The sequence below is a fragment of the Gardnerella sp. c23Ub_4 genome, assembly GCF_055804115.1.
This window is the reverse complement of sequence record NZ_JANUYO010000002.1, coordinates 57,058-114,728: the sequence shown is the minus strand read 5'-3', so window position 1 is coordinate 114,728 and position 57,671 is coordinate 57,058. Positions and strand designations below refer to the sequence as shown.

The window sequence follows — 57,671 nt, the reverse complement described above, 5'->3', positions numbered from 1 at the left end:
GACGCGCAAAACGCACGATTTGCGTTTAGCTGCCGTCCGTTAAAATTGGTTAGAGTTTAATTTTTGCGATTTGGAACACGGGAGCGAGGGGCTTTTGAGCAAGTACGGTTACGATTTTGATTTGTTTGGCAATCCAGAAGATGCCAGTGAGCAGAGCGATGCAACTATTAATGATGTTACCGACGAGCAGAGCTATGCTCCTATTAGTGATGCTCCTATTAGCGATGCTTCTATTGATGAAGATATGACGAGCGAAGTTTCTGCTTCTACGGCGGCTGGCGATTTTTCCGCTGCCTCCGCCCAATACACTCAATACAACCAGTCCAACCAATACACTCAATACAGCCAATCCGCACAGTACGCCCAATCTTTCCAATACAACCAGTCTGCCCAATCATTCCAGCGCACACCAATCGCACAGCCATCCACATCATCCAACCTCAGCCTCCCCGAAATCAACCCTCAAACACTGTTAGAAGGCTTAAATCCCCAGCAATCCAAGGCAGTCCAATACACTGGCCCCGCGCTTTTAATCGGAGCTGGCGCAGGCAGTGGCAAAACCCGTGTTCTTACGCGCAGAATCGCGTGGATTTTGGCTAATCGCAAAGCGTGGCCGAGCCAAATTCTTGCAATCACGTTTACAAACAAGGCAGCCGCGGAGATGCGCGAGCGCCTGGCAAGCTTAATCGGACCTGCCGCAAATAGCATGTGGGTCTCTACTTTCCACTCTGCTTGCGTTAAGATTCTTCGCACTCATGGCGATTCAATCGGCTTAAAATCGGGCTTTTCTATCTACGATTCTTCCGATTGCGAGCGTCTTGTTAAAATAATCGCATCCGAATTGAACATCGATATTAAAAAGTTTACGCCGAAACTTTTATTATCTAAGATATCTGATTTCAAAAATAATTTGGTTACATGGCAAGAAAATCTTAAAAATTACGCACCAGATTATAAGCCAGGCGCGTCTATATCTGGTGCATCTAGCTTTAATGCTGCTGGCAATGCCGATGCGCTTTACGCCGCTGTTTACGCGGAGTACCAAAATAGGCTTAGCGTTTCGAATGCTGTTGATTTTGACGATCTGATTATGCTAACGGTTAAGCTTTTGCGCCAAAATCCGCAAGTTAGCGCGTATTACAAGCGAAAGTTCCGCTACATTTTGGTTGACGAGTATCAAGATACAAATCACGCGCAATACGTTTTGATTCGCCAGCTTGCAGGTGTGGGTGATGCAGGTGTGGGTGATAATTCCGCACGCTTCGCAACCACTGACGCTTACGAAGCCTCCGCAGCTTCACCAGATTCCACTCAACTTCCGCAGTCTTCAATCACGGTTGTTGGCGATTCCGACCAGTCGATTTACGCTTTCCGCGGTGCAGATATTCGCAATATTCAAGACTTTGAGCAGGATTTTCCAAACGCTACAACAATTATGTTGGAGCAGAATTATCGCTCTACGCAAACCATTTTGGACGCTGCAAATGCTGTGATTTCTAACAACACTAATCGCAAGCCTAAAAAGTTGTGGACTTCTTTAGGCAAAGGCTCGCCAATCGTAGGCTATGTAGCAGATAACGCGCAAGGCGAGGCAATGTGGGTTGCTCAAGAAATCGCGCGTTTGGCAAGTGAAGATGGCGAAGATGGCGTAAACTACTCAGATATTGCGATTATGTATCGCGCAAATTCGCAATCGCGTAGCTTGGAAGATGCGCTTATTAAGTCGGGCTTGCCTTATCAACTTGTTGGCGGAACTAAGTTCTACGAGCGCCGCGAAGTCAAAGATGCGCTTGCTTACTTGCAATCGATTGCAAACCCTGATGATGATGTTAATATGCGCCGAATTTTGAACGTTCCAAAGCGTGGTCTTGGTGCGCGTGCTGAGTCGCAGATTACGTCTTATGCAAAAGAAAATTCTATAAGTTTTTGGTCTGCTCTTAGTCAAATAGATAAGATTGCGGAGCAAATTGGTATTTCATCTAGAACTTTTAACGCGCTTAAGAGTTTTAGGGATCTTATTACTTCGCTTATTGACTTTATGAAAGCTAACGATTCCAAGCCTTCTAAGGTTGTAGAGAACGTGCTTAACGAAAGCGGATTGTTGCAAGATTTGCGCGAGTCGAAGGACCCTCAAGACGAATTTAGAGTAGATAACTTGTCTCAATTGCAATCGGTTGCAGCCGAGTATGAGCAGAATACGCCTGATGCTAATGTTGCTGGTTTTTTGGAGACTACGGCTTTGGTTGCGGATTCGGATCAGCTTCCAGACCAGGGCGAAGATACTGGAAAAGTTACGCTTATGACACTTCACACAGCTAAGGGCTTGGAGTATCCTGTTGTGTTTTTGACTGGAATGGAGCAGGGCACTTTTCCTCATTCGCGCTGTGTTGACAATCAAAAGGAGCTTTGCGAGGAGCGTCGTCTTGCATACGTTGGCATAACTCGCGCTAAGAAGATTTTGTACGTTACTTGGGCAGCTGAGCGCTCTCAATGGGGAAAGTCTGCGGAGATGATTCAAAGTCAGTTTTTGGACGAGATTCCTGCGGATTTGATTTGCTGGAAACGTACAGAAGCGGCTGTTATGCGAGCTGGACTAAGGGGAGCAGGCAGAGATTTTGACCGCGATTTTGCTGGCGATTTATCCGACGATTTTGGAAGCGACGGCGGTTGGAGCGACGATTCGTACACAACTTACGGAGGCTCGAGTTATAGCGGATCTCGCTACAGCAAATCGCATTATGGCAGCTCATATGGTTCTTCAAAGTCTTATGGCAAGTCGTATGGTTCAAAGTCGTATGGCTCTAGTTCGTATGGCAACTCATACAGCAAGTCGTATGGCTCAAAATCTGGCAAAGTCACCACGCGAATCGCAAGAAAATCAAGCGCATCGTACCAAAGTCAATCGTCCACCTCAAATTTGCAATCGTCCACATCGTCATTATCTTACAAAAAGCAAAGTTTGCAAGAAAAAGACAATCACCTAAATATCAACGATTTTCATGAAGGCGATAAAATTTCGCACGACACATACGGCCTTGGAACTGTTCTTAAAACACAAGACAAGGGCAGAAACTCAATTATTACAGTTGACTTTGGTTCGGATGGCGTAAAGCGACTTATGCTAAGAGTTGCTCCGATTGAGAAATTGTAAAATTGTAAAATTGTAAAATTTTTTGTTTTATAGATGTTGTATGCAAAATAATACAACCTTATTTAAGATTACTTTAAATTGTTAATTGTAATATTGTTATAACTAGTGCGTGATTATATACACTAAAACAAAATATTCAAGACTTGTTTTCTATTAAGCTATAAGAAAAAATATAAGAGTAAGAAAAGTGTAAACGCAAGAAGAATAAAATTAAAAAAGAGTAAAAGTAAAAACTGCAAATGTTCAAGATTTTAGACTCAAGGGGAAGTCGATTAAGTTCTGAATCTTTGCGATTGTAGTTATAAACGAGATTTAAAAGGCGTGGCGCTTGCAAACGTGAGTGCCGTAAAGCGTGTTGCATTAAAGAAAAGCAACACTAAAAAATAATAACTAGTTTTAATGAGGTATTTATTATGAAGAACAAATTATTCGCATCGCTTCATGCAATTGTATTTGGAATTCTTATTGCTATAGCGCCATTGACATTTGCAAAACCATGCTCAACTGGTGGAATGCACAAAATGTCTAAAATGGCTAAAATGCCTATGATGATGCAACCTATGGCATGCTACTATACAAGCCGCGTGGCTATTGGAATTGGCGTAGTTATTGCGATTTTAGGCATTATTGCGCTATTTGTTAAAGAACACGTTCGCGCTGGCTTAAATATTGCTGTAATCGCTAACTCTCTGTTTATGATTGCTACTACAACATTCCTTATTGGTGTTTGCAAAAGCCCAATGATGCATTGCGTATCTGTTATGCGCCCAACGTTGATTGTATTATCTGTACTCGCGTTGGTGTTTGCATCCGTTAGCGTGTATCTTGACACTAAATCTGCTTGCTAGTGCGCATCTAAGTAATTTACTATGCACACTATTATATTAAAGCGATTGCCGCTAGAAAACCTAAAGCAAAAGCCGCTAAGAACCGCCGCATTAATCGTGGTTTCCGCGTGCTTAGCTGCAGTGTTTTTTGGCGGCTCGCTAATCTCCCTAAATCTTTCAAACGGCCTAAACAGCATGCGCGCTCGCCTTGGCGCGGATATTATGGTGATTCCGCAAAATACTTACAATCGTGCGGAAGCGTTGCTTACTAATGGCGGATCGAGCACGTTTTACTTTACGAACAATATTGAGGATTTTGTACGAAAATCAAAAGGCGTTGAAAAAGCAAGCGTGCAAACTTACATATCTTCTTTATCTGCTGGATGCTGCGCGGAAAAGTTGCAAATCATAGGTTTTGACCCTACGAGTGACTTTGTAATCGCGCCATGGATTTATTCGCAACACAAAAGCGAACTTAAAAAAGGGCAGATGATTGCAGGCGCAAACGTGCTTGTGTCTTACCAAAATACGGTTCGCTTGTATGGGCACGAATGGCCGATTGTTGCGCAACTTGCTAAAACGGGCACTAGCTTAGATAACTCAGTGTTTGTAAACAGAGACACGATTCCAGCGGTTGTTAAGTATTCGTCGAAAGTTGGGCACACTGCGATTCCTGCAAAATACGCACGCAAGGCCGTTAGTGCTGTTCTCGTAAAAGTGCGCAAGGGTTTTAGCGCTAAGAGCGTTGCGGAAAATATTCGTAAAACTAGCGGAATTAAAAGCCTTGGAATGGTTTTTCCAGGCGGAATTACAGAGCAGACTAAAAAGAGTTTAGAGGTGCTAAACAAGGCGATTTTTCTTGGCGTTTTTGCGTTTTGGGCTGTGGGCGTGTTAATTCTTGTGTGCGTTTTTGCGACTTCTACATCGGAGCGCAAGAGGGAATTTGCTTCATTGAGGATTTTGGGCGCAAATAGGCGCATGCTTTTTGGCATGATTTCGCGTGAATCGGCTGTGATTGGCGTTGTAGGCGGCGTGATTGGCGTTGCGTTTGCTTCGCTTATTTTGTTCCCATACAATATTGCGATTTCTAGCCAGTTACAATTGCCGTACTTGGAGTCGAATATTTGGCTTGTGTGCGCGCTTGCTGCGATTTCTGTAGCGTTTTCGCTTGCTAGTGTTTTGGTAACTTCTGCGATTATTGTGGGGCGAATCGCAAGTAAGGAAGCGTATTTGACTTTAAGAGATGGCGAGTAAAGTGGCGAGCGAGATGGCAAATGAAGTGTTGAATGAAGTGGTTAGCAACGATTTAGGCGATTCAGTCGATTCAGTTAATTTAGTTGATTCAGTCGTAAATCTTAAAAATGTTACTCGCGAATTTAAGCGCAAAAATCGCAAGTTTATTGCTGTAGATAATGTTGATTTTTCGCTTAAAGCTGGCGATTTTGCGGCGATTGTTGGCAAGTCTGGAAATGGAAAGTCAACTCTATTAAACATGATTGCAGGGCTTCTAAAGCCTACTCGTGGAAGTGTTACGATTTTTGGATGCAATATTTCGATGCCTTCTATAAGCGACGAGCAAACTTCTGCGATTCGCGCAAAAAACATTGGTTTTGTTACGCAATCGCAAACGCTTCTTGCTAATTTGAATGTGCTAGATAATGTTATTTTGCCTGTTATGATTGCGCGCACATCTTCTAAGCGAGTAGACGATTCAGCGCAAAAACTTGAGCTGAATGATTACGCTAGTTTGACTTTACGCGCTATGGATTTGCTTAAGCGACTTAACGTGGACGATCTTGCGCATTGCTATCCGCGCGAGCTTTCTGGCGGAGAAATGCGTCGCGTTATGATTGCGCGCGCTTTGATTAACAAGCCGCGTTTGTTGATTTTGGACGAGCCTACTGGCGATTTGGATTCGCAAAACACTCAAACTGTTGTGTCTTTGCTGCGCGATTGTGCGGCTTCTGGCGCGGCTGTTTTAGTTGTGACTCACGATGAATCTGTTGCTGCAAGCGCTGACTGTGTTTACACAATGGACTCTGGCGTGCTTCGCGCGCGCTTTGACTGAGCGCTTAAAGCATAACGCGCGAGCGATTTTCCGCACTTTGTAGCTTAAAGCGTTCGCGCGGATTAGCCGCGCTCACGTCTTCGCCGCGCAGAAGCAATGCTTCTGCTTTAAGCGGCTCAGCGCTCCGAATTGCCTTTGTGCGCTACACTCAAGCACAAAGGCAGGTCGTCGCGCATATTCTACGGCGCGGAGTAGTATAGGGAACGATGCCTATTTTTCGTAGGCATTATCTGGAGCCTTAGCCCATCAGTGGGTCGGCGCGCAAGAATTATGGCGTTATTTAAGCGTTTTAATGCTTTCGCGTTCGTGTGTTTGCACGAAGAAGCACTGGAGAGGCCGGCTCAGCGTGAATAATCGTAAAAGTTTGGTTCACGTTCCGTTCAGATAACGACAGAATAAAGGATTAGTAATGACTAATATTCAGCGTTCTCGCCGTCAGGTGCGTCTTTCTCGCGCCCTCGGCATCGCTTTGACCCCAAAGGCTCAGCGTATTTTCGAGAAGCGTCCATATGCTCCAGGTGAGCACGGTCGCACTCGTCGTCGTACCGAGTCCGATTACGCAGTACGTCTTCGCGAGAAGCAGCGTCTTCGCGCTCAGTACGGTCTTTCCGAGAAGCAGCTTCGTGCAGCTTACGAAAAGGGTACGCACACTGCAGGTCAGACTGGTGACGCAATGCTCACCGATTTGGAAACCCGTCTTGACGCTTTGGTTTTGCGCGCAGGTTTTGCTCGTACAACCGCTCAGGCTCGCCAGTTTGTTGTGCATCGTCACATCTTGGTAGATGGCAATCTTGTTGATCGCCCATCCTACCGTGTTAAGCCAGGCCAGACCATTCAGGTTCGCGCTAAGAGCCAGACAATGGTGCCATTCCAGATGGCTGCGGAAGGCGTTCATCGTGACGTTTTGCCAGCAGTTCCTGGTTACCTCGATGTGAATCTTGCCTCTTTGAAGGCTACTTTGACTCGTAAGCCGGAAGTCGATCAGATTCCAGTTGAAGTCAACATCCAGTACGTCGTCGAGTACTACGCTCGCTAAATTCTGGATTTCATTCTTAAGGACATACCGCTTGACCCCTGCTGTGCATTGCATAGTGGGGGTCAATGCGTTTGCGCTCCGACCTGCCTTTTCGCTTAGAGCGTAGCGCGCGAGCTTCCTTACTTGGTATTGCGCGAGGTTTGAGTATTTCTCTCCTCGCAAATCCCGTCGCTACGCTCCTCTTTTATTGCTCGTATAGAAATACATCAAACCTTCTGAATGTCTAGAACTTTTGCGTATCTTTCATCACCGAGATTCTCGATTTTTCTTGCTGCTTCAGCGAATCACCATCAAAGATGCTGAGGTTCGCTTCATCCGCTGCGAAAAATCTCGAATCTCTACCGCACTTGCGCGCCAACCTGCCGTAGCGCTTAAAGCGTAGCGCGCGAAGGCAATTTGGCGCGCTGAGCTTGCTTAAGGTTGAAAGCACGGTGTGCTTTCAACGCAAGCGAAGACGTTCGCACGGCTAATCCGTGTGAACGACACGACCTGCCTTGTAGTGCGATTGTATAAAAAGCAATCTGAGTTATGCTAAAAGCTGGTTACGTGTTGGTGAGCATTAACTTTTGTTAGGGAAAGGTCGCAAGCAACCGAACATTATGCAACAAAACACTTTAATAATAAAACAAAATCACATATAATCATTACAACAATGCCCGTTATATTACAAAATATAACATTGTGCGAGTGTTGAATCAGAAAATATATAATAGGTAACTAAGCGTCTAAAGCGTGTTATTAAGATATAAAAGAATATACAAAAGAATAAAAGAAGATACAAAATACAAGTAAAACAGAATACGCAATAAAAAGAAGACTAGAGAGTAGAAGAGACGATGGAGTCAAAGATGTCTCAACAAAATACCAAAGCGAATGCGCTAAAAGCACAACAACTTGCCGCATGCGCAATCAACAAACACGCAAAAGACGCGCTAAACAATAACACTTTTGAAGGGGTGGTCTTGTGGTAGAGCCTAAAAAGATTGACGGGTTGCATAATATTCCAACTACGGCTGGATTTGCAGGCCCAGGCGGCGGCTTTGAAGGTGGTGCTGCTGCAGGATTCGAGATTGATGATGCTTCTGTGCATAAGAAGGCAGATGAACGAGAAGTCGAAAAAAGTCTAGAAGACACAGATGCTTTTGATGCAATAGACGTTAACGCGATTCGTGCTAGAAACAAAGCTAGCGGCGCAAACGAAACGGTTATGAGCAAGATTACAAGCACGGGTGTTGGGGATTCTTCGCTTAGTAGCCTTGTAGCTCAAGCCGAAGGAGAAGCTGCTGCCGATGTGCGCGATTCGTTGTATGTAACTCAGCAAATGCCTGCAGTACCTGCGGTTTTAAGTGGTATTACGCCGCAAGAGCCGCCGCACGCAACGCAATCTCCGATTCGCGATTTTGGCGGCGAGTATCCGTATAAGTTGTATCGCCCTGGAACTTACGCGCGCGAGCATATGCGCATTACAGCAACAAAACTTTCCGACGGGCGCGACTTTTTCTACATAGATGACAATCCAGAATACGTTAGCGGCCACAAAACAAGGGAACTGATTGACCCTAGAAAGTTGGCGTATCGTTTTACTTCGCATGTTGATAGCGAAGGCAACGAAGTTCCTAGCGAAGTTCCGCAAATGAGGCAAGATCCGCTTACAGGAGACTGGATTCCTATGTCTAGGTTGTGGGCAAAGCGGCCAGCTGCGATTCTTGGTGAGGATTCAAATAATCATGATTCTGCGGATTCTGCAGAAGGTTCTGCGCCATCAAGAATCGACCCATTTGCTGGCAGAAAAGCGCAATGCGAGTATCAAGATGGCGAAATTCCAGACGAAGACTATGACGTTGTTGTTTTTGAAAACCGCTATCCAGCTATGGCTCAGGTTGCAGGCGTGCCAAATACAACAACATACGTTGACGGAAATCCATTGTGGAAGCAGGCTCCTGCAGCTGGTCGATGCGAAGTGATTTGCTTTAGTTCAAACGAGAATATGCTTCCAGCTAATCTTTCTGTTTTGCGCATGCGCACGATTGTTGAAGCGTGGGCGTTTAGAACCGCAGAAATTAGCCAAATCGAAGGAATTGAGCAAATTTATCCGTTTGAAAATCACGGCAGTCAAATCGGCGTAACTTTGCATCATCCTCATGGTCAGATTTACGCGTATCCGTTTATTGCTCCTAGGTTAGAGCAGGAGTTGCGCCACACTGAGGCTTATTTTGAGCGCACTGGCAGCAATCTTCTTAAGGATTTGATGAATTCAGAGATTGAAGCTAAAAAGCGTGTGATTATGCATAATCACAGTTGGGTTGCGTATGTTCCAGCTGCTGCTCGATGGCCGCTAGAGGTGCATGTTGCTCCTGTTAGAGACGTTCTTACTTTGGATCAGCTTGACGACCAAGAGCGTTGGGATTTGGCGCAAATCTACATAACACTTCTTAAGCGTGCTAATAAGTTCTTTGGATTATCGTCTTCAAACGCGGGCGATTCGAGCGCTAAATCGTTTGCAAGTTCGGCTGCTTTCGACTTATCTTCTGGCGCGAGTGATGCAAATTCCAGCGATTTCGTTGATTTGCCTTACGTTGCAGCGTGGCATCAAGCCCCTGTGCATGATTCTCGCCGCTCGCATTATCGCCTTAATTTGCAATTCTTCTCGTTTATGCGAGATGCTAATAAAATCAAGTATTTGGCTGGGTCGGAAGCAGGGATGGCATCTTGGATTTCCGATACTACTCCAGAGTTGATTGCAAGCAGATTCCAAGAATTAGGAGATGTTGACTTGGATTAGTCTGACTTGATTAGTTGTGATTAGTCTTGTCTTAATTTGTTTAGTCAGTCTTGATTGCTCTGATTTTTACACGTTTTACTCAAAAAGTGAGATGATTAAGTTATGTTGTTGCATCTTTATTTAGTTCGTCATGGCCAAACCATGTTTAATTGCTACAATCGCTTGCAAGGATGGAGCAATTCTCCACTAACTCAAAAAGGGCTCAAAGACGCCGATTTAGCAGCTCAAAAGCTTAAGAACGTTGTTTTTGCTGCCGCATATTGCTCCGATACAACTCGTGCGCAAATCACAGCTGAGCGTATTTTAAGCGAAAACGAAAAGCATACGCATATTCGTCCGCATCTTGTAAGCGATATGCATTTTCGTGAGCAATGCTACGGCTATTTTGAAGGCCAAGATATGAATATGGCTTGGTGGGCTGCAGGCGCGCCTCACGGAGCAAAAACGTATAACGAAATCGTTGAAAAATTTGGTCTTGCTGCAACTCGAGACATGCTTAAAGAGGCCGACCCATTCCACGATGCGGAGTCAGATATTGAGTATTGGAAGCGCGTTGAAGGCGGTTTCAAAATAATCGCTAGCAATCCAGCGTTAAAAGACGGAGACAACGTTTTGCAAATCTCCCACGGAAACACGCTTTTAAGCCTTATGCATCGTTTTGCGCCTGCTGGTTACGATTTAAGCGAGCGCCCGCAAAATGGAAGTGTAACTCGCCTTGATTTCAACACAGCAGAGCCGATTGATCAAGCTATAACAATTAAGGGATATAACGAGTAAATGTGATTAGTTTGCGCAAAAAATGTTCGCTAAATTTACAAAAAGAGTCTTGACTCTTCGTTAATCTTTTAATACATTGCGTGGGTAGTCGTGTGTAAAACAGCAGGAAAGAGGTTACGATGAGCGTTGGAGACATTGCTGCTCTTATTGCGGCGATTTCGTTTGCGGTGCTTTCGGGATTTATGATTTATCCGCTTATTCGGCTGGGTAAAATGTTCAATCAGATTTCTCAAACTGTTAAGGAATCGGGTGAACACGCTTTACCTGCTATCGACGAATCTGTTACCACAGTAAAACAAGTGAACAAAACCCTTGAAGACGTTAATGCCGTTACAGATGCTGCTCGCACTACAGCTACAAATGTTGGCGCTCTTACGGATTTGTATGGCGCTTTTCTTGGAAAGCCAGTTGTTAAAATTGCATCTGCTTGCTATGCGCTTAAAGACACTTTTAATGCGTTCTTTAATAAGGCTACTGTTCCAACGGATGCTGCAGAATCTTCCGCTAGGCATGCGGCAAATTCTGGCGAGTCGTTTACGCCTAAGGGGGAGTGATGTTTAAGCGTTTATTTTGGATTTGCATCGGTTTTGTAATGGGAGTTATGTCTGTTACAAAAGCTCGCGCGTACGTTAAGGAAAAGTTACCACAAAACGCTAGGAATTTCTTCTTCGATAAAGATCCAAAAAATCTTACTTTAAGCACGATTTTGTCTTTGTACAATGATTTTAATTCCAGCAGAAAAGCCCACGAGTCGCAGATTAACTCTAAGTATGCTAGTAAGTATGCTGATAAGCGTGACGATTCGTTTACAAATAAGTCTTATACTAAGTAGTTACTAAGTAGTCTTATACTAAGTCTGATAAATAAAAAAGGAGTTCGTACCCATGCGCACAGCAGAAATTGCAAAGCGTTATCTTGACTATTTTGGTAATCATGGACATATGGTCGTGCCTTCTGCATCGCTGATTTCTCCAAATCCAACGACGCTTTTCACGATTGCAGGCATGGTTCCATTCATACCTTATCTTTTAGGAGAGCAAACGCCTCCTTCTCGCAGAATGACGTCTAACCAAAAGTGCGTGCGTACGCTCGATATTGACGAAGTTGGTAAAACAACTCGTCACGGCACCTTCTTCCAAATGGTTGGAAACTTTAGCTTTGGTGATTATTTTAAGGAAGAAGCAATCCACTACGCTTGGGAGCTTTTAACAACTCCGCAAGATAAGGGCGGCTATGGTTTTGACCCAGAAAAACTTTGGGTAACTACTTATACAGATGACGACGAAGCTCGCGCAATTTGGAAGAATGAGGGCTTCGACCCAGAGCACATGCAAGTTTTTGGCATGGAAGATAACTTCTGGACTACTGGTGGCCCTGGCCCTGGCGGCCCATGCTCCGAAATCTACGTGGATCGTGGCCCAGAATACGGCAAGGATGGCGGTCCTGCTGCAGACGAATCTCGTTTTATTGAGATTTGGGATTTGGTTTTTGAGAACTTCCAGGTAGACAACGTAAAGTCTAAGACCGATTTGCACATTGTTGGTGAGCTTGATCAAAAGAATATTGATACAGGCGCTGGTTTGGAGCGTTTGGCTTACCTTATGCAAGGCAAGGAAAACATTTACGAGACTGACGAAGTTTATCCAGTTATTGAAGCTGCAGAAAAGCTTAGCGGCGTAAAGTACGGCAGCAATGCCGATGCGGATGTTCGTTTCCGCGTTGTGGCAGATCACGTGCGTTCCGCGTTGATGATTATGAGCGATGGCGTGCGTCCAAGCAATGTTGGCCGCGGATACGTGCTTCGCCGTCTTCTTCGCAGAACTGTTCGCGCAATGCGCATGCTTGGCGTGCAAGACCCAGTTTTGCCAACCTTGTTCCCAGTTTCTAAGGGCGCTATGGAGCCAAGCTACCCAGAGCTTAACAACACTTTCCACGAGGTTAGCGAAGCTGCATACGGTGAGGAAGATGCATTCCGCCGCACTCTAGAAAAGGGCACGACTATTCTTGACTTGGCTGTTGAAAAAGCCAAGAAGGAACACAAGGATGACCCTATTGTTGGTGGCTCCGACGCATTTACTTTGCACGATACTTACGGCTTCCCAATTGAGTTGACTCTAGAGATGGCTGCTGAGCAGGGTGTTAAGGTTGATGAAGCTAAGTTCCGCGAGCTTATGAGCGAGCAGAAAGGTCGCGCTCGCGCGGATGCTTTGAAGAAGCGTCACAATGTGGACGTTAGCGTTTACGACGACATTAAGAAGGCACTCGAAAAGCCAATCGACTTCCTCGGTTACACAGACTTCTCCAGCCGTTCAAACGTTTTGGCAATTGTTGAAGCAGGTAAAGGCTCCGTTAAAAGCGTTAGCGCTCCTGCAAACGTTGAGGTTATTCTTGATCGCACGCCGTTCTACGCTGAGCGCGGTGGTCAGATTGCTGATCAGGGCGAGATTATTTCCGATGACGGCGCGATTTTGGAAGTTGACGATGTTCAGCGACCAATCAAGGATTTGATTGTTCACAGCTGCCGACTTACTGAAGGCACGCTTAGTGTTGGCGCTCCTGTAAACACCAATATTGACCAGGTTCGCCGTGCGGCTTTGGCTAGAAGCCACACGGCAACTCACACGCTTCACAAGGCTTTGCGTGAGGAGCTTGGCCCACAGGCAACTCAGCGCGGTTCTGTGGTAGATCCAGACCGTCTGCGCTTTGACTTCCAATGGCCAAAGGCTGTTGATAAAGACGCATTGTTGCGCGTAGAAGCTCGCGTAAACGAGCGTATTCGCGAAGACTTGCAAGTTGTTCCAAAGGAAATGCCAATTGACGACGCTTTTAAGCTTGGCGCAATGCACTTGTTCGGCGAAAAGTATGGCGATATTGTTCGCGTTGTAGAGATTGGCGATGGCTGGAGCCGCGAGCTTTGCGGCGGTACTCACGCTAAGAGCACTGGCAAGATTGGCATGGTTACAATCCTTTCTGAGTCTTCTATTGGCTCTGGTGTGCGCAGAATCGACGCGCTTTGCGGCGAAGAAGCGTACCAATATGGCGCTCGCGAGCATGCTTTGGTTGCGCAACTTGCAGACATGGTTAATGCGCGTCCAGACGAATTGGCTGAGCGCTTAGAGTCTTTGCTTAACAAGATGAAGGATTCCGATCGCAAGCTTGCTTCTGTTTACGAATCCCAGCTTAATGAGGCTGTTCCAGAATTAGTTGATGCAGCTAAGCAAAGCAGCTCAAAGATTAAGCTTGCTGTAAAGAATGTTGGAAACTTCGGTTCCTTCGACGCTTTGCGCAAGACTGTTCTTGACGTTCGTTCTCGCTTGGGCGAAGATGCGCCAGTAGTTGTAGCTTTGTGCGGTGTAAACGAGAGCGATAAGCCAATGGTTGCTGTTGCTACTAACGATGCAGCTCGCTCGGCTGGCGCTAAGGCTGGCGACTTGGTGCGTACAGCTTCCAAGGTGCTTGGCGGCGGTGGCGGCGGCAAGCCAGACTTTGCTCAAGGTGGCGGTGCGGATGCTTCTAAGATTGATGAAGCACTCGAGGCCGTGAAAGCCGAAGTTTTGAAGCTATAGTCAAAAGGTTGAATGTTTAAGATGTTTAACACTCGAGCCGAATTAATAAGTTAGAGTTTTCGTATGATTTGGCTTGGCGTTGATTTAGGAGATGCCAGGGTTGGACTTTCTAAGTCCGACCCTGAGCTGAGTTTTGCGCACCCAATCGGTAATATTCAAGCTTATGGCGACTCATTTAATGCGATTGAAGACGTTATTAACGTTATAGAAGACAATAGTGTGAGCCGAGTCGTAGTTGGTTTGCCCTTACAGTTAGATGGATCCGAAGGAAAGTCTGCTAAAAAAGCGCGCAGATGGGGTGCTAATTTAGCCAAGCGCATTAAATCGCTTTTTGATTATGGCGATTGGTCGCTTGATTTTATTCCAGAAATCGTTTTTAACGACGAACGACTAACAACAGTTACTGCCCATAGGCAATTGTTAGATGCTGATTTTTCCACTAAAAAGCATCGTCCAATGGTTGATCAGCAATCGGCAGTGTTGATTTTGCAATCTGCGATTGACGATTACAGAAATGCTTGCAAAAATGTAAAAGGCGACTCGCAAAGTGACTCGCAAAGTAACTCCATCAGAAAGGAAGCGTTTAATGAGTGAGAATATAGACGATTTTTTCAATCAAAACGCTAAATGGAGTCACAATTCATCCAATCCTCCTGTTCCGCCAAAATCGCGAAAAGCAAGAACTGCGCGTAAAAATCGCAGAAACAAGCGGAATCGCATAATCGCATTTATTCTTACGCTAGTTTTTGCGTTGCTATTTGTTGTTGGATACGGCTTATATCGCGTTGCGGTTTATGTAAGAAACAATAGTCAGTCGTCAATAATGGAAGACTGGCCAGGTCCTGGAAGTGGATTCGTTGAATTTACGATTGAACCAGGCCAAGGAGCTGTAGAAGTGGGAAATAACCTTGTTAAGGCGCAGGTTGTAAAGTCGCAATCCACTTTTTCTAACATTGTTGCAGCAAATAACAAGATTTTGTACCCAGGAATTTACGCGCTTAAAAAACACATGAATTCAATGGACGTAGTGGAAATTCTTTCCAATCAAAGCAAGGCGGGCGGATTCCTAGACGTTAAAGCAGGGGAGCGCGCAACGGAGGTTATTCGCAAGGCTGCACAAATCTCGGGAATTGACATTGCTCAATTTAACGCTATTCAAAAAGCGGACGGCGAGGGGATTTTGCCGCCAGAAGCTGGCGGAAGCTTTGAAGGATGGTTGGAGCCTGGAGTTTACAACGTAAAAGCCATTAAATCAGCTAGCAAGATACTGGCAAAAATGGTAGATGAGCGCATTAAAAAGCTTGATTCTCTAGGCGTTCCTAGGGGTGATTTGCGTCAAAAAGTTCTTAAAATTGCTTCCATTGCAGAAGCAGAAGTCAATAATCGTGAATACTACGGCAAAGTTTCGCGCGTAATCTTAAATCGTTTAGCTAAAGACATGCCTTTGGGAATGGATACTACGGTTGCGTACGGAATTGGGATTAAGGCGATTAACCTTACGCAATCGCAGCTAGACGATGCAAGCAACCCGTACAACACTAGGATTCACAAGGGGTTGACGCCTACTCCTATAAGCATTCCTGGAGATAACGCGATTTTGGCGGCTCTTAATCCAGCGAATGGTCCATGGATTTATTTTGTTACTACTAACTTAAAGACTGGCGAAACTAAGTTTGCGGATAACTACGACGATTTCTTAAAGATTCGCGACGAGTATAAGCGTTCCAACGAAAACGCCAACTAGCGCTACGACCTGCCTTTTCGCTTAGAGCGTAGCGCGAAAAGGCAATTCGTAGCGCTGAGCTTGCTTAAGGTTGAAAGCACAGTGTGCTTTCAACGCAAGCGAAGATGTTAGCGCGCTTAGACCGCGCTAACGACAGGACCTGCCTTTTCGCTTAAAGCGTAGTGCGCTTTCCTATTTAGCGTTGTGCGAGGTTTGAGTATTTCTCTCCTCGCAAATCCCGTCGCTACGCTCCTCTTTTATTGCTCGTAGAGAAATACATCAAACCTTCTGAATATTTAGGACTTTTGCGTATCTTTCATCACCGAGATTCTCTACTTCACTTTGCGTATTTGCGTAATTACAAAAAGCCTTTAACCACATTGAGCATAATTTGTTGCGTTCGCAGTTTTTGCGCATTTAGCATAATCAAATGAGTCAGTTTATTATCTCGTGTTTATTTACAACGCCAACGCTTATATGCATGATTGCATTGTGCGCAACGGATTTAACAAGCCGCATTGTGCCTAGACTTTGGGTTGTACTAGCTGCTTTTACACAATCTGCAGCAAACCTTATTTTTTCGCTGATTACTTTTCATAATGTTAATTTTCTTTTGCGCGGATGGCTTTGTGCAGTATCAGTTTTTGCAATCTATGTTTTGGTGCAAAAACTTTGCGTGCGCGGAGCACTTGGATTTGGCGATGTTACATGCGCTTCTATGATCGCTCAAGCTTTGGCGCTATTTGGATTTGATTGCATAATCTACTGGTTTGCATCAGTCGGAATATTTGGATTAATTTGGATTTTAGTGTGGAAAATCTGCTCTAGAGTCTGCTGGCGATTTTTCCGCGTTAAGTCTAAAAATGTGCAAAATAAAATCCCGTTCGTGCCTGTTCTAGCTGTATCTGCGCTCATCGCTGTTATGCTTTGAACTTTTGCTGCAATTCTATAGTGATAAGTAAGGTGGAGATTCGAGATTTTTCGCCATGAATGAGATGTTTCGTTCGCGCGGTCTAAGCGCGCTCACGTCTTCGCAGCGCAGAAGCAGTGCTTCTGCCTTGAGCTGCTCAGCGCGCCAAATTGCCTTCGCGCGCTACGCTTTAAGCGCTCCGGCAGGTTGGCGCGCCTGCGAGGAGAGAAATACTCAAACCTCGCGCAATACTAAATAGGAAGTCGCGCAACAGCAAACAAGGAATCACACAATACCAAATAAAGATAGTGGTTTCTAGAAAAGTTTGCCAGATTTTGCGATTGATTACGTGGATTGTTAGCAATACTTAGTGGTTAGTAGAATACAGATTTAGAATCGAGTATTGATTTAAAATAAAGAACAGTATTAAGTGCAAGAAGTATAACAATAAATATAACGCACAACGCGATTGGAGAAGGCATGCTTAGATGGCAAACGGCAGGGGAGTCGCATGGTGAAGCGCTGGTGGCAATGATTGAAGGCATGCCAGCAGGAGTTAAGATTACTAGCGCAGACATTGTTTCTGCTCTTGCGCGTAGACGACTTGGATATGGTCGCGGAGCGCGAATGAAGTTTGAGCAAGACAAAGTGCGTTTGCTTACAGGTGTTCGCCACGGTGTTACTCTTGGGTCTCCAATTGCAATCGAAATCGCAAATAGCGAGTGGCCAAAGTGGGTGGAAGTGATGAGTGCAGATCCGCTAGACCATGATTTGCCAAAAGAAGGCCGTAACGCGCCTCTTTCTAGGCCTCGCCCAGGGCATGCGGATTTAACAGGCATGCGTAAGTACGGTTTTAGTGATTCTCGCGAGGTTTTGGAGCGTTCGAGTGCTAGGGAAACGGCTTCCCGCGTGGCTTTAGGTGCTGTAGCTAATGCGTTTTTGCAACAGGCGCTTGGCGTGCGAACAGTTGCGCACGTTATTGGGATCGGCGGCGAATATGTAAGCAAAAGTTTAGCCCTGCCAACACCAGATGATATTGAGGCGTTGGATGCTTCGCCTGTTCGTACTCTAGATAAAGATGCGCAAGCGCGAATGATGGCTCGCATTGATGAAGCAAAGGCCAATGCAGATACGCTTGGCGGTGTTGTTGAGGTTTTGGCTTACGGCATGCCTGCTGGAGTTGGAACGTATGTTGAGTCGGATCGCCGATTGGATGCGGCATTAGCAAGCGCGCTTATGGGAATTCAGGCCATTAAAGGCGTGGAAATTGGAGATGGTTTTGAAGAAGCAAATCGCCCTGGTTCGGTTGCTCACGACGAAATCGTAACAGGCGAAGATGGCAACATTGCGCGCCTTAGCAATCGCGCAGGAGGCATTGAAGGCGGAATGTCAAATGGAGAGACAATTCGCGTGCGTGCAGCAATGAAGCCTATTCCGTCCATTCCGCGTGCTTTGAGAACGGTAGATGTGCTTACTGGCCAGCCAGCGCAGGCAATTAATCAGCGCTCCGATTTTACAGCAGTTCCAGCAGCTTCCGTAGTTGCAGAGGCAATGGTTCGATTAACGCTTGCAAAGTATGCGTTAGAAAAGTTTGGTGGAGATTCGCTAGAAGAAACTGCTAGGAATGCTAAGAGTTACGTTCAATCTTGGAAAGAGCATATGAGATGAGCGAAGAATCTTTGCAAAGTTTCACTCACGGTGTGCCTAAATACAAAATGCCGTTAGCTGTTATAATCGGCATGCCTGCAGCTGGAAAAACGCGTGTTGGCAAGGAATTAGCGCATATTTTGAATGTTCCTTTTGTAGACACAGACGATTTAATTGAGCAAAAAATCAATATGCCGATTAGCCAATATTTTAAGGATTTTGGCGAAGAGTCTTTTAGAGATATTGAAGCTCAAATTGTTAAAGATGCTATTTTTGCAGATTCTGAGCAATCCGCCCCAATAATCGCCCTCGGCGGCGGCTCCCCAATGCGCCCACAAACGCAAGAAGTCTTAAAAAAATATACAAAACTCGGTGGCCGCGTTGTTTACTTGCAAGTGGATCCAAACGATGCAATTGAGCGCGTAAGCTGGAATTCAAATCGCCCTATGCTAAGCGGCAAAGACGGAGCAAAACGGTGGTTGGATTTGTTTGCTAGAAGAGACCCCGTGTTTTGTAAAGTAGCGAATTTGCACGCTCGTGTTTACGGATTAACGCCAAAACCTGCCGCAAGAAAGCTGAAAGATATGATTATGCAACGAATTGTGCATGTAAGTGGCAAAGATATTGAAGACTATAATGTTCATATTGGCGCTGGTGCTATGAGTCTTTTGCCGCAAATGCTTGGAAAAGAGCCTGTTCGAGTAGCTTTGATTCACACTCAGCCTGTTCAAAGGCATAGCGATAAAGCAAGAACTATTTTGCGCGCTGCTGGCTACGATGTTTTCGACATTCTTATTCCAGACGCAGAGGCTGGCAAAACCGTTAAGGTTGCGGATTTTGTATGGTCGCATCTTGCAAATGCTGGTTTTACGCGTTCAGATGCGATTGTTGGCTTGGGCGGTGGAGCAGCCACAGATTTGGCTGGATTCGTTGCATCTACTTGGATGCGCGGAATCCGCTACGTAAATTGCCCAACTTCTCTTCTTGCTATGGTAGACGCTTCGACTGGCGGAAAAACTGGCGTAAATACTGCATTTGGCAAGAATTTGGTTGGTAGTTTTTACACGCCTGCAGGCGTTTTGGCAGATACTTGCGCGTTTTCTACTCTCAATAACGATATTTTTGTTGAAGGCTTAGGAGAGGTTGCAAAATCAGGGTTTATTGGCGATACGAGCATCCTAAAAATTCTGGAAAATCCGCAAAATGCTAGCAAATTACGCACTCTCGATGGCTCTTCTGTTTTAAGCGATTCACACTTGAACAATATGGTTTGCGATTTAATAGAAAAAAGCGTGCGCGTTAAGGCGTACCACGTTTCTAACGACTTAAAAGAGCAAGGTTTGCGCGAGTTTTTGAACTACGGCCATACTCTTGGGCATGCAATAGAGCAAATAGAGCATTTTTCTTGGCGTCACGGAAACGCAGTTGCTGTTGGAATGGTTTTTGCGGCGGAGCTTGCGAAAATTTTGGGCTATTTAAGTCCAGAAGACGTTGAGTATCATAGTTCACTTTTAAAGTCACTTGGATTGCCAATATCTTGGAATGGCGGCGGCAGTAGTGACGATGCTTTTAATAAGGTTCTTGATTTGATGCATAAAGATAAAAAAGCTAGAGGCAACACCTTGCGATTTGTTGTTTTAGACGGGATTGGAAACCCGATTCACTTAGATAATCCGCCGCTGGAGGCGATTCGCGAAGCGTTTAATAAGATTAGAAGTTAGAAAATGGTAGATGCAGAAATGGTAGATGCAGAAAATCAAGAAAATCAAGAAAATGTGATAAATATGCGCAAGGTTTTTGTAGTAAATGGCCCAAATTTGGGGCGATTAGGCGTTCGCCAGCCAGACGTTTATGGCAATCAAGATTTTGAAGCGCTGTGCTCGCTTTGCAAAAAGTGGGCGCAAGAGCTTAATTTGCAAGTAGAAGTGCGCCAAAGTGACGACGAAGCACAAATGGTTCACTGGATGCATGAAGCAGCTGATACACATACTCCAGTAGTTATGAATCCTGCTGCTTTTACACACTACAGTTATGCGCTCGCGGATGCTGCTCACATGGTTTTGGATGCTGGAGTGCCGCTAGTGGAAGTGCATATTTCTAATCCTTCTGCGCGCGATGCTTTTCGTAAAATTAGCGTTATTAGCGCTGTTGCAACTGGAACTATTACAGGCATGGGGCTATATGGCTACAAACTTGCACTAGAAGCTGTTGCTCATTGTGTAACACCCGAGTCGAGGCTCGAAGATACTATGGAGTTCCATGGTTAGAAGAAAACATGGTAACTCTCAGGAGCATATTACAAAGCATATTTTTGTTACTGGTGGCGTTGTTTCGTCCCTCGGAAAAGGTCTTACTGCATCGTCTTTAGGCCGACTTTTACGCAGTCGCGGATTGCATGTATTACAACAAAAACTTGATCCTTACATCAATGTTGACCCAGGCACAATGAACCCATTCCAACATGGTGAGGTTTACGTTACAGAAGATGGCGCAGAAACAGATCTTGATATTGGTCACTACGAGAGATTCCTCGATGTTTTTCTTAGCCAAAAAGCTAATGTTACAACTGGCCAGATTTATCAATCCGTGCTTAGAAAAGAGCGCGCTGGCGAGTATTTGGGTCAGTGCGTGCAAGTTATTCCACACATTACTGGCGAAATTAAATCGCGTATGCGTGCGCAAGCTAGCGACGATGTAGACGTTATTATTACGGAAATCGGCGGTACTGTTGGAGATATTGAGTCGCAGCCATTCTTGGAGGCTGCTCGCGAAGTTCGCCGCGATTTAGGCCCAGAAAATTGCATGTTTGTGCACGTTTCCTTGGTGCCTTATATTGCTGCAGCTCACGAGTTGAAGACTAAGCCAACTCAACATTCCGTAATGATGCTTCGCTCTCTTGGTATTTCTCCAGACGCGCTTGTTTTGCGTTCAGATCGCCCTCTTAATCAAGGCATTAAAGACAAGATTTCGCTTATGTGCGATGTTGATGCAGAAGGCGTTGTGAATTGCGTGGATGCTCCAAGCATTTACGATGTTCCAAAGATTTTGTTCAACGAGGGCTTGGATGCTTACGTTGTGCGCGAGCTTGAGCTTCCATTCCACGATGTTGATTGGAACGAGTGGGAAGATTTGCTTGAGCGCGTTCATCATCCAAAGCATGAGCTAAACATTGCAATCGTTGGAAAGTACATTGATTTACCAGATGCGTACCTTTCCGTTACGGAGGCAATTAAGGCTGGCGGTTTTGCAAACTGGGCTAAAGTTAACGTGCGCTGGGTTGCTGCGGACAAGTGCGAAACTCAAGAAGGTGCTGCTGCAGCTCTTGACCAAATGGACGGCATGGTTATTCCAGGCGGCTTCGGCATTCGTGGAATTGAAGGTAAGATTGGCGCGCTCCGTTACGCTCGCGAGCATGGCTTGCCAACGCTTGGCCTTTGCCTTGGCTTGCAATCTATGGTTATTGAGTACGCTCGTCACGTGCTTGGGCTTGAGGATGCTAATTCCACTGAGTTCGAGAAGGATTGTGGCGATCCAGTAATTGCGACTATGGAAGAGCAGAAGGATATCGTGGCTGGTAAAGGAGATATGGGTCACACAATGCGACTTGGCTCTTACCCTGCAACGCTTGAGGAAGACTCTATTGTTGCTGAGCTTTACGGCACTACGCATGTTACTGAGCGTCATCGTCACCGTTACGAAGTGAACGTGGCATATAAGAATCGTTTGCGCGAAGCTGGCTTGCGTATTAGCGGCCAAAGCCCAGATGGTAACTTGACTGAGTTTGTGGAGCTTCCAAAGAGTGTTCACCCATTCTATGTTGCAACTCAAGCTCACCCAGAGTTTAAGTCTCGTCCAACTAAGCCTCATCCTTTGTTTGCTGGATTAGTGGCAGCTGCTCTTGAGCATCAAACAAATAACGCTAAGTGATTTAATCAAACTATTTTACTAGATTCGATTAGCTACTTGACTTAAATTATTAAGTGGTGTAGACTCGTATTTTTGGGTGCGATTTTACACCACTTTTTATTTTGATTAATACTTAATCATCTTGTTGCATATTTTGCATCGTTTAACATGATTGTTACATATTCCAGATGTAAATTTACATTTTTGTAATATCACTGCAGATGTAAAAGACTTGGCAAAATATCTCATAAAACACGATTTAATCTAATATTTTTCTATTACAATAGTTGTTTTTACTGTTTATAGACAAAATAACAGTAAATTTTACATTTAGACTTTGAGCTTGCGTTGTTTAATAAAATCCGTATGATTGAATTTTAATCAACGAAGAGGCCTCCTTATTGGCTTTGCAAAGAATCCATCTGGCAATAAATACTAGGTGGATTTTATTTATTAAGCCTATAGAGCCTGTAAAGCGTAAAGGCTTTGCAAAGCTTGTAATGAGACTTTTTCGTGATATTTAATTGAATCCTGCCATACCCGACGTTAGGAGAAAACATATGAAGAATAAGGCATTACTTTTTGCCGCAGCTGCGTGCTCGGTTGCTATGCTGCTCGGTGGATGTGGTTCTTCTGCCTCGAAGACCGCTCAAACAAATGGTGGCAAGGTTGTTATTACTGTAAACAACTCCGAGCCTCAGAATGAGATTGTTCCAGGAAACATTAACGAAAATGCTGGTGGTCGCATTGGTTTGCTGGTCAACTCCACGTTGGTCACTTTTGATGAAAAAGGCAATACGGTAAACGAAGATGCCGAGAGCGTAACTCCAAACGCGGATGCAACCCAATACACTGTTAAGCTTAAGAAAGATAAGAAGTTCAGCGATGGCACTCCAATCACCGCAGAAAGCTTTACTAAGGCTTGGAGCTTTGTAGCAAACGCTAAGAATGCTCAGAAGTGCTCTTCCTTCTTCCAGACCATTAAGGGCTACGAAGACTTGCAGAAGAATGACACTAAGGGCGACGAGCAGCTTTCTGGCTTAAAGGTTGTAGATAAGTACACCTTTACTGTTGATTTGAACCAGCCAGATTCTGTGTTTGCTATTAAGGTTGGTTACCTTGCATTCGCTCCTCTTCCAGAATCCTTCTACAAGAATCCAAAGGCTTATGGCGAAAAGCCAGTTTCTTCTGGTCCATACCTCTTTAAGTCTTGGGATCACAACAAGCAGATCGAAGTTGTAAAGAACCCAGATTACGATGGCCCACGTAAGGCTCAGAATGATGGCGTTACCTTTAAGATTTACACCGACGGCACCGCTGCTTACCGCGATGTTCAGTCTGGCAATCTTGATATGACGGATAACATTCCAGATACCGAAACCAAGACTTTCCAAAAGGACACCACTGTTAAGGCATACAACCGTCCAGGTTCTGTAATCCAGCAGTTTGGTATTCATGCAAAATTGCCACACTTCGATGTAACTACCGAAGAAGGCCGCTTGCGTCGTCAAGCTGTTTCTATGGCAATCGACCGCGAAACCATCATCAAGAAGGTTCTTAACAACACTGCATCTCCTGCAAACGAGTTCACTTCTCCTTTGACTCCAGGCTACAAGGCAGATCTTAAGGGTCACGAAAATCTTAAGTTTAATGCCGCAAAGGCTAAGGAGCTTTGGGCAAAGGCAGATAAGATCTCTAAGTATGATGGTCCTCTTACCTTTACTTACAACGCCGATGGCAACGCTAAGTCTGTGTTCGACGCAGTTGTAAACTCCCTCAAGAATCATCTTGGAATTAATGCTGAAACCACTCCAGTTCCAACATTCCAAGAGTTCCGTAACGCATGCGAACAGCGTCAGGTTAAGGGTGCATGGCGTGCAGGCTGGATGCCAGATTACCCAAGCCCAGAAAACTACTTGACTCAGGAATTTGCTTCTGTTGCTGCAGATGGCAATGGCTCTAACGAAGCTGATTACAAGAATCCTAAGTTTGATGCTTTGCTTAAGAAGGCTGCTTCTTCTAAGCCAGCTGAGGCAACTAAGCTTTATCAGCAAGCTAACGAGATTCTTCTTGAGGATCTTCCATACATCCCACTGTTCTACGCGAACGCTAAGGCTGTTATGGTTCCAAGCTTGAAGGGCTTTGTAATGGATTGGCAGAATATGCCACTTTACTACAAGCTCCACAAGTAAAGATTAAAATCAAGTAGCTATTAAAAATAAATCATAATTAAATAGCATGTAAAAACGTGCTGCTGCCTTCGAATGGCGAATAAAATTACAAAATTCTATCCGCTGTTCGAGGCAGCACTTTGTGTTTTTACTTAGGTTGGGTTAAATCAATATGCAAGCCACAAGTTGGGTGTGTGCTATGCGAATTTTTAAGTAAATATATAAGGAGAAACCAATGGGTAAATACGTTCTGCGTCGTGTTTTGCAGATGATTCCTGTGGTTCTCGGCACAACATTGTTGGTATACGCTTTGGTGTTTGCTTTGCCTGGAGATCCAGTAAAAGCAATGTTTGGCGATAAGCCAATTAATCATGCTGTAGAAGCGCAAATTCGTGCCGAGTATAATTTGGATAAGCCATTTATTATTCAATATTTGTTGTTCTTAAAGAATGCGCTTACTCTTGACTTTGGCCATACTTTTGCTGGTCAGCCAGTAATTGACGAGATTGGCCGCGCATTCCCTGTAACCATTAAGCTTGCGTTGATGGCGTTTGCTTTTGAAGCCTTATTCGGCGTAGCTTTCGGCATAATTTCTGGCTTAAAGAAAGGAAAGTGGTACGACAGTGTAATCCTGGTTGTATCACTTCTTCTTATTTCTGTGCCAACATTTGTTACTGGCTTTATTGGCCAATATTTGTTTGGTGTTAAGTGGCATATTATGCCTGTTACTGCAAGCAATGATCCTGGATTCTACGATCTTCTTCTTCCTGCAATAGTTCTTGGATCCGTTTCAATGGCGTATATTATTCGACTTACAAGGTCGGAAGTTTCGTCAAACATATCGCTTGATTACGTGCGCACGGCTCGCGCAAAGGGCTTAAAAGAAGGCTCCGTTATTGTTCGACACATTTTGCGTAACTCGCTTATTCCTGTTGTTACATTCTTAGGTCAAGATTTGGGCGCTCTTATGAGCGGCGCAATGATTTCGGAAACAATCTTCAACATTCATGGCGTTGGATTCCTTACATATCAGGGAATTCTAAAGGGAGAAGGAAACCTTGTTGTTTCTATAGTTACGCTTCTTATGTTGATATTTGTAGTCAGCAATCTTCTTGTTGACATGTTGTACGCGGCTCTAGATCCGCGCATTCGCTACGCGTAAGGAGAGCACATTATGGAAGATAATTTGATGGAAGATAATTTGATTACAAATAATGCAAATTACAATACATTGCCAGGTCAGGAACGCTATGTTGCTCCTCTTGACGATACGCCTCTTCAAGAAGTTGATTCTGTAGATGAATCCGCTCCAGCTACAAGCATGTGGGCTGATGCTTGGCGATCTTTGCGCAGAAATCCATTGTTTATTGTTTCTGCAATTTTGATTATTGCGATTATTTTTGTTGCGCTCTTCCCAGGCGCTCTCACAAAGCACAATCCTAATTACTGTGTTTTGGAGCACTCGCTTGAGCCAGCTTCTGCTGCGCATCCGTTTGGATTCGACATGCAAGGATGCGATATTTACGCTCGAGTTGTATATGGAACACGTACATCTTTAAGCGTTGGCTTGCTAGCAACGGCTTTAGTGGTGTTAGTTGGTTCGCTAATTGGAGCTTTGGCTGGATTCTTTGGAGGATGGATTGATGCGGTTCTTAGCCGAATCACCGATATTTTCTTGGCTTTGCCAATGCTGCTAGGTGCAATCGTAGTTTTGCAAATGTTCCGCACGTCTAAGTCGATTTGGAAAATCGTGTTTGTTATGGTTCTCTTTGGATGGGTAGGCGTTGCTCGAATCGCAAGAAGTGCTGTTATGGAATCCAAGAATCTTGAATTTAACACAGCATCTACCGCTTTAGGTTCTACTCCAATGCGAAACTTGTTCCAGCACATTATTCCAAACTCGCTGGCTCCAATCATTGTTGTAGGTACAACTTCTCTCGGCTCTTACATTGTTTTGGAAGCAACACTTAGCTTCTTGGGTATTGGTTTGCCAACAACAACAGTTAGCTGGGGTGTAGATATTTCTACCGCTAGAAATGTTCTTACTACAAATCCAGAAGTCTTGTTCTATCCATCCATTGCGCTCGCCATTACTGTGCTCGCCTTTATTATGATGGGCGACGCCGTAAAAGATGCGTTGGATCCAAAGAGCCGTAAGGCGTAAGTTAGCGTGGAGGAATAGTGATTATGAACACAGCAACACGTAAAAATGTAGATACTATTGCAATGCAACGCGAGCAGGGTCCTTTGCTGGAAGTTAAAAATCTTCAAGTTGACTTTACAACGGATTCTAAAAAGGCCGTACACGCTGTTCGCGATGCAAGCTTTAACGTTTACCCAGGTCAGTGGGTTGCAATCGTAGGCGAATCTGGTTCTGGAAAGTCTACTTCTGCAATGGCGGTTCTTGGTTTACTTCCTGGAACAGGTCACGTTACAGGTGGTTCTATTAAGCTTAAAGGTCAAGAAATAAGCAATCTAAAGCCTAAAGATTATGCGGCTTTGCGCGGAACGGCAATGGGATTGGTTCCGCAAGACCCTATGAGTAATTTGAACCCTGTTTGGCGAATTGGAACTCAAGTTAAAGAAGCTCTTCTTGCAAATGGCGTTGACGTTAGCCATGAGAAGCGCTCCGCTTTGGCAGAAGCTTTAGCGGGAGACGCTGTAGAAGTTAAAAGCAACGAAGACGAAATCTTCCTTGGCTCTAAAGAACTGAGCGCATTATTGGACGAAGCAAAGCGAGCTTTGGCACAGGCTGGTCTTAGCGAGCAAACGAATGCCGAAAAGTTTAATGAAGCTATGGAATACTACAAAAAAGAGTGGGTTCCGGGTTCCGAAACTCGTTGGCGCGTTGCAGACGATTTAATCAAGTACGGTGTGAACGACGACAAGGCTTGGGAAATCGCCAAAAAGTATGTTGTTGGTGCAAGCGTTGAAGACCGCATTGCTGGTTTGCTTGATGAAGCTGGTTTGCCAGATGCTGCAACTCGCGCACGTCAGTTCCCGCACGAGTTTTCTGGTGGTATGCGTCAGCGCGCGTTAATCGCGATTGGCTTGGCTTGCCGTCCAGATTTGCTGATTGCAGATGAGCCAACTTCCGCACTAGATGTAACTGTTCAAAAGCGTATTCTTGACCATTTGCATACGCTTACCGATTCTCTCGGCACTTCTGTGCTCTTTATTACTCACGATTTAGGTTTGGCTGCAGCTCGTGCTCAGCACGTTGTTGTTATGTATAAGGGTCGCGTTGTTGAGTCTGGTCCATCTTTGGACGTTTTGCAACATCCACAGCATCCGTACACTAAGCGACTTGTTGCTGCCGCTCCAAGCCTTGCTTCTCAGCGAATCATCTCCGTTAAGGAGCATGGCGGCAACGCGGATAATTTGCTTGAGCATCACGTAGTAGGTGAGCAAACTCTTGAAAAGAGCGAGCATATTATTACAGTCGACCACTTAACTCGCGAGTTTAAGCTTCCGCGCAAGAAGGAACTTTTCAAAGCTGTTGACGATGTTTCGTTCTCTATTAAGCGCGGAACAACGTTGGCAATTGTGGGTGAATCTGGTTCTGGTAAGTCTACTGTTGCAAACATGGTTTTGAGATTACTAAAGCCAACAAGTGGAACTGTTACCTACGAGGGCAAGAATATTGCTGACTTAAAGGGCGCAGATTTGCTTGATTTCCGTCGTCATGTTCAGCCAGTATTCCAAAATCCTTACGGCTCGCTAGACCCAATGTATTCGATTTATCGTTCTATTGAAGAGCCTTTGCGAATCCATAAGATTGGCGATAAAAAGAGCCGCCAGAATCGTGTGCGTGAACTCTTGGATATGGTTCGCATGCCTGCTTCTGTTATGACTCGATTCCCGAACGAGCTTTCTGGCGGTCAGCGTCAGCGCATTGCGATTGCGCGTGCAATGGCGTTGGATCCAGACGTAATCGTTTGCGATGAAGCTGTTTCTGCATTAGACGTGCTTGTACAAGATCAGGTTTTGCACTTGCTTAACGATTTGCAAGCAGAGCGCGGATTAAGCTACTTGTTCATCACTCACGATTTGGCAGTGGTTCGTCAGATTGCGGACGAGGTTGTTGTTATGCAGCACGGAAAGCTTGTTGAGCATGCTACAACCGACGAAGTGTTTGATCATCCTCAAAAGGAATATACTCGCGATCTTCTCGACGCAATTCCTGGTGGAAACTTGGAGCTTGGATTGGATTAGTCGTAAGACTCGTATTAGTGCAAGCTATTAGATGTAGATAAAAGTGCAGGAGATAAAACTTCTGCACTTTTGTTTTATATGTACTTGTTTGTTTTATATGTACTTGCGAAACTTTGGAATATTCGCGTGTTTATATTCGCGTGTTTATATTATTAAATCATGGCTGATTTTTCTCATATTCTTGCAACACGTCCAGATTTTGACGAGTCGGATCGCGAATGGTTGCATCACCTTGTAGCAGATTGGCAAGTAATAGCAGATTTAAGTTTTGCAGACTTGCTTTTAGTTATTCAAAATGGCAATGGAGATTACGTTGTAGCAGAACAATGCCGTCCGTCTACAGCAATCACGCTTAGAACCGAAGATTTACTCGGCGTAAAGCTAGATGAATCAATGCATAATGAGCTAGAAGCAGCAATGAGTAAAGAAACAAGTTTCCACTCTTCGGTTTTAAGAACTGTTGGAAGAGCTACTGTTTGCAATGTTTACGCTCCAGTTCGTCACAATGGCAAAACGCTTGGTCTTGTTCTTAGAGAAACAAATCTTGCAACAAGAGAATCAAATGGTAGATACGAGACGGAAAGCATTAATGCTGGCAAAACGTTGTTCGACATGATTGCGCGCGAGCAGTTTCCGTACCACGATTCAATGCTAAATCAGCGCCACAATGCTCGAGTTGCAGATGGTTTTATTATTTTAGAAGAAAGCGGTGTTGTTCGCTATGCTTCTCCAAACGCAATCAGCTGCTTCCGCAGACTTGGCGGATTAAACACTATGCAAGGCGAGTTCTTGTGCGAGTTTGGAGCGCGTCTTCTTCACACAAACGATGTTGTTCCCGAAAGCTTGCCTTTGGTATTAAGCGGTAAAGCAGATGTTGATTGCGAGTTAGAAGTAAATAATTCCGTTGTTTCTATGCGCTCGCTGCCGCTTTATGGTCCTAACGATAGAACTGGTGCAGTTGTTCTTTGCCGAGATGTTACGGAGGTTCTTAGAAGAGAAAAGGAGCTTCAGACTAAGAACGCTACTATTTCCGAGATTCATCATCGCGTTAAGAATAATCTTCAAGCTGTTTCTGCTTTGCTTCGTCTTCAAGCTAGAAAAACTAAGTCGTACGAAGTTAGAAAAGAGCTAGAAGAAGCTCAAAGGCGAGTTCAAACTATTGCTCTTGTTCACGAAGGTTTAAGCCAGACAGCCGATGAGGTTGTTGACTTCGACAAAGTGATTTCTAGCTTGCTTAAAATGACGATTGAACTTGCTTCGCAAAATCAAAATATTACAGTTGATTTTTGTGGTAAATTCGGCAAGCTTGCAGCTCAAGACGCAACGCCTCTTTCTCTTGTTTTAACCGAGCTTGTTACAAATGCTGTTGAGCACGGTTTTGAAGGCATGAGTGAAGGTCATATTAAGATTTCTGTTGGTCGTGGAGGAGACAATCTTAGTATTGTTGTAGAAGACAATGGCGGCGGAATCGAAAGCGAATCCTTGCATGGAATGGCAAAGTCTTCTGGATCTGGATTAGGCACTCAGCTAATCAACACTTTTGTTACTAACGATTTTGGTGGCACTGTTAAGTGGGAATCGCGAAGAGAAGGCGGAACTCGCGTTTTGCTGGATATTAAGCTGCGCGTTCCTGGAGTAGAGTAGTCTATTTAACTAAAATTCAGCGTTTTGATTTCTGCGCGCTCGCATTGCTCTACGCTTTAGCGAGCGCCTTTCATCTTCGCTAAGACCGCCCCAAACGCCGTAATCTTGGCTTGTTTCTAGAGCGCATCTTAAGCAATTGTCGGCAACATTACAAGTTCTGCACACTGCTTTGGCTTCTTCAACTTGCTGATTGGATGAGCTGTTATTTCCTACTGGGAAGAAAAGTTCAGGATCCTTATCTCGGCAAGCTGCTTTTGCACGCCAGTCGAATGCGCTACTCATAAGTAAATAACCTCTTTTTAATACGCGTATATTTTTACTAAATTTGCTAGACTTTGTATAAAACTATCCGCACTCCAGGAAAGCATGAATATAACTTTTTTTCAAGACTTTTACAAAAATTTTTTTAATCTTTTGAGTGATTTAAGTCATATTTTTATGTAAAACTCAATATTTGCAGCAAATTAGCTTTTCCAGGAATCACCATTATGCATCTTCCTGGTGTTTGGTAATCTTCCACGCTTAGTGTTTTTAGTAAGTCGTTAGGTATTCCAAGCATTGAGTCTGTTGCAGCATCGCCTGTTGGGAAGATTATTCTTACTGGCGCTTGCTCTGGTATGCGTATGTGTCTTGCGTTTTGAGCGCAAAATATTACTGTTGTTTTAGTGTCTTTTAGTTTGCATTGCAATTCTTTAGACTTTTCGTCGCTGTTAAAAGGCTCCAAAAGTGAGTCTGCGTTGTCTTGAATGTGAATGTTTTTTGAATCAAGATTTTGCACACTAATAGCATTTTTAATCACATTTATAAGATTAGACTTTCCTCGTTTGCTTCCACCAATAATTGCTATGTTTCCAAGATTTGTTGGCAAAATTGCTTCGCTTAGGTTAATTCCGTCGTCTTTTAAGCCGATTAAAAGTCCAAATTCGCTATCTTTTGTGTTTTTGCAGTATTTATTAAGTGTTGAATTATTTAAGTATCTTGGTAGGGGAGCGCTAAACAATTGCTTAGGAGTTTTGTAGCAATAGAATTTTCCAGCCAATTCGATTGCTTTTATAAGCGAATTTTTGTTTTGATTTTGTGAGCATTGTAACGCTACTATTCCGTCTCCTGTATTGCAATATGCTGCTCCAGGATTATTCGGGTTTATGCTTGCAGCGGCAGGAGACCCAAGTAGTTCGTGCGATTGCATTGCGTCTCTAACTCTTAAACAAATGTTTATAGACATATTCGCCTTCATATCTGCATTTACTTGTCCCATTGGATTTTGTGTGCACGCTATAAGATGCATTCCTAGGGATCTTCCAACAGAAGCTATGCGTATTAGGCGATTCATGTAATCGGGTAGTTGATTTTTAAGAGCATGGAATTCGTCTATAACAATCACCATTGAAGGCTCGCTTGGTTTTACTTGACTAATATCGTGGCAGCCTTGATTTGCCACCAATCTTTCTCGCCTATCTAATTCCATTTCTAATCCGCGCAATGCTCTTGCAGCATGCTTAAGATTTAAGTCTCCAACGTTTCCAACACTGTGTGGAAGTGTGGAAAGAGAATCGAATGTAGCTCCTCCCTTAAAATCCATAAACACAAATTGCAATAATTTAGGTGAATATCTAAAAGCTAGAGCCAAACACAAAGATGTTAGTAAAACGGATTTCCCAGACCCAGTTGTTCCTGCTACAAGCGCGTGCGGACCATTTTTAACAAGATCTATACAAAAATAACCGCTGCTGTTTATTCCGATTGGAGCTTCTAAAGAGTTTTTAGAAGACACTAGCCAAGCGTATACAACATTTTTCCATGGAGGAACACGATTTTGCATGTTTTTGGAGTAATTTGTAGAAACGATTTGATTTGCGTTATTAATCAGCATTGCTTCCAGGTTGATTGGAACAAGAGTTTCTGGAACACCTTTAATATGAGAGTCGACTGTTGTTTTGCTAAAGTGAACGCTTTGATTCGTATTATTCTTTACTAAACTTTTGTTGTTTTTGTTTGAATTGTATTGAACAATTTGCGGTATTAAGCAAGCAATATACATCATTATGCTAGGAACAATCATTGCAAGCATCATCCAACTTTTTTGCAAAAACGCCATTATAGCAAGAGCAATATTGGCTAAAATAGGCACAATATTTGCCATTATTTGCATCCAAAACATTGGTTTTGAAGCTATGCTTTTAGTATTATTTGCATTGTTTTCGTATTCCATAACGCAATAGTGTATTGCGATTAAGAAATATGCAAGTAAAAACTATAAATGTGGTTAAAGGCTAAATTGGCTAAATATGATTAGCTAAAATTATGTTTATTGCTCTGCAAGCGTTCCAACGTTTCCAGGCGCATGCGTTCCAGCAGATAATTGATCGAATAATTCAATGTTTTTAGCATCGTCTAACAAAACGGCTGATCCAACTGAATACACCCAATAATCTGGATTAGTCCAATAGACTGTTCCTGTTACGCCGTCTTTTCCTGTTGCTTCCTTAAAAGCAAGACCCATGTTCAGCAGTGTTCCAGGATTTGAGTTTTCGTCTAATATTGCAGAATCAAGCGATGCTTTTGCAAAGCCTTTTACTGTTGAAAAGTTTGTAAGCGTGCTGCTAGATAAAGCTTTTTTCATTATTGCGCTAATTACCATTCGCTGTCTTGCAGCTCTTCCAAAATCAGATTGAGGATCCGCATATCTCATTCTAGAAAATGCTAATGCAACGTTTCCGTCTACGCTGTGGCATCCTGCAGTCCAATTAAGCCCACTGTAGACATCGCTAACTGTGCGATCGTAGCATAAGTCTATTGTTCCAAGCGAGTTTACAACGTTTGTAAGTCCTGCGAATTTTATTTCTGCAACGTGGTCTATTTTGTGACCCGTAATTTTTTCAACGGTTTTTGTTAATGCTCTATTTCCAAGATCTTGTGCAACTGTGTTAATCTTCATTTGCTGGCCGTTTACAGAAACTAGCGAGTCTCTTGGAATGGATATTAAGGAGCTGTGCCCACTTACTGGTTTTGTTAAAACAAGAATCGTATCTGTTCTAAATCCAGTTATTTCTTTTGCTTCTTCGCCTTCTCGCTGATCCGATCCCAGGATTAGCCAAGTTGTTTCTTGAGTATCTGGAGTATCCGTTAGCCAATTATCTCGCTTAATTTGAGAGTCAACCCAGTTCCAAGATAAAACGCCTAGTGCTCCTACAAGAATCAATATTGTTACTAAAAGCAGGGATAAGTACTTTAGTAAGCGATGTTTTTTTCTAAAAGCAAGAGTTCCAGCAGAAGAATTACTTGCTATTGGTCTAACTTCGTTTTGACTAAAGTTTTGGATTCTTTTTGAAGTAAAACTAGATGCACTTGCATTGTTTTGGCTTAAACGCTGACTTTGTTCGGGGTAGTATTGCTCGCTATATGCTTGTGTGCCAGTGTTTTGCGTGCGATAATTTTGCGAGTTTTGGCTTACTTTTCTAGGCTTTGGCTCAAACGACGGTGCACGCTGAACAGTCTCTTGCTTGTTTAATTCGCTGTTTTTATGCGCGTTATTGTGTGCGTTTTTAGGCGGAAAGCTCGGTATTGAATTCGCGTTTTTATTGTGTTTATTCGATGGAGTAAAGCTAGGTGGATTATTTTGATTCCCCAAAGCGTCTTCTGGACGTTGCTGGCTCATTTATCCTCCCTAAGCCATACATTTGCAATATTGATGGCGTCTATATGTATGCATAATTATTAGTGAAAACTACCAATGGCATTATAAAACAACGTAGTTATAAACGATTTAACAACGTGCTTTTTCTAGTGTATTATCTTCCTTTTGGAACAGCGCATATTGTATTATTTAGGTATTTATCTGCAATTCCCATGTAGTGACCAGTTTGCGGGTTTCTTATTGTTCCGTCTTCTGGGTTAACAATTCCGCCGCTATTTGGATCAATAAGTCTACCTAAGCTGTCTTTTGCTAATCCAGTTTTTGGATCCACGCGCCCAATTTTAACTGCATTTGAATCTGCATAGGAATTAGAGGAATTAAGGCTATTCTCGCCAGAATTTGTAGACTCCGCAGAGTTGTTAGAATCTGCACTAGAAGAATCGGAGTTTTCTTTAGAGGCAGACTTTTTGCCATTTTTTGCGTTCTTTTTTGAAGACTTTTCACTTTTACTTGATTTTTCGCCTAAATCTTTAGTTAACGGCTTATCTTCTTGCATTAAATCCCAAACGTCTTGAGCACTTTCGTCTAAAATAACACGATTTGCATCGTATGGGTCGGTTGTAATCGGTATTGTTTGCGCGTAAATGTGCGAAGGTTTTAGATTACGAAGACTTGCAGCTAAACCAACCAGTGTTGTAGGGTTTGCAAGACCCTGGCTCATATTAAGTGACTTTAGAGCTGATTTTGCAAGTTGATAAAGCTGACTCGACTGTGTTAGAAGATTCTTTGATAGAGCTTGATGAATAAGTTGCTTAAGAAGATATTGCTGGCGCGTTGTTCGCATAATATCGCTTCCGTCGCTTGCGCTGTCGTGCCTCATTCTTGCATATTGTGTTGCTTGCACGCCATCAAGGTGTTGAAGTCCGCGCTTTAGATTAACGCCCGTGTAATAATCCCTAGTGTTTACAGGAATGCACAAGGTTACTCCGCCAATCGCGTTAATCATATCGCTTAAACCGCTAAAGTCTGCAACAATAAAATCTGTTATGTTTAAGCCAGTAATTTCGTTTACTGTTGCAAGCGTACATGATGCTGCGCTTGCTAAGTCGCCTCCCTTAGCGTAGCCAAGTGCGAAAATCGAGTTAAACATAACTTTACGTCTAGCTGGAATTCTGCCTTTAGACGTATTGCACGATGCGGCTTTAACCATTGAATCTCTTGGAATTGAAACAATGTTTATATAAGACCTGTCTGCGCTGATTTGAACAATCATTGCTGTGTCTGATTGATGATTTTCGTCTTCTCCGCCGCCCTGAAAAGCGCGATTCTTACCTTCTCGAGTATCTTGACCAAGAACAAGAATATTAATAGTTTTACCAGCATTAGGGTCTATTGACTGAATCTGTTTGGTGCTTGTTGAGATGGTTTTTATAACGCGCGAACTAATAGTAGAAGAAAAGTCAAGCCATACGGATGCGATTATTGTAGTTAAAAAGACTAGAACGGCAATAATCGCCATGCAAATGATTTTACGAGTATTATTAAGCATTTGACTATTGAGAGTATGGTGTGGTGCAGATGAGTCCCAATAGTTAGTTTGGTACCGACGGTCTTGATTATACCGAGAGGCTGCCATGCTTCCTTCTTTCGTAAATGCACATATAAATCACCATTATAGTGTATTCTATTGAGATTTTAACATGCATAATACATACCCCTTGCGTAAACTGTTATGTATGGATTCAATAACCGCTGAAACTTGCACTTTTGAAAACGATGTTTTACAAGTCTTTTCTGCTATGAATAGAATAAAGCCTCGCGAGGTTGATTCTTCTATTGTTTCAATAATGAGCGTTGAGCAAGATACGCGGTTTTACGAAGAAACTTTGCAAGCGGTTATAAATCAAAGTGTTCTTCCTGGAACTATTGTTGTAGCTGATTGTGCTAGTAGAACACAAAAAGAGTTAGTAAAGTCTTTTAACGTTCAAATAGAGCCAACTCAATTATCGGGATTAATTTCTAGTGCAGATTTTTCCAACAGTAATCAGTTGTACAGTAACGAGTATGCCAATGGGTACGCTAATGGATATAACACTGATTCCTACAAACAATATAAGCAAGTAAAAGTTGTTATTCTTCCAATTAAGTCTGCAAAATCATTTGGAGATGCTGTAGAAAAGTCTTTAAGAAAACTTTTGCCATTGCAAGGCGTTAAGTCGTTATGGCTTTTGCACGACGATTCAAAACCTTGCGATTCAAAATGCTTGGAAGCTTTAAGAGAGACTTGGCGAAACACTCCAACAGCTTGCGTTCTTGGTGCAAAACAAGTTGATTGGCAAGGAAAAATTCTTCATAACGTTGGCATGTATGCGTGGAAGCATAAAGTGCATTCACTTAGCGTAGAAGGCGAGCCAGATCAAGAGCAATACGATTTTAGGGGAGACGTCTATTCTGTTTCTCTTGCAGGCGCTTTAGTTTCGCTTAGCACTTGGCAAACAATGCGAGGAACTCAGCCTTGGCTTACCACTTTTGAAGAGCCTAACGATTTTTGTAGGCGAGTCGTTTTAAGCGGTGGGCGAGTTGTTGTTGTACCACAAGCCAGAATCGCGCATAGAAGAGCACGTTTTGACGGTCTTCGCACTAGGAGTGGCGAAGAGCGCGATGCAGAAAAAACCAATGTTTGCTACGGCTTAGCTTATTCGATTATGGCAAAGCAAAGATACATGTATACAGATGTTAGCGTTATTATGTGGCCTCTTATTTGGCTTTGCTCTGTTCCAATGTCAATAATCCGAGCACTGCAATCTTTGTTTGCTAAGCAGCCGTATGTTGCGTTTATGCGTCTTATGCTTCCTTGGATTGCGTTAGCACAATTACCTCGCGCTATTTTTGCAAGAAGACGAGTGTCTAGAGTTTCAAAAGTTTCCTTAAAACGACTCACTTCTCTTATAGCAAGTCGTAGTCAAATTACGCGTTGGAAAGACAAAACTATTGCTTTTAAGACTCAAAAAAAGGGTGTTATTTTAAGTCCGCTTGCAAGAAAACACTTGCATAGAAGAGTTTTGTTTAGGTGGAGCGCCGCAATTTGTGCATCTCTACTTGTTTTTGCAACCGTAATACTTCTTTACGGAGCGCCAATTAATAAGATTCTTTCTGGATCTTCGCTTTATTCAAGCCAGCTTCTTTCTACTGGAACAAGTTTTAGTGATTTGTTTAAGTCTGCGATTGGAGCATATATTCCAGACGACGGTTTTGCGTCTCCTCTTCCTCCATCTCCGCTTCTTATGATTTGGATGCTAGCTTCCATTGTGTTTGGTGGTAACACGTTAGCTGCAATAAACGCTATATTTTTCCTTGCAGCTCCTGCTATGCTACTAAGTTTTTGGGCGCTCGCAGGCGTGTTTACTAGATCAGACATTGTGCGAGTGTGCTCTGGTCTTTGTTGGACAATGATTGCGATGGCTTTTGGCGTTTTTGCTAGAGGCGATTTGCCAATGATTCTAACAATGGTATTTTTGCCAGCTGCATTTGCGTTCGCTTTCCATGCTGTAGGAATGTACGTTACAGAAGACCCTGTTGTTCCAGTTGCGTCAATCCAAAGCGCAGCTTGCGCATCTTTGTGCTTTATGGTTCCCCTTGCTGCAAGTCCTCAGCTTTTGCTGCCAATGTTTGTTATTTTTGTTGCATCAATAATTATGGTGCGCTCGCATCGTTTTATGCTTGCGCTAATGCCTGTTCCATCTGTTTTGGTTCTTTTGCCAACGCTTGGTAGCGTTGTGCGCTATTTTGGAACTGGAATGTGGCGTCAAATTTTTGCTAGTATGGCTTTGCCTTCTCAAAAAATAAATGGTGCTCCTAGGGCTAGTAATTATATAGATGTTTTGCTTCGAGCGTTTAACATTGATTTGAATCATTTTTCTTCGGGTTCAATGTTAATTTTGCAACTTCGCGGAATAATCATGATTGTGTTTGCAGCCTTAGCTGTATTAATGGCTTTATGCGCGCTTGCTCTTCCTTTTGCTTTAAGAGCTTCAAGAATGATGTGGGTTGTAATAGTTAGCGGAATGGCGCTTTCTTTAGTCGCTTGCCGCGTTGTTGTTGCTTCAGATTTTGACGGTCCTATTAGCGCAAGTGTTCTTCCAGGCGTAAGCTTAAGCGCACTTGGTGTTCTTGCATGCATGTGCATGGTTGCAGGAAAAGCTGTTCGTAGGTTTGAGCCTTTGCGAAAATCTAATTCTGCTAATCAAGACAATAATCCAGACGATTATACTACGCGCGTTTCTAAGCGTGCAGCTATGAATCGTTCTGCTAAGGCAATGATGAAAAAGATTATTCATCTTGCAAGAGGAATTTTAGCTTTTGGAATTTTTGCTGTTGCTGTTTTGCTTGGATTATTTGCGATTATTAGCGGACCTGTAACATCCGTTTACGCAAGCGATAGTGGCCTGCCGATGGTTGTTTCGGACTACTTGAATAAGAATAGTGCAAATCGCGTTCTTGCGATTAAAGCTGTGAATAGTCGTGAGTTGAATATTTCGCTTATGCGTACCACTCGTGGCGATTTAGTTGACTTATCTCCATCTTTGCAAGTTAGAGATGTTTTATACGGGCATTCTCCTAGCACAAATACGCTTTATTACGCGGCTTCTAAGCTTCTTTCTCACGCAAGCGATGAGTCGATTGTAACCTTAAAGCAGCTTGGTATTGGCGGAATTTACATTGTTAATGATTCTAAAGCCAAAAATAATTTAGCGGCTAATAATTCAATTATTGGATTAGAAGGAGACGCAAATAAAGACGCAACAGAAAAGTTGATTGCAAACGTAAACGCTTCGGAAGGAACTCAGCTTGTTGTTTCATCTAGTCATGGAACGTATTGCAGATTCGACGATGTAGCAGACATGTCTTCTTCTAAAACTTCGATTTATAGCCATTCGCGCCCACTTTCTTGGAGAATTCCATGGATTGTTGTTTTTGCTTTAGTGCTGCTATTGTATTGCCTGGTTGCTTTGCCTCGTTTTAACAGCAATAACGTAATAGAGCGTGAATAATTAGAGCGTGAATAATTAGGATGATTAGTTAGAAGCTATGATTGATTAGACGGATAAATGGCAGGTAGATTAATGAAGTCAGATACGAATTCTAAAAATAGTCATCGTCATGCACAAGATGCTGCTTCGATTAGCGCTTCTGTTCGTTTTAGAAGATTCAAACTGTGGTCTTTGTCTATTTTAAGCGCAGCAATACTGGTTTCTTGTGCAGTTGTTGCGTCTTGCGTATGCCCACTAAAACAGCTAACAGACGACCCGATTTTTCCTATTGGAAGCGTAGAAAAGCGTGTTGGTTCTACAAATTTGCAAACAGTTTGCCCTAGCAGAATAGCTCTACCAGATTCAGCAAAATATGGCGATAGCGAGTTTCAAGAATCCGAAGGAGACTTAAAGTCAGTATCCAGATATGCGTCTTTTGGAAGCGTTTACAAGTCCACTCTTAATGGCATAAAATATGCTGGCGATTCTAAAGATTTAGTTAACAAATCTTTTAACAATCCTTCTAGTTCTTCTAGTGATCCTAGTGATTCAAGCGAAAGCCAAGATAGAGCTTATTTTGCAGAAAGTAATGTAGATAAAGACGCTCAAGTTTTGGAAAGTAGTCTTTTAAGTGCGCAATCTGGAACTGGGTCTGCTGCATCTGTTGCATCTTGGGCTAAAAACGGCGACTTAAAAGGCTTATCGGCCACTTCTTGCGTATCTCCTTCAATGCGCCAAAACTTTATTATTCCAAGAATAGCGGAAGGTGTTTCTGTAAGATTAAACTCTGTTAATCTTTCGTCTAAGCCTACTGTTGTAAGCGTTAAAGCGTGGTCAACTAATAAATCGGGCGCGCAACTAAATCTTTCTACAGGAAGCACTTTTACTGTTCCAGCGCATAGTGACGCTTACTTTAACATTTCTGCAGCTGCAGAAAAGTCGGATGGCCTTTATATTCAAGTTTTAAGCGAACAGGCTCCAGTTTCGTCGTTCGTTAAGTTTATTCGTTCATCTGGTCTTGTTTCTAAAGGCGTGGATGTTATTTCTCCGCAAGAATCAGCATCTTTAGAGCCTGTTTTGCCAGGTGTTATTGAGGGTGATCAAGCTAAAGCTTATATTTGGTCTAATAAAAGCGGAAAAGTCGATTTGTATTGGCTTGATGATTCTGGAAAAAAGAGCATAAAGCAAGTAGATTTTAGTGCAAGACAAATTCAAGTTGTTGATTTACCAGAAGTACCTAAGGGCGTTGGGGCGATTTTTGCGCAAAGTAGCGTTCCGATTTTTGCTATGGCTTCTGTTGAAAAAAGTGGCAAAGATGGTCAAAGCGATATTGCTTTTGTTAATTCAGTTCGTTCTATTACAAATAGTGCGCTTGTTTCCCCATTTTCTGCAGACGAAACTTCGCTACATATTGCAAACGGATCTGTTGATAATGCCAATGTAAAGATTAGTGCTTACGATTCTTCTGGCTTAAAAGTAGCGTCTAAGACTATTGAAGTTAAGTCTTATACTGTTTCAACGATTTTAGCGAAAGATATTAATCCTAAAGCTGTTATGTTTACTATTAAATCTAAGTCTGGCGTTTCGTTTGCGTCTAGGATTCAATCAAAAGCAGTAAACGATGCTGGTTTTGCAGGCGTTGCATGGATTCCTTCTAAGTCGCTTGACCCTAACAGTATAAGTGTTAAAGTTCGCTCGAATCCTTCGATTGTAAAGTAGACTTAGGGCTTTTTAGGCTGTTATTTACAATCCCCAATCTGGGTCGATTTCTTCTGGTCTTCTTCCGTACAATTCTGCTAAACGTTGCACTATTTCGTCTCTAATCGCGTATTGAAGCTCAGCTCTGCTAGTAACGTGTGTGCATAGTGGAAGTCTGTACAAAACTATTCTTTGTGGTATTCCTTTAGATGCAGGAAAAGCTTGAGACATTATTCTTTTATTACTTTCCCACAAAACTGGCTGGCTTGGAGGAACATCTTCTACAGCAAATTGAACGTCTTTTATAAGATTTGACCAAGCACTGTTAAGTCTTCTAATTTGAGCTGCTACCATTGAATCGAACATTCCGCTGGCTGTTCTGTATCTAGGAAGTCGCGTGCCAAACATTGGCGCACGCATGCCGCGTCCGTGGCGGTTTCTATATCTTTTTTGTTCCCATACTAAAGACGTCATACACTTAACTTTATTTGTACGCTAGGGCATTTGATTAATATGCAAACACAAAACGGTGTAGTAAATATGTTGATAATATGGAATACTTGAATTGCACAGTTTGTACAGGAGGAAAGCGTTGGAGCCAAATATTCATGAGTACAATGAGCAGGGGATTTGTGAGCGTCTTGCTTTGTGTTCGCTTATTGGTTTTGACTTAGACAACACTCTTGCATGTTCTAAAAAGCCTATGACTAGTCCAATGTGCAAGGTTTTTGGCGATTTAATCAATAAAATGCCAATTGCGCTAATTACGGGTGGAGACTTGCGACTTGTTAAAAGTCAAGTTCTAAGCGTTTTGCCTGCTTCTACGAATTTAGACAATTTTCACATTATGCCAACTAATGGAACAAGCTATTATCGAATTGTTGATGGCAGTCTTAAATGCGTGTATTCTCACACGATTTCCGTAAAAGACGCAAATCGAATTATTTGCGTTGTTAAAGATTGCGCTAAAAAAATGGGATTGCTAAAAAGTAGTGGAGACAAAGACCTTTGGGGTAGTCAAATAGAAAATCGTGGTACTCAAATCACTTTTTCTGCACTAGGGCAGCTTGCTCCAATCGAACTTAAAAAGGATTGGGATCCTAGCGGCAAGCTAAAGGAGCAGCTAGCTGAACAAATTTCTGCATATTTGCCCGACTTTTCTGTGCGAGCTGGCGGAGAGACAAGTGTTGATATTGTTTGCAAAGGAAACAACAAGGCTTATGCTCTTGATTCTCTTTGTAGTATTTGCGAAATTTCGCTAAAATCTGTTGCTTTTGTGGGAGATCGTATGTATAAAGGTGGTAACGATTACCCAACTTCTTTAACAGGAGCGCTTGCGATTTGCGTAAAAAATCCTAATAACACTTTTGCATTATGCTCTAAGCTATTGGCAAGTCTTTAAGTAAAGTCTTAAGTAAATACTTAACTAAAGTCTTAAGTAAAAAGCCTTTAACCACATTGCTCTAATTTTATTGCCATTTGTTTTTAGCATTGTTATCGTCTTTTTATGATTTACAAAAACCTTAACAAAAGCAAACAAAATCGGCTTATTTCCAACGTTTCTTGGGTAAATTTGCTTAAGACCATTCTTAATCTTGCTTTTCCAATTTCTTGTGCTGGCTGCTCAATTGCAGATTGCGTACTTTGCAAAGAATGCAAATCAAAGTTTAGTAAGTGGCATATGGATCCGTTTAGCGGAGTGTTTTGCAAAAATATTTATTCTTGTGCAACATACGGATGGGCTGTAAGAAGGTGTATTTTGCAATGGAAAGATCATGGAAACCAACTTTTAGATAAGCCTTTTTCTAACTTGCTTTTTAGCTTGATTATTAGTGTTGTTGGAAGCTCAAGCAAAGTGGCCATTATTCCAGTTCCTTCGTCTTTTGCGTCTAAAAGAAAGCGCGGAAGAAGTCATATGGAGCCAATAGCTAAAAATGTTGTTAAAAGTCTTAAAAAACAAGGCATCGATGCTACTTTTGTTAAAGCAATTAAAATGATTAATGTAAGGGGAAAATCGGTTCAAGCAAGGGGGAGTAGGCAAAGGTCTTTGCGCACGTCTAAAGGTTTATCTGTAAACGTAAAGGGCATTAAAAGCGGGTGCAAAGTGATTATTATAGACGACATTATTACCACGGGGTCTACGCTAAAAAACTGTGTTAAAGAGCTAAATAAAAGCGGTGTTACTGTTTTTGCATGTTTTGCGCTGGCTGGAGTGTGGTCTAAAGAAAGCGTTTTATACTCTTAGATTTGCGTGATTATGGGCCTTGCATGATTATGAGCCTTGCGCGATTATGCTATTAAAGTTTGCGCAATCTTTCTATTCGCTATATGTAAGCGGCAATGTTATCTCAAAATTAACTCCGCGCTTATCGTCTACAACTCTAATGTTTCCGTGATGAAGCAGAGCAGCCCATCTTGCAATAGAAAGTCCTAATCCAGTTCCTCCAGACTCTGTTCCCATTCCTTGATTTCCCTTAACAAATCTGCGGAAAATGTCTGCTCGATTTTCTTCAGGAATTTGTGTTCCAAAATTAATAACATTGCAAACTAAAATATTTTTTTCGTGATTCGACTTAGCGCTTATAAGAATCTTAGTGTTGTCTGCAGAATGTTTGATTGCGTTAGATACTACGTTTGTAAACAATTGAGATAGGCGATTTTTGTCTCCAACAAGCATAATGTTGTTCTCAATATTAAGACTTATGCTGTGATTGTGACCCGCGTCTGCGATTTTTACTGTTTCTACAATGTTGTTAATAAAGTCTTTAAAGTCAAAGCTTGTAATAACAAGGCTTTCTGCGCCTGCTTCTACTCTAGATAAGTCAAGAAGAAAAGTGATTAAATCAGCTAATTTATGTGTTTGATTTACGATTGCTTCCATATTGGAAGGCGTTGGCTCCACAACGCCATCTGCAAGGTTTTCTACCATTGCTTGCAAAGCGCTAACAGGCGTTCTAAGCTCATGGCTAACGTTTGCTATAAGGTCTCGGCGCATGTTGTCTGCGTGCTCTAGTTCTTCTGCCATCTCGTTAAAAGCAAGAGTGAGTTTTCCAACTTCGTCTTTTCTGCTTTCGATTTGAACACGCACAGAATAGTCGCCATCTGCCATCGTTTCTGCAGCATCGCGCATTTGTCTAAGTGGGGAAGTTAATCCTCTAGAAAACGCGTATGTTATTCCTAATGCAACTGCAAGAGTTAGTGGCATTGCAATCCAACCACTTAATCCAACTTTTAGTAAAAACCATGCCATAACAAATGCTATAGCGGTTGCAAAAACAATAATCGCAGACAATTCGCCTTTTAATGACGTAAAAAATCCTATTGCGCTTTTAGGATGAGGCAGTGGGTTTTTTAGTGGGCTTTTTAGAGTATTCTTCATTGAATTTTTTAATGAACGCTTTAGCAGATTGCTATTTTTTATGTTCTTATGATCTTTGCTATTTTTGAGAATCAAATTCTGGCTCATAATCTTCTTTAGGTGGCTCAAAAGCGTAGCCTACTCCATGTATTGTGCGAATCCAATCAGATCCAATCTTATGTCTTAAAGATTTAACGTGGGAATCAACTGTGCGCGTTCCCGAAGCATCTGGCCAATCCCAGACTTTTTCTAAAAGCGTTTCTCTTTTTAACACTTCGTGAGGATGATTTGCAAAAGTCGTAAGTAAAGAAAATTCTGTAGGCGTAAAGTGGATTGCTTTTTCGCCAATCGTAACAAGTCTCTGCTTTGTGTCAATAATCAAGTTTCCAAACTTAATTAAAGTGTTGTATTGTTCTCTTTTTGCTATTATTGCAGCGCGCTCAACTCTTCTTAAAAGCGCACCGCATCTTGCAATAAGCTCTCTAGGGGAGAATGGCTTTGTAACGTAGTCGTCTGCTCCTGCGCTTAGTCCAGCCAACTTATCTGCTTCTGAGTCTCTTGCTGTAAGCATAAGAACAGGAATCGGGCATTTAGATACTATTCTTCGCGTTGCTTCTATGCCATCCATAAGCGGAAGCATAATATCCATGATTATAAGGTCTGGTTTTAAGCTTAACGCTGCTTTAACGGCAGACACTCCATCGCAAACAACTCTAGCTTTCCAACCTCTAGCAGCAATTCTTTGTGCTATAGCTGTAGCTAAATCTGGCTCGTCTTCTACAACAAGAATTGTTCGAGGAGCACTTGTTTGTAATGGAGTGTCCAACATTTTACCTAGTTTAGATTCCTTTTTAGCTATTTAATTATTAACTTAATCTAGTGGCTTAAGGAATACAGCTCCAAGTGCTGGAACAGTAATCCTTGCAGAATACGGCCTGGAATGATACTCTTCGGCTGCAGCAGTAAATGTGCCGTTGTGAATATCGGATCCGCAATACTTAGCGTCGTCTGTAGTAAGAATCTCTTGCCACTTTCCGCCCTTAGGTAATGCCACTTGGTAATCTTGCCAAGCTTGACCAGAGAAGTTAACAACAACAACGATTTCTTCGCCGTTGTCTCCGATTCGCATGTAGCTTAATGTATTGTGGTCGGAATCGTCGCTAGTAAGCCACTGGAATCCGTCTGGCGTAAAGTCTTGGCTCCAGAATGCCCTAGAGCTCTTATACAAAGCATTAAGATCTGCAACCAGCTTTTGAACTCCTTGATGGAATGGCCATTGAAGCTCGTGCCAATTAAGCGAATTGTTGAAGTTCCATTCGCAAGACTGGCCGATTTCTCCGCCCATAAACAGAAGATTCTTTCCTGGGTGAGACCATTGATACGCCAAGAGCGCTCGAAGGCCAGCAAACTGTTGCCATTCGTCTCCAGGCATCTTTCCAAGAAGAGATCCCTTGCCGTACACAACTTCATCGTGGCTAAGTGGCAACACGTAATGCTCGGAATACGCGTAAACCATAGAGAATGTGATTTCGTTGTGATGCCAACGGCGATTAATCGGCTCTTCTTTAAGGTATTGCAAAGTGTCGTGCATCCAGCCCATGTTCCACTTTAAGCCAAAGCCTAAGCCGCCCATGTCTGTAGGAGCAGTAACGCCTTGGTATGCAGTGGACTCTTCTGCAATCATCATAATTCCAGGATTATTCTTGTATGCAGTAGCGTTTGCTTCCTTAATAAAGTCGATAGCTTCAAGGTTTTCGCGTCCACCATACATGTTTGGACGCCATTGGCCAGCTTTGCGGCTGTAATCCAAGTAGAGCATAGAAGACACGGCATCTACTCGCAAAGCATCAACGTGATATTCGCTAAGCCAGAAGCACGCGTTAGCAACCAAGAAGTTGCGAACCTCGTGTCTGCCAAAGTTAAATATGTACGTTCCCCAATCTGGGTGCTCGCCGCGAAGTGGATCTGGGTCTTCGTAAAGCGCAGTGCCGTCGAATCTACCCAAAGCAAAGTCATCCTTAGGGAAGTGTGCTGGAACCCAATCCATAATCACACCAATGCCAGCCTTATGGAGCTTGTTTACTAAGTACTTAAAGTCGTCTGGGCTTCCGAGTCTGGAATCAACAGCGTAATAGCCAGTAACTTGATATCCCCAAGATCCCGAGAATGGATATTGTGTAAGAGGCATAAACTCAACGTGAGTAAAGCCTTCTTGCTGAACGTAGTCAACTAAGTGATCTGCAAGCTCGCGATAATTGTCGTAATCGCGATTCCAGCTATTTGCTTGAACTTCGTAGATGCTAACAGGACCATCGTGTGCATTCGTCTTTGCGCGATGCTCAAGCCACTCGTTATCGTGCCACTTAAAGTCGGAGTCAACAACAACAGAACCAGTGTTAGGTGGAACTTCGTGCGAGCGCTCCATTGGGTCTGCCTTCATAATCCAGTTTCCAGCTTGAGTCATAATCTCAAACTTGTAAACCTCGCCTGCGCCTACTCCTGGAATAAAAAGCTCCCAAATGCCACTAGAGCCAAGTGAACGCATTGCGTGACGGCGGCCATTCCAATAGTTAAAGTTGCCAACAACTCTTACAGCGCGAGCATTTGGAGCCCACACAGTAAAGGATGTTCCAGTAACTTTTTTAACCATTTTGCCTGTTTCTGGGCTTACAAGACCCCAAGAATCAGTAATGCTTTTAACATGAGCACCTAGTGCTTCCCAAAGTTTTTCGTGCCTGCCTTCGCCAAACAGGTACATGTCCATATCGCCGATTTGAGGCAAGTAGCGGTACGGATCGTCGTCTACAGACTCAGTTCCATCTACCTCTACAGTGCGTATGCGGTAGCTAGGAACAGACCATTCTTTGCTTTTAGCGTGCTTAGTTGCAGGAATAGTGGCAACAAAAATGCCATTGTATTCGTGCTGAGCTTCGTATTCGCCGCTCTTAGTGAGAATTGTTACTTTCTTGGCCATTGGTCGTAAAACGCGAACAGTGGCAGTACCAGCGCCTTTGCCAGTTCCGAGATGTCCACCAAGGACCTCGTGCGGATTGTAATATTCTGCGTTGCTCACCGCAGCAAGCACGTCTTGACGAACGGCCACTGCGATTGCATCTTCATTGATGTTAGATACTGTACTCATGTTGTCTATCATACAACATTATTTGCGTATGTCTTGTGTGTTTTGAGTAAACTTTGGCTAATAAGTCAAAAAAATAATTTAGCAGCACTCAAGTCTTTGCCTTATGGGAAACTGAAATGAGTTTTTCTGTGCATACGGAGGGTTCTGTGGGTTATCAAGTCGGCGATATGGTCGTCTATCCTCGTCATGGTGCGGCTAGAGTCGAGGAAATTAGTGAACGTACTGTTAAGGGTGTTACTAGGCAATATTTGCGCTTAGTCGTATTGTCTTCAGATGGTTTAGAGATTAACGTTCCAGTAGATAATGTTAAAAAAGTTGGCGTTAGAGACATTGTTGGCGCCAAAGAAGTTGCTAAAGTTTTTGAGATTTTGCGTACGCCAATCATTGAAAAAGAAATGAATTGGTCTAGAAGATACAAGCTTAACGTTGAGAAAATTGCCACGGGCGATGTTAATAAGATTGCGGAAGTTGTTCGCGATTTGTCGCAGCGAGACGTTGACGAACACGGACTTTCTGCTGGAGAAAAGCGTATGCTTGCTCGCGCTCGCAGTATTCTTATATCGGAGATTGCGCTTTCGGAAAAGATTGACGAGGCTCAAGCAGAGCGTTTGCTTAATGTGAATCTTGGTTATGCTAATCCTTTGCCTGGAGACGAGGAACACCATACTCATGCTCCAGAAGAAGCAGCTGCAGATACTCTTAGATTGCTTGCGGAAAAGTCTAAAAAAGCTAAGAAGAAGTAAGTCTATTTTTATTAGCTTAAATTTTATTAGCTTAAATTTGCTACGTAGGAGCGCATTGTGTGCAAACCGCCGAAAGTGATTTCGATTGTAGGACCAACAGCATCTGGCAAAACGAGTCTTGGTATTGCGATTGCAAAGAAATTTGCTGAACGTGGTGTAAAAGCGGAAATTATTAACGCAGACGCATATCAAATGTACCGTTATATGGATATTGGTACAGCAAAAGCCACTAAAGAAGAGCAAAGCGCGGTTAAGCATCATTTAATAGACATTATTGATCCTCAAGAATCTATGAGCGTTGCAAAGTTTCAAACGCTTGCGCGCCAATGCATACGCGATTTGCAAGAAAAAGGTATTCGCCCGATTCTTGTTGGAGGTTCTGGTCTATATGCTCGCGCTGCTGTAGATGATATAACTTTTCCTGGCACGAATCCTGATGTTCGCAAAGCTTTGGAAGAGCGCGAAAAATCGCAAGGAGCAATGGCTCTTTTTGAAGAATTACAAAGGCTGGATCCAGTGGCTGCTAAAAATATGGATCCAAGAAATTCGCGCCGAACAATTCGCGCGCTAGAAGTTATTGAGCTAACAGGTAAGCCGTATTCCGCAACTTTGCCAAAATACAAGTATTTGATTGATTGCGTGCAAATCGGATTGGACTTAAGTAGAGAAGATTTAGATGCACGAGTGGATCTTCGCACAAAAATGATGCGCGAGCAGGGTTTTGTAAACGAAGTTAAAGAGATTCGCTCAAAGCTTGGTGTTACTGCTATAAGGGCTTTGGGATACAAGCAAATAATGGACTATTTAGATGGGGTTTGTAGTGAAGATGAAGCATTTGACGATATTGCGCAAAAAACTAGGCGACTTGCGCGCAAGCAAATGGGCTGGTTTGGAAGAGACTCGCGTATTCATTGGATTAATGCTTTGAAATCAAATGTTGTTGACGATGCTATGGAAATAATCGACGCGGCGGATAATGGCAATTTCAAAGATGATTTGATTGCCGAATCAACTTCCCATCATCTCGGCGCGTTAATTGTCGAATAGTAATAATAGAATAAGTTTTTAGATAATTAATCTTTAGATGTTTATGCGTGAACCCTAGCTTAGGCTGGGGTTCATTGCGTATAAGGCATATTGGGAATGATATTGAGAAACGATATCGAGATACTTATTTGTATGAACATAGGAGATTTGTGTGAATAATCATCATTTGTCAAACTCTTCCAGTGAAATCTTAGAGAAGAATGATTTAAGTACTTCTGGAACTAATGCCGCTTCTTTGCAAGATGCTATTAGCGCAAGTCACGCGCATCAGCATAAGCTTTCGCTATCACTAGCGTTAACGTCAATTGTGTTTTTGGCAGAAGTAATCGGATCTATTTTAACTAATTCGATTTCTTTGCTGATTGATGCTGGTCATATGCTAACGGATATTTCCGTTTTAGCTGCATCTACGGTTACTGCGATTTTAATGCGCAAAAAGCCTAATGCAAAGCGCACTTGGGGGTGGGCAAGGCTAGAAGTGATTACTGCTGCAGCTGGCGCTCTTGTGCTTCTTTTTGTAGGCGTTTATGCGATTGTGGAGTCGGGGATGCGTCTTTTTGGCGCAAGTCATAATGAAATTCACGGTGTAAGTCAGCTGCTTTTCTTTGGTATTCTAGGTCTTCTTGCAAATATTGCTTCGCTTATAATTCTTGTTTCTCAATCTAAAGACAATATGAATATGCGAGCAGCGTTTTTGGAAGTTATGAACGATGCTTTAGGCTCTGTAGCAGTAGTTGTTTCTGCATTAGTTATGATAGCTACAAATTGGAGCGGTTTCGACGCTGTAGCTGGCGGAATTATAGCAATTTTGATGATTCCTAGAGCGTTGCACTTGCTTAAAAATGCTGTAAAAGTTTTGCTTGAGCAAACTCCAGAAGGATTGGATATAGAAAAAGTTCGTGACCATCTTGAACACGTTCCGCACGTTCTTGCTGTTCACGATTTGCATGCAAGCACTGTTTCTACAGGAATGCCTATTTTTATGGCGCATGTTGTTGTTGAGCGCGATTTGACGATGGGGCAGTGTGCGGATATTTTAAGCCAGCTTCAAGATTGTTTGCGTGAGCATTTTCCAGTTTCTGTTTCGCACACAACATTCCAACTAGAACCTGAAGGATATACCACTCAAAGTTCGTCGGAACATCATGAGTAGTTTCGTTGAGTAGTTTTGTATTGCAACATTTACGCGTGTTGTAACTATATGTAAAGTAGAGTGATATTATGCCGTTAAAAGAGTTAATAGACAACGCGCATAGCGATCGCGTTAAGCGTATTTGCGCAATAAGTCGTGCAAAATCGCGAGTGGATGGGCGCTTTTTAGTTGAAGGACCGCAAAGCGTTAGGGAAGCTGTACGGTACGTGCATAAGTCGATTTTAGACATTTATGTTTTGCAAGATGCTGTTAATAGTGGCAGTAATCGTAGATATAGTAGCGTTAGTAGTGGTGGCCCTATAGAAGTTATCGCTAAAATCGTTGACGAATCATTAAAGAATAATTGCTATGTTCATCCTGCAACAGCAGAAGTTATGCGAAAAATCAGCACGGATTGCCAGGGGATTGTTGCACTTTGCGATTCTAAGGTTTTAGACGAAGAATTTAGTAAAGAATTTAATAAGATTGGCAAGATTAGCGAAATCGATGAGATTAGTGAGATTGATGAGATTGAGAAAGAAGTTGTCGATGATGCTAAATCTTGCAACAATAAAGACATATTAATTGCATCATGTTGGCAAGTAAGAGACCCAGGCAACGCTGGGGCGATTATTCGCGTTGCAGACGTAGCTGGATGCAATGCTGTTGTTTTTGTTGACGATTGCGTAAGTCGATTTAACTCAAAGCTTGTTCGATCTAGTGCAGGATCGTTATTCCACTTGCCAGTAGTAAAAATGAGCGAAAACGAATGGTTTGATTGGGCAAAAAATGCAAAAATCAAAGTGATTGCTGCAGATATTTACGGAACGGAAAATAAAAAACCAAAGTCGTTTGCGAGTGTTTTAGATTCGTTTAGAAATGAGTCTAATATCGCCTCTAATGTCACCTCTAATAATGAGTCTATCGCCGATAATATCACCTCTAATGTCGCAATATTATTTGGAAACGAAGCCAGAGGATTGCCGCAAGAAGTCTTAAATAAAGTAGACGAAATATCGGTAATACCAATCTACGGAAAAGCGGAATCAATGAACTTAGCAACCAGTGCAGCGGTAATGCTAATGGGCTTGGCTATGTCTAGTCATGAGCGAAAAATGGGGATTTGAGACGTTTTTTGAATGCTTCACAAAAGTACGCATACACGGATAGGAAGGGTGCTGTGGCAAAGAGTCAGCCATTTGACGCAAAGTCAATTACAAAGGTAGTAAAAGAGGGCATTGCTTGTGTTCAAGCCGCTAAAACAATGGAAGATTTAAAAGCGGCAAAAACTAAGTATGCTGGCGCTCAGTCTGCAATGACACTTGCTAGCAAAGCTATTGGAAGTCTTCCAGTAGAAGAAAAGAAAGAAGCTGGCAAAGTAATGTCTGCTTTGCGTGCTGATTTTGGTAGGGAATTTGCGGCGGCTCAAGAGCGTATTAAAGCTCTAGAAGAAGCAAACATGCTTCAAAAAGAAACAGTCGATATGACTTTGCCAATAAATCGTAAGCTGCTTGGCGCTCGCCATCCTATTGCGCGTATTATTGAAGATTTTGAAGACTTTTTTGTGTCTATGGGTTGGCAGATTTCTGCAGGTCCAGAGGTGGAAACAGAGTGGTTTGATTTTGACGCGTTGAACTTTGGTCCAGATCATCCTGCTCGCCAAATGCAAGATACTTTCTACGTGCAAGGAAATCAGGCGAAGGATGCTGCAGGATTTGTTGGATCTAACATGGTTTTGCGTACGCAAACTTCTTCCGACCAGGTTCGCGCGCTAATTGAGCGAGGCGTTCCTCTGTACATTGCATCCCCAGGTCGCGTGTTCCGCACGGATGAGCTTGATGCAACGCATACGCCAGTCTTCCATCAATGCGAAGCTTTGGCTGTAGATAAGCACTTAAGCATGGCAGATTTAAAGGGTGTTCTTGATCGTCTTGCTGTTGCAATGTTTGGCCCAGATGCAAAAAGCCGTTTGCGCCCAAGCTACTTCCCGTTCACGGAGCCTAGCGCGGAGTTGGATCTTTGGTTCCCAGATAAAAAGGGTGGCCCAGGTTGGATTGAATGGGGCGGTTGCGGAATGGTTAACCCGAACGTTCTTAAGTCTGCAGGCTTAGATCCAGATGTTTATACGGGATTTGCTTTCGGTGTTGGTTTGGAGCGCACTTTGCTGCTTCGTCACGATATTAACGATATGCACGATTTAGTTGAAGGCGATAAGCGCTTCGCAGAACAGTTTGTGATGGGAGAGTAACTCATGCCAATGGTAGATATTGACTGGCTTAAAGATCATGTTGAAGTGCCAGAAGGTTTGACTTATGATCAGCTTGCTAAAGATTTGGTGCGAGTTGGCTTAGAAGAAGAAGAGATTCACGATTCTCAAGTTACAGGTCCTATTGTTGTAGGTTACGTTGTTGATGCTACTCCAGAGCCGCAAAAAAACGGCAAGGTTATTAATTGGTGCCATGTTGATGTTGGAGATAAATACAACGAAGTAGACGAAAATGGCAATAAGGTTCCTCGTGGAATTATTTGCGGCGCTCCAAATATGGCTGCTGGAGAAAAGGTTGTTGTAACTCTTCCTGGCGCTGTTTTGCCTGGCGATTTTAAGATTGAGCCTCGCAAAACTTACGGCCACATTTCTAATGGAATGTGCGCGTCCGAGCGCGAGCTTGGTTTGGGAGATAGTCACGATGGCATTATTTTGCTTCGCGAATATGGATTCTCTAAAGTAGAATACGAGGCATTAAAGCCTGGAGATGACGCAATGTCGCTTCTTCACTTAAACAAGCCTTTGCTAGAGATTAACATCACTCCTGATCGCGGATACGCGTTCTCGTACAGGGGTGTTGCGCGCGAATATCACCATTCAACTGGTGCTGCATACACGGATCCTGTAGTGGAACTTAATAATAAGGCAAGTCAAGTTTCTGTTGAAAACGCGTCTACAGATATTGAAGTTAGCATTGAAGATACAAACCCTATTCATGGTGTTGTTGGATGCGATCGATACTACGCGCGTGTAGTTAGAAACTTTAATCCACAATTCGCAAGCCCTAATTGGATGCGTAGGCGTTTGACTCGCGCTGGAATGCGTGGAATATCTCTTGCAGTAGACGTTACAAATTACGTAATGCTTGACTTGGGTCAGCCTCTTCACGCTTATGATTTAGATAAGATTGAAGGTCCTATTGTTGTTCGCCGCGCTAAAGCTGGAGAGCATTTAACAACTTTAGATGGCAAAGATAGAGAGCTTAACGTTGAGGACTTGCTTATTTGCGATTCTCCAAAGGGAAATCACGGTTCGCGTGTTCTTGGACTTGCTGGTGTAATGGGCGGAATGTATGGAGAAGTAACAAGCGAAACAAAGAATATTCTTGTTGAAGCTGCACACTTTGATCCCGTTTCTATTGCGCGTACAGCTCGTAGACACAAGCTTCCAACCGAGGCTTCTCGTAGGTTTGAGCGCGGAGTAGATACTCAGCTTCAGCCTGCAGCTGCGCAAATGGCTGTTACAATGCTTAGCGAGTTTGGCTCTGGAGAGCCTTCTAATACGCCTACAGACGTAAACAATACTGTTGATAGAAACGTTATTGTTTTCAAAGCTAGCGAGGTAGAGCGCGTTTCTGGCTTAAGCATTGATTTGAACCGCATTAGCGATATTCTTACGGATATTGGTTGCTCGGTTGCTGGCGGCGGAAATGGTTCGTTCTCTGTTTTGCCTCCAACTTGGCGCCCAGACTTGAATGATCCATGCGATTTGGTTGAAGAAATCGCGCGCTTGGTTGGCTACGATGAAATTCCTGTTAAGGTTCCAGCTGTTCCTGTTACTGGCAAAACTGGTTTAACGCAGGAACAAGCAACTCGTAGAGCTATTGCTTATGAGCTTGCAGAAATGGGCTTGGTTGAATCTTTGAGCTACCCATTTGTTGGTAAGGAAGATTTTAAAGCTTTCCGCGAATACGTTGATTCTGTTGCTAAAGTTAGCGTAAAAATCGCAAATCCTTTGGCTGGCGATCGTCCTTGGCTTCGCAGGAATGTTCTTACCACTTTGGCTGGAACGGTTCGCAGAAATATTCGCCGCGGTTTGAGCAATGTTTCGCTTTATGAGCTTGGCCACGTGTATTTTGCAGATCCTAATGCTCCTGCAATTCCTGCTTTGCCTGGCTCGGTTCGCCCTACGGATGCTCAGCTTGCAGCTTTGGATGCAGGTTTGCCTAAGCAGCCTTTGCATGTTGCAGCTCTTTTTACTGGCAAAGCAGAAGAAACTGGCTGGCTTGGTACGCATCGAGACGTTGATTACAGCGATGCTCTAGAAGCTGTTCAGCGTTTAGGAAAGCGCATTGGCGTTGATTTTAAGATTTGTCAGCTTAGTGCAAACGATGCTCCTGCTTCTTGGCATCCAGGACGTACTGCCAAAGTGCTTGTTGCTGTTGATGGCGGCGACGATGTTGAAATTGGCATTGTTGGCGAGCTGCACCCTAGCGTGAATGAGAATTTGGATTTGCCAAAGCATTCTGCAGCATTCGAGCTTGATTTGAGCGCATTGTTTAATGCTATGCAAGTTAAGCCTGTTCAAGCAAAGCCTGTTTCTACATTCCCACCTGTTAAGCAGGACTTTGCGTTTGTTGCTCCTTCTTCTTTGAGTGCTAGCGACTTAGAGAAAGCTATTGTTAAAGCTTCTGGCGATTTGCTTGAGTCTATAGAGTTGTTCGATGTTTATGAAGGCGAGCAGCTTTCAGATGGTTTGCGCTCTCTTGCTTATTCGGTAACGTTTAGAGCTGCAGATCGTACGCTTTCTGGCGAAGAAATGGAAGCGGTTCGAGAAGCTATTACAAAAGCGGCTAAAGATTTGCATGCAACTTTGCGCGTGTAAAATCGTGAATTAGCTTTTGATTAATGCGGCTGAATAACTATTCTTTAGTTGTTTGGCCGCATTTTTATTGTGATTTTATTGTGATTTTTATTCAGTATATTCGTTATATCCAATATGCAAATATTAATAAAGATCAATAAATATTAGTAAATATTAGCCAATCTTGGTAAATATACGGAAAGTTATGCATATATACATGTATATTAGATTGGAATAGTTTTTTTAGAAAGGTTTGCCAGCTATGACTCACGCAAAGAAGAATTTTGGGAATTTTGATGATAATGACTCTGCTGGCAAGCAACGTCCTGCAACCAAGGCTGCACGATTAAACGCGATTGAGCAGGCGCTTTTAAGCGAGGTTATTACTTCTCAATCGCAGCTTGCTTCTGTTTTGGCTCGTAATGGTTTTGATGTTACTCAAGCAACTCTGAGTCGCGATTTAGACGAGATAAATGCTGTTAAAATTCGTCTTACAGATGGCAGAATTGCGTACGTCTTGGGAGATGGCACTGGCAACCGTCACGCAATGGATACGGTTAGGATTGATCAGCAAGTTGCAAGAACTCTTTCTGGTCTTATTACAGAAGTTGGATTTGCTAATAATATTGTTGTAATTCACACTCCTTCGGGTGCTGCTCAATATGTTGCTAGTGTTATTGATAGACAGCCGTTAAAGGGGATTTTAGGTTCGGTTGCTGGCGATGATACCGTGCTTATGGTTTGTGTTTCTAACGAAGAAGCGGAAAATCGTGCAAATTGGATGCTTTCTGTTGCGTCAAGGTAGTGGAAAATCTGTAGCAAAGCTGTGTGCAAAGATACAATTATTGATATAAATATACAATTATTCGTTATTTTGTAATATGCATTTGTAATATGCATTTGTAATATGCATATTCGATTAGAGTGGATTTTATGATTACTATTGCAACTTCAAACTTGAATGGTATTCGCGCTGCAGAGCGCAAGGGGATGCTTGATTGGGTGCAAAACCACACTCCAGATGTGTGGTGTATGCAAGAGGTTCGCGCTCCGCAAGATGCGATTGACCCGATTATGTGCAAAATCAAGGATTTGTATGCGTCTAAAAGTGGTGAATCTGTGCAAGGTGAATCTGTGCAAAATGAATCTGTGCAAGATGAATCTGTGCAAAATGAATCTGTGCAAGGTGAATCTGTGCAAGGTGAATCTGTGCAAGGTGACAAGCAATTTTGCGTTACAAATCAGATTTGCGATATAAAAGGCCGTGCTGGAGTAGCGCTTGTAACATCTTTGCCAGTTGTAAGTCAGCGCTATGGCCTGCCTGGTTTAAGCGAAGACGTGGATTCTGGGCGGTGGATAGAAACCGACGTACATACGCCTGAAGGGTATGATATTACGGTTGCGTGCGTGTATGTTCACGCTGGAAATGTTGACGATCCGCAGAAAATGCATCAAAAATTCCGCTTTTTAGACACTATGCTTACGCGATTAGGGGAGCTTAGAGATATTGCTGCAAGTGGCGGAAATCAGGCGATTTTGTGTGGTGATTTTAATATTGCTCACACTCCTCTAGACATTAAAAACGCTAAAGCGAATGAGAAAAGTGCTGGATTTTTGCCAGAGGAGCGCGCGTATATCGACCGCTGGATTAACGAGTATGAATTTGTAGACGTTATGCGAATGCTTGCTGGCAATATTCAAGGGCCATACACGTGGTGGAGTCAGCGCGGCAAAGCTTTTGATAACAATGTTGGATGGCGTTTAGACTATCAATTTGCAACTCCAGAGCTTGCGGAAACTGCTTGCGGATTTGTGATTGATCGCGCGCCAAGCTACGATTCGCGTTGGTCGGATCATGCTGCGCTAAGCATAAGATACAATGTGTGATTTTGCTTTGCTTGTGGTAATCTTGTGAAGTTGAGTAAAAGTGGCATTGGCCGTTAGAAAAGAGGAATCATGGGATGGTTTAAGTCAAAGCGCAAGGCTAAAGCTGATAGTAAAAATGCTGGAAATCTTGCGGATTTGCAATCCCAAAATTCGGCCTTAAACGAGCTTATTGAAGGCGGATACAGCGCAGACACGTATTTGGGTCGAGGAAATCTTAGAGGACCTTGGAATATTTCAGACGAAAAAGTTCCTGATTTAAGTACATATATTGACTTCGGAGCTATTCGTATTCCGTATTTGCAAGGAATAGAGTTGCGCGTAAAAAAGCAGCGCGAGTCTAACCAAGTCCTTGGCATAACAGTTACGTATAGGTCTTCTAGTGTAGAAGTTGAGGCGTTTGCAGCTCCTAAAACAGAAGGAATCTGGAGCGAAGTTCGCGCGGATTTGCTTAAGGGAAATTCTGATGCCAGGGAAGTGAATGGCGTTTTTGGCAAAGAGATTATATTGCCAGTTAAAGTTGAAGATAAGACTGTAGATACGCGAATTGTTGGAGTTGACGGTCCGCGTTGGATGCTTCGTGGAGTCTTTTCTGGTGTAGCTGCTGGCGATTCAAAAAAGGCTAGCGATGAAACTGTTTTACTTAACAAGTGGTTTAGCGACATTGTTGTAGACCGAGGCAGTGAGCCATTAGCTCCTCGAGATATGATTCCAATGCATGATGTTTC

At 43.0% G+C, this 57,671-nt stretch carries 43 protein-coding genes (1 of these 43 running past the window's edge); 35 read left to right on the top strand and 8 right to left on the bottom strand.

Annotation, left to right across the window (positions count from 1 at the left end):
• Positions 1 to 94: 94 nt before the first annotated feature.
• From NYP67_RS05090 to NYP67_RS04985, 22 genes are all read left to right on the top strand, one after another.
• A complete protein-coding gene (locus NYP67_RS05090; protein ID WP_172535049.1) occupies positions 95 to 3,151 on the top strand; it encodes an ATP-dependent helicase in 3,057 nt (1,018 codons plus the stop codon).
• 413 nt (positions 3,152 to 3,564) lie between these two features.
• On the top strand, positions 3,565 to 3,999 hold the full coding sequence (locus tag NYP67_RS05085) for a DUF4418 family protein (RefSeq protein WP_115761576.1): 435 nt from the start codon (positions 3,565 to 3,567) through the stop codon (positions 3,997 to 3,999).
• A 21-nt stretch (positions 4,000 to 4,020) separates the two neighbouring features.
• A complete protein-coding gene (locus tag NYP67_RS05080; protein WP_115761577.1) occupies positions 4,021 to 5,232 on the top strand; it encodes an FtsX-like permease family protein in 1,212 nt (403 codons plus the stop codon).
• A gap of 13 nt (positions 5,233 to 5,245) precedes the next feature.
• Positions 5,246 to 6,046, top strand: a complete 801-nt coding sequence (locus NYP67_RS05075; protein ID WP_101896610.1) for an ABC transporter ATP-binding protein — start codon at positions 5,246 to 5,248, stop codon at positions 6,044 to 6,046.
• 409 nt (positions 6,047 to 6,455) lie between these two features.
• Positions 6,456 to 7,082, top strand: a complete 627-nt coding sequence (gene rpsD / locus NYP67_RS05070; RefSeq protein ID WP_004113375.1) for a 30S ribosomal protein S4 — start codon at positions 6,456 to 6,458, stop codon at positions 7,080 to 7,082.
• Between the two features lie 964 nt (positions 7,083 to 8,046).
• Entirely contained in the window at positions 8,047 to 9,864 is a 1,818-nt protein-coding gene (galT, locus tag NYP67_RS05065) for a galactose-1-phosphate uridylyltransferase (RefSeq protein ID WP_101889426.1), read from the top strand.
• Between the two features lie 102 nt (positions 9,865 to 9,966).
• Complete coding sequence (locus NYP67_RS05060) at positions 9,967 to 10,641, top strand: histidine phosphatase family protein (RefSeq protein ID WP_004131944.1); 675 nt, start codon at positions 9,967 to 9,969, stop codon at positions 10,639 to 10,641.
• 119 nt (positions 10,642 to 10,760) lie between these two features.
• Positions 10,761 to 11,195: a DUF948 domain-containing protein gene (locus NYP67_RS05055; protein ID WP_004131946.1), complete on the top strand. Its 435-nt coding sequence runs from the start codon at positions 10,761 to 10,763 to the stop codon at positions 11,193 to 11,195.
• Positions 11,195 to 11,473, top strand: coding sequence for a hypothetical protein (locus NYP67_RS05050; RefSeq protein ID WP_004574662.1), 279 nt, complete (start codon positions 11,195 to 11,197; stop codon positions 11,471 to 11,473). The genes NYP67_RS05055 and NYP67_RS05050 overlap by 1 nt, the downstream gene beginning before the upstream one ends.
• Before the next feature lie 52 nt (positions 11,474 to 11,525).
• The gene (alaS, locus tag NYP67_RS05045) at positions 11,526 to 14,207 is read left to right on the top strand and encodes an alanine--tRNA ligase (protein WP_101889424.1); all 2,682 of its coding nucleotides are present in this window, start codon (positions 11,526 to 11,528) and stop codon (positions 14,205 to 14,207) included.
• A gap of 63 nt (positions 14,208 to 14,270) precedes the next feature.
• Positions 14,271 to 14,801 carry a Holliday junction resolvase RuvX gene (gene ruvX, locus NYP67_RS05040; protein ID WP_472781536.1) on the top strand — a complete coding sequence of 177 codons (531 nt, stop codon included), beginning with the start codon at positions 14,271 to 14,273 and terminating at the stop codon, positions 14,799 to 14,801.
• Positions 14,794 to 15,951, top strand: a complete 1,158-nt coding sequence (mltG, locus tag NYP67_RS05035) for an endolytic transglycosylase MltG (protein ID WP_427897990.1) — start codon at positions 14,794 to 14,796, stop codon at positions 15,949 to 15,951. Before ruvX ends, mltG begins: the two co-directional genes overlap by 8 nt.
• Positions 15,952 to 16,411: 460 nt before the next feature.
• Positions 16,412 to 16,861, top strand: a complete 450-nt coding sequence (locus NYP67_RS05030) for an A24 family peptidase (protein WP_004131957.1) — start codon at positions 16,412 to 16,414, stop codon at positions 16,859 to 16,861.
• A gap of 459 nt (positions 16,862 to 17,320) precedes the next feature.
• Positions 17,321 to 18,508 (top strand): chorismate synthase, encoded by a 1,188-nt coding sequence (gene aroC / locus NYP67_RS05025; RefSeq protein WP_004131960.1) that lies wholly within the window; start codon positions 17,321 to 17,323, stop codon positions 18,506 to 18,508.
• Entirely contained in the window at positions 18,505 to 20,208 is a 1,704-nt protein-coding gene (locus NYP67_RS05020) for a bifunctional shikimate kinase/3-dehydroquinate synthase (RefSeq protein ID WP_004131962.1), read from the top strand. Before aroC ends, NYP67_RS05020 begins: the two co-directional genes overlap by 4 nt.
• A gap of 63 nt (positions 20,209 to 20,271) precedes the next feature.
• On the top strand, positions 20,272 to 20,754 hold the full coding sequence (gene aroQ, locus NYP67_RS05015) for a type II 3-dehydroquinate dehydratase (protein WP_165845293.1): 483 nt from the start codon (positions 20,272 to 20,274) through the stop codon (positions 20,752 to 20,754).
• Positions 20,747 to 22,414: a CTP synthase gene (locus tag NYP67_RS05010; RefSeq protein WP_018640755.1), complete on the top strand. Its 1,668-nt coding sequence runs from the start codon at positions 20,747 to 20,749 to the stop codon at positions 22,412 to 22,414. The genes aroQ and NYP67_RS05010 overlap by 8 nt, the downstream gene beginning before the upstream one ends.
• 539 nt (positions 22,415 to 22,953) lie before the next feature.
• Positions 22,954 to 24,585, top strand: coding sequence for a peptide ABC transporter substrate-binding protein (locus NYP67_RS05005; RefSeq protein WP_473411258.1), 1,632 nt, complete (start codon positions 22,954 to 22,956; stop codon positions 24,583 to 24,585).
• 214 nt (positions 24,586 to 24,799) lie between these two features.
• Positions 24,800 to 25,726: an ABC transporter permease gene (locus tag NYP67_RS05000; protein WP_473411257.1), complete on the top strand. Its 927-nt coding sequence runs from the start codon at positions 24,800 to 24,802 to the stop codon at positions 25,724 to 25,726.
• Positions 25,727 to 25,738: 12 nt separating this feature from the next.
• Positions 25,739 to 26,728: an ABC transporter permease gene (locus tag NYP67_RS04995; protein ID WP_004574651.1), complete on the top strand. Its 990-nt coding sequence runs from the start codon at positions 25,739 to 25,741 to the stop codon at positions 26,726 to 26,728.
• 23 nt (positions 26,729 to 26,751) lie between these two features.
• The gene (locus tag NYP67_RS04990) at positions 26,752 to 28,779 is read left to right on the top strand and encodes a dipeptide ABC transporter ATP-binding protein (protein WP_016834636.1); all 2,028 of its coding nucleotides are present in this window, start codon (positions 26,752 to 26,754) and stop codon (positions 28,777 to 28,779) included.
• A 159-nt stretch (positions 28,780 to 28,938) separates the two neighbouring features.
• A complete protein-coding gene (locus NYP67_RS04985) occupies positions 28,939 to 30,423 on the top strand; it encodes a sensor histidine kinase (RefSeq protein WP_004574649.1) in 1,485 nt (494 codons plus the stop codon).
• 9 nt (positions 30,424 to 30,432) lie between these two features.
• Here the strand turns inward: NYP67_RS04985 and NYP67_RS04980 are convergent, their stop codons facing one another.
• From NYP67_RS04980 to NYP67_RS04965, 4 genes are all read right to left on the bottom strand, one after another.
• A complete protein-coding gene (locus NYP67_RS04980) occupies positions 30,433 to 30,705 on the bottom strand; it encodes a WhiB family transcriptional regulator (RefSeq protein ID WP_016636286.1) in 273 nt (90 codons plus the stop codon).
• Between the two features lie 154 nt (positions 30,706 to 30,859).
• On the bottom strand, positions 30,860 to 32,635 hold the full coding sequence (locus NYP67_RS04975) for an FtsK/SpoIIIE domain-containing protein (protein WP_115756779.1): 1,776 nt from the start codon (positions 32,633 to 32,635) through the stop codon (positions 30,860 to 30,862).
• Positions 32,636 to 32,731: 96 nt separating this feature from the next.
• A complete protein-coding gene (locus tag NYP67_RS04970) occupies positions 32,732 to 34,081 on the bottom strand; it encodes an LCP family protein (RefSeq protein ID WP_473411256.1) in 1,350 nt (449 codons plus the stop codon).
• A gap of 133 nt (positions 34,082 to 34,214) precedes the next feature.
• Complete coding sequence (locus NYP67_RS04965; protein WP_253254043.1) at positions 34,215 to 35,696, bottom strand: LCP family protein; 1,482 nt, start codon at positions 35,694 to 35,696, stop codon at positions 34,215 to 34,217.
• A 100-nt stretch (positions 35,697 to 35,796) separates the two neighbouring features.
• Here NYP67_RS04965 and NYP67_RS04960 point away from each other — a divergent pair, with 100 nt between their 5' ends.
• Positions 35,797 to 39,111 carry a glycosyltransferase family 2 protein gene (locus NYP67_RS04960; protein WP_115756777.1) on the top strand — a complete coding sequence of 1,105 codons (3,315 nt, stop codon included), beginning with the start codon at positions 35,797 to 35,799 and terminating at the stop codon, positions 39,109 to 39,111.
• Between the two features lie 72 nt (positions 39,112 to 39,183).
• A complete protein-coding gene (locus tag NYP67_RS04955; protein WP_004574641.1) occupies positions 39,184 to 40,809 on the top strand; it encodes a DUF5719 family protein in 1,626 nt (541 codons plus the stop codon).
• Positions 40,810 to 40,833: 24 nt separating this feature from the next.
• Here the strand turns inward: NYP67_RS04955 and NYP67_RS04950 are convergent, their stop codons facing one another.
• Positions 40,834 to 41,262 (bottom strand): metallopeptidase family protein, encoded by a 429-nt coding sequence (locus NYP67_RS04950; RefSeq protein ID WP_004131993.1) that lies wholly within the window; start codon positions 41,260 to 41,262, stop codon positions 40,834 to 40,836.
• Between the two features lie 118 nt (positions 41,263 to 41,380).
• On the opposite strand from NYP67_RS04950, the gene NYP67_RS04945 reads away from it, so the two are divergent.
• On the top strand, positions 41,381 to 42,190 hold the full coding sequence (locus tag NYP67_RS04945; RefSeq protein ID WP_473411274.1) for an HAD-IIB family hydrolase: 810 nt from the start codon (positions 41,381 to 41,383) through the stop codon (positions 42,188 to 42,190).
• Positions 42,191 to 42,295: 105 nt separating this feature from the next.
• Positions 42,296 to 43,033, top strand: a complete 738-nt coding sequence (locus NYP67_RS04940) for a ComF family protein (RefSeq protein WP_016800780.1) — start codon at positions 42,296 to 42,298, stop codon at positions 43,031 to 43,033.
• 72 nt (positions 43,034 to 43,105) lie between these two features.
• Here NYP67_RS04940 and NYP67_RS04935 read toward each other — a convergent pair whose 3' ends face one another.
• From NYP67_RS04935 to glgB, 3 genes are read right to left on the bottom strand one after another with little or no spacing between them, the layout of a single operon-like run.
• Positions 43,106 to 44,254: a sensor histidine kinase gene (locus tag NYP67_RS04935; RefSeq protein WP_115761585.1), complete on the bottom strand. Its 1,149-nt coding sequence runs from the start codon at positions 44,252 to 44,254 to the stop codon at positions 43,106 to 43,108.
• Positions 44,226 to 44,975: a response regulator transcription factor gene (locus NYP67_RS04930; RefSeq protein ID WP_004131998.1), complete on the bottom strand. Its 750-nt coding sequence runs from the start codon at positions 44,973 to 44,975 to the stop codon at positions 44,226 to 44,228. The genes NYP67_RS04935 and NYP67_RS04930 overlap by 29 nt, the downstream gene beginning before the upstream one ends.
• A 42-nt stretch (positions 44,976 to 45,017) precedes the next feature.
• Complete coding sequence (gene glgB / locus NYP67_RS04925) at positions 45,018 to 47,288, bottom strand: 1,4-alpha-glucan branching protein GlgB (protein ID WP_472781532.1); 2,271 nt, start codon at positions 47,286 to 47,288, stop codon at positions 45,018 to 45,020.
• Positions 47,289 to 47,434: 146 nt separating this feature from the next.
• On the opposite strand from glgB, the gene NYP67_RS04920 reads away from it, so the two are divergent.
• The 9 genes from NYP67_RS04920 to NYP67_RS04880 all read left to right on the top strand — a co-directional run.
• Positions 47,435 to 48,031, top strand: a complete 597-nt coding sequence (locus NYP67_RS04920; RefSeq protein ID WP_346284357.1) for a CarD family transcriptional regulator — start codon at positions 47,435 to 47,437, stop codon at positions 48,029 to 48,031.
• Positions 48,032 to 48,088: 57 nt separating this feature from the next.
• Entirely contained in the window at positions 48,089 to 49,078 is a 990-nt protein-coding gene (miaA, locus tag NYP67_RS04915; RefSeq protein WP_472781531.1) for a tRNA (adenosine(37)-N6)-dimethylallyltransferase MiaA, read from the top strand.
• 151 nt (positions 49,079 to 49,229) lie between these two features.
• On the top strand, positions 49,230 to 50,231 hold the full coding sequence (locus NYP67_RS04910; RefSeq protein ID WP_004574945.1) for a cation diffusion facilitator family transporter: 1,002 nt from the start codon (positions 49,230 to 49,232) through the stop codon (positions 50,229 to 50,231).
• Between the two features lie 68 nt (positions 50,232 to 50,299).
• Positions 50,300 to 51,337, top strand: a complete 1,038-nt coding sequence (locus NYP67_RS04905; RefSeq protein ID WP_473411255.1) for a TrmH family RNA methyltransferase — start codon at positions 50,300 to 50,302, stop codon at positions 51,335 to 51,337.
• A 53-nt stretch (positions 51,338 to 51,390) separates the two neighbouring features.
• Complete coding sequence (pheS, locus tag NYP67_RS04900) at positions 51,391 to 52,458, top strand: phenylalanine--tRNA ligase subunit alpha (RefSeq protein ID WP_473411254.1); 1,068 nt, start codon at positions 51,391 to 51,393, stop codon at positions 52,456 to 52,458.
• Positions 52,459 to 52,461: 3 nt separating this feature from the next.
• Complete coding sequence (gene pheT / locus NYP67_RS04895) at positions 52,462 to 55,080, top strand: phenylalanine--tRNA ligase subunit beta (protein ID WP_473411253.1); 2,619 nt, start codon at positions 52,462 to 52,464, stop codon at positions 55,078 to 55,080.
• A gap of 241 nt (positions 55,081 to 55,321) precedes the next feature.
• Positions 55,322 to 55,864 (top strand): arginine repressor, encoded by a 543-nt coding sequence (locus tag NYP67_RS04890; RefSeq protein WP_004132008.1) that lies wholly within the window; start codon positions 55,322 to 55,324, stop codon positions 55,862 to 55,864.
• Between the two features lie 128 nt (positions 55,865 to 55,992).
• Positions 55,993 to 56,946 carry an exodeoxyribonuclease III gene (locus NYP67_RS04885; protein WP_473411252.1) on the top strand — a complete coding sequence of 318 codons (954 nt, stop codon included), beginning with the start codon at positions 55,993 to 55,995 and terminating at the stop codon, positions 56,944 to 56,946.
• A gap of 69 nt (positions 56,947 to 57,015) precedes the next feature.
• Positions 57,016 to 57,671: the 5' portion of a DUF3710 domain-containing protein gene (locus NYP67_RS04880; RefSeq protein WP_415701101.1), read on the top strand. 154 nt of this gene lie beyond the right edge of the window; 656 of the gene's 810 nt are visible here — the first part of the coding sequence; the start codon lies at positions 57,016 to 57,018; its stop codon lies off the right edge, out of view.

What these genes read in the sequence shown, in the direction of transcription:
- aroC (WP_004131960.1), top strand. Translation starts at nt 17,321, where the DNA reads ATGCTTAGATGGCAAACGGCAGGGGAGTCGCATGGTGAAGCGCTGGTG.
- NYP67_RS05050 (WP_004574662.1), top strand. Translation starts at nt 11,195, where the DNA reads ATGTTTAAGCGTTTATTTTGGATTTGCATCGGTTTTGTAATGGGAGTT.
- NYP67_RS04995 (WP_004574651.1), top strand. Translation starts at nt 25,739, where the DNA reads ATGGAAGATAATTTGATGGAAGATAATTTGATTACAAATAATGCAAAT.
- NYP67_RS04930 (WP_004131998.1), bottom strand. Translation starts at nt 44,975, where the DNA reads ATGTTGGACACTCCATTACAAACAAGTGCTCCTCGAACAATTCTTGTT.
- rpsD (WP_004113375.1), top strand. Translation starts at nt 6,456, where the DNA reads ATGACTAATATTCAGCGTTCTCGCCGTCAGGTGCGTCTTTCTCGCGCC.
- NYP67_RS04885 (WP_473411252.1), top strand. Translation starts at nt 55,993, where the DNA reads ATGATTACTATTGCAACTTCAAACTTGAATGGTATTCGCGCTGCAGAG.
- NYP67_RS04940 (WP_016800780.1), top strand. Translation starts at nt 42,296, where the DNA reads ATGATTTACAAAAACCTTAACAAAAGCAAACAAAATCGGCTTATTTCC.
- mltG (WP_427897990.1), top strand. Translation starts at nt 14,794, where the DNA reads ATGAGTGAGAATATAGACGATTTTTTCAATCAAAACGCTAAATGGAGT.
- NYP67_RS04985 (WP_004574649.1), top strand. Translation starts at nt 28,939, where the DNA reads ATGGCTGATTTTTCTCATATTCTTGCAACACGTCCAGATTTTGACGAG.
- NYP67_RS04965 (WP_253254043.1), bottom strand. Translation starts at nt 35,696, where the DNA reads ATGGCAGCCTCTCGGTATAATCAAGACCGTCGGTACCAAACTAACTAT.
- NYP67_RS04905 (WP_473411255.1), top strand. Translation starts at nt 50,300, where the DNA reads ATGCCGTTAAAAGAGTTAATAGACAACGCGCATAGCGATCGCGTTAAG.
- NYP67_RS05085 (WP_115761576.1), top strand. Translation starts at nt 3,565, where the DNA reads ATGAAGAACAAATTATTCGCATCGCTTCATGCAATTGTATTTGGAATT.
- pheT (WP_473411253.1), top strand. Translation starts at nt 52,462, where the DNA reads ATGCCAATGGTAGATATTGACTGGCTTAAAGATCATGTTGAAGTGCCA.
- NYP67_RS04955 (WP_004574641.1), top strand. Translation starts at nt 39,184, where the DNA reads ATGAAGTCAGATACGAATTCTAAAAATAGTCATCGTCATGCACAAGAT.
- NYP67_RS04980 (WP_016636286.1), bottom strand. Translation starts at nt 30,705, where the DNA reads ATGAGTAGCGCATTCGACTGGCGTGCAAAAGCAGCTTGCCGAGATAAG.
- NYP67_RS05060 (WP_004131944.1), top strand. Translation starts at nt 9,967, where the DNA reads ATGTTGTTGCATCTTTATTTAGTTCGTCATGGCCAAACCATGTTTAAT.
- glgB (WP_472781532.1), bottom strand. Translation starts at nt 47,288, where the DNA reads ATGAGTACAGTATCTAACATCAATGAAGATGCAATCGCAGTGGCCGTT.
- NYP67_RS04950 (WP_004131993.1), bottom strand. Translation starts at nt 41,262, where the DNA reads ATGACGTCTTTAGTATGGGAACAAAAAAGATATAGAAACCGCCACGGA.
- NYP67_RS04890 (WP_004132008.1), top strand. Translation starts at nt 55,322, where the DNA reads ATGACTCACGCAAAGAAGAATTTTGGGAATTTTGATGATAATGACTCT.
- NYP67_RS05055 (WP_004131946.1), top strand. Translation starts at nt 10,761, where the DNA reads ATGAGCGTTGGAGACATTGCTGCTCTTATTGCGGCGATTTCGTTTGCG.
- NYP67_RS05020 (WP_004131962.1), top strand. Translation starts at nt 18,505, where the DNA reads ATGAGCGAAGAATCTTTGCAAAGTTTCACTCACGGTGTGCCTAAATAC.
- NYP67_RS04935 (WP_115761585.1), bottom strand. Translation starts at nt 44,254, where the DNA reads ATGAGCCAGAATTTGATTCTCAAAAATAGCAAAGATCATAAGAACATA.
- NYP67_RS05000 (WP_473411257.1), top strand. Translation starts at nt 24,800, where the DNA reads ATGGGTAAATACGTTCTGCGTCGTGTTTTGCAGATGATTCCTGTGGTT.
- NYP67_RS04990 (WP_016834636.1), top strand. Translation starts at nt 26,752, where the DNA reads ATGAACACAGCAACACGTAAAAATGTAGATACTATTGCAATGCAACGC.
- alaS (WP_101889424.1), top strand. Translation starts at nt 11,526, where the DNA reads ATGCGCACAGCAGAAATTGCAAAGCGTTATCTTGACTATTTTGGTAAT.
- NYP67_RS05010 (WP_018640755.1), top strand. Translation starts at nt 20,747, where the DNA reads ATGGTTAGAAGAAAACATGGTAACTCTCAGGAGCATATTACAAAGCAT.
- NYP67_RS05005 (WP_473411258.1), top strand. Translation starts at nt 22,954, where the DNA reads ATGAAGAATAAGGCATTACTTTTTGCCGCAGCTGCGTGCTCGGTTGCT.
- aroQ (WP_165845293.1), top strand. Translation starts at nt 20,272, where the DNA reads ATGCGCAAGGTTTTTGTAGTAAATGGCCCAAATTTGGGGCGATTAGGC.
- NYP67_RS04960 (WP_115756777.1), top strand. Translation starts at nt 35,797, where the DNA reads ATGGATTCAATAACCGCTGAAACTTGCACTTTTGAAAACGATGTTTTA.
- NYP67_RS05075 (WP_101896610.1), top strand. Translation starts at nt 5,246, where the DNA reads ATGGCAAATGAAGTGTTGAATGAAGTGGTTAGCAACGATTTAGGCGAT.
- ruvX (WP_472781536.1), top strand. Translation starts at nt 14,271, where the DNA reads ATGATTTGGCTTGGCGTTGATTTAGGAGATGCCAGGGTTGGACTTTCT.
- NYP67_RS04975 (WP_115756779.1), bottom strand. Translation starts at nt 32,635, where the DNA reads ATGGAATACGAAAACAATGCAAATAATACTAAAAGCATAGCTTCAAAA.
- NYP67_RS04970 (WP_473411256.1), bottom strand. Translation starts at nt 34,081, where the DNA reads ATGAGCCAGCAACGTCCAGAAGACGCTTTGGGGAATCAAAATAATCCA.
- NYP67_RS05080 (WP_115761577.1), top strand. Translation starts at nt 4,021, where the DNA reads ATGCACACTATTATATTAAAGCGATTGCCGCTAGAAAACCTAAAGCAA.
- NYP67_RS05030 (WP_004131957.1), top strand. Translation starts at nt 16,412, where the DNA reads ATGATTGCATTGTGCGCAACGGATTTAACAAGCCGCATTGTGCCTAGA.